Here is a 45970-nt window from a genome sequence, read left to right on the forward strand (position 1 = left end):
TTCCGTCTCCCGACTTTTAGGGCCGTGGCGCCGAAACCTAGCGCCCCACCTCTCCACCAGCGCAACGAAAAGGCGCCGCAGGCAGGAAGCCCGGGCGCCTTTCCATCGTTATAGCCTGCGGCGCGGCGACCTTGTCCTAAGGCCGAACCCGAAGCGCAACGAAGACATGAAAGGGAGCGCGAGGGCGATGGCCCTCGCATCTTCTCTTCCTTCTCAAACCTTACAGCTTCCCGAACTTGGCCTCATACCCGGCCACATCGCCAGTCGCCAGAAACCCGGCCTGCTCGATCCAGCTGTCGCGCTTGGGTCGCCCGGCGAAGGTGCCCAGCTGAGCGTCCACCGCCGCCAGATCGGCCTCCGACCAGCCCGCGATCTGCGCGAAGCTGACCACGCCCAGCTCCTTCAACCGCGTCGAGAGCTTGGGGCCAACACCCTTCAACCGCGTCAGATCATCACCACCCGCAGCGGGAGCAGCAGCAGGCGCAGGCGCAGGCGTGGCCGCAACCTCATGCACCACCGGAGCAGTCACCACCTCAGCCACTTCCTCATGCGCGGAAGCCACCTCGGCGGCGGCGGCAAAGGCCGCCACATCGCCCAGCCCACCCAGATTCGCGCCGCTGCCGCCAAGGGCCGCCGAAACGCCCGCCGCCTCGCGCAGGTCCACGCGTGACGCGGCGCTGGGGGCATCGATAAAGGCCTGGTTGCGCTTGGCGGGGCCGGCGCCCTCGTCCAGCACGTCGGCGCTGCGGTGGCGTTCGCGGACCGGTTTCTTGCGGCCCCACAGCAGCCATGCCACGATCAGCCCGACCACCAGCACGATGCCGAAGGCCAGGGCGTTGGTTTGGATTATCGTCTGCATTGCCGGAGTCCTTGCAAGTAATCTGTGTCAGGCAGGGCGGATGCGCCGCACCCACAGCGCCCATCCGATGCCCAGCCCCAGACTATAGGTCAAGGCCGACAAAGCGGCAATTTCCAGCCACAGCGGCATGGGAGAAAGCGCATCGCCGCCACGCGCGGGTTCCGCGCCGGGTTGGTCGACCAGAGTCGGCTCAAGGCTGACGGGGGCGATCACCGAAAACTCGATACGGCGGTTGGCCACGTCTTCTGGTGTCAGGCCGGGCACGGGGCGGGCCGAGCCCATGCCCCGCGCGCGCAGATCGGCGATATCGATGCCGCGCTGGCCCAGAGCATAGCGCACGGCAAGGGCCCGCTCATGCGAAAGGTTCAGGTTGAAGCCCTCGTCGCCGCTGGCGTTGGTGTGGCCGGTGATGGCGATCACGCTGCCCGCGCAGGGGCGCAGCGCGGCGGCGACTTCGTCCAGAGCGCGGCGGCTGGCGGGATCGATGGCAGCGCTGGAATCGGCGAAGCGGATGCTGCGGCTTTTGAGGATGGCGGTCACGTCGCCCGCGCAATCACGGTTTTCAGTGGGCGCGGCGGCGGCGTGGTTATGGCTGCCGCTGGCCCAATGGACGCCGCCCATGCCGGGCACGGCGGCCACGGCCTGAGCCAGATGCGCGCGCAGAGTGTCCGGCAGGGCATCGCCGCCGCTCAGCATGGCGTGGCGGGTGAACCAGCCGTTGCGGTCCTGAAACCGGGCATGGACATCGCCGCCGCCCGATGCGGCAAGCGCGCGCATGGCCTCGCCGTTCAGCCAGCCGACCATCGCACCGCCCTGGCTGGCCTCATCGCCAAGACCGATGCCCACGGACAGCGCCAATCCGCCCAGCCCCAGCGCCCAGCGAGCCAGAACGCGGGGCCAGCCCATCAGCCGGTCTGCTCCTGCGCGGCGGGTTGGCGGCGGAACAGCATGCGGTCATCGGGGCCGAAGCCGAAATGCCAGATCACCGCGCAATAGCTGGCCAGAATGGCGGGCACGCCAAAGCCGATCTGCCACGCCTCGGGTAGCCATGTCACGATGGCCCAGCCCACCAGCGAGGCCACCACGGCAGCCCCCACCAGCGGCCAGCGCCAGGTGCTGATCGGCATTTTCAGACTCCGCGCCAGCATCTGCGACTTGACGATGGAGGCGATCGAGAGCGTCACCATCAGGGCGCCCGCCGCGCTGCTGGCCTGATCCATCTCGTCAAGCCCGAAGGCGCGGTCCACATACATGCCCGCCACGGTCAGCACCGCCTGCAGGGCGATGGTCGCCACCGAGACGAAGAGGTTGCGCATGGGGGCGATGTAAATCAGCGCCGCTTCGGAAACCACCGCCGTCGCCGCGCCCACTTCCGCGCCCAGCAGGAAGCACAAAGCGCCCAGGCCGCCGACAAATTGCGGGCCGGTCAGCCCCAGCACGCCGCGCCCGGGAATGCCCAAGGCCAGTGCGATGCCCGCCTGCGCGGCGGTAATCCAGAAGCCCACCTGACAGACCTGCCGCGCGATCCCCGCGTAATTCTGTTCTTTCAGATTACGGGTGATGACGGGGCCAAGGATCGGCTCAAAGCTGGTCTTCAGCTTTTGCGGCAGGCTGGCGAACTGCTGCGCCACATAATAGACGCCCACCGAGGTCGGCGTGGCGAAGATGCCCAGAATGGCGATATCGAGCTTGCGCGTGCCCCATTCCACGGCGTCGGCCACGGCCAGCGGGGCATTGTCCAGCGCCAGACGGCCGATGTGCAGCGGGTGAGGCCGCCACAGCTTCGGCCAGCCATAGGAGCGGATCAAGGGCCGAACCATCGCCAAAGCCGACGCGATGATCGAGACGATATAGGCCAGCGACAGGCCGCTTTCCTTCATCCCGTCGAACCATGTCCATGTGCCGACAAGATACAGCAGCCCGGCGGTGATCGAAAGCGACCACGGCTCGACAATCGAGCGCGCCCGCACCGTGGTGGCGATATCGTAGCGATAGGCCAGCGCGGAGAGCACGATGTCGCCAAAGGCGGTGGGAAAGATCGTCAGCACCAGCAGCCGATCGAGATCGCTGTAATTGCCGCTGGGGAACATCGGCGCGGGCACGAACCACAGGAACAGCGCCGCCACTGTCGACAGCATCAGCGAGAGCAGCAGGCTGTTCGCCACGATGTTGGCGGGGTGATGCTTTCCCTCGGCCAGCTGCTGGGCGATGCCGCGCTTCTGGCCCAGCGTGCAGAGCATCGCCGCGAACTGAACGATGATCAAGGCATAGGCATAGCGCCCCAGCGAGGCCGCGCCATAAAGCCGCCCGGCGATGAAGAGGAACGGAATGTTCCCCGCCAGCCGCATCAAAAAGCCGAGGAAATTGGTCCGTCCGCCTTTGGCCAGCGCGGCCATATCCTGTTTGCCATCGCCCCCGTCCGCAGGCGGGAGAGGATCGACAGGAGCAGGCGGAGCAGTGTGGGGGGAAGCACTGTGAGGCATCGGATCAGTCACCGCGCTCCCGTCCGGCCTGTTCGGCCTTGAGCGGGCGGGCCAGCAGATCGGTCACCACGGCATGGGCGGGCGCTTCCCCGGCCAGCAGGCGGCAGACGGCCTCGACAATCGGCATGGAGGTGCCCGAGGCCTGCGCCAGATCGCGCAGCACCGGGGCGGTGTGCGAACCCTCGGCCACGGTGGCCTTGCCGGCCAGCGCCTCGGCCATGGTCATCCCCTGCCCCAGCGCATAGCCCAGCGCATAGTTGCGGCTGGCGCGGCTGGCGCAGGTCAGCACCAGATCGCCCATGCCCGAGAGGCCCGAGAGCGTCTCAGGCCGCGCGCCCTTCATCGCGCCGAAGCGCGCCATTTCGGCATAGCCGCGCGCGATCAGGGCGGCACGGGCGTTCTCGCCCAGCCCCAGCCCCTCGACCACGCCGCAGGCGATGGCCAGCACGTTCTTGATCGCGCCTCCTATTTCCGCGCCGGTGATGTCGTCGGAATAATAGGGGCGGAAGGCCGGGCGCGCGATGGCCGCGGACAGGCGCTGCCACTGAGGCTCGCCCTCTTCGCAGGCCAGGGTGATGGCGGTGGGCAGGCCCATCGCCACCTCGCGCGCGAAGGTGGGGCCGGACAGCACCGCCAGACGGTCATTCGGCGCGGCGGCGCGCGCCACATCGTTCATCAACCGACCCGAGCCGGCCTCGATCCCCTTGGCGCAGAGCACCAGATCGCGCGGGGTGGAACTGGCGGGCAGACCGGCCAGCACCTTGCCCAGATGCTGCGCCGGGCAGACGACCAGCAGCACTGGCTTGTCGGCCAGCAGGGCCAGATCGCTGGTGGCGGCAATGGTGCGCGCCAGCGTGACGCCATTGAGATAGGCGCTGTTGACGCGGGCGGCGTTGATCTCTTCGGCCAGCGCCGGGCTGCGCGCCCACAGCGCGACAGGCGTGCCGTCAGCGGCCAGCATGGTGGCCAGCGCCGTGCCCCAGGCGCCCGCGCCGATCACGCCGATCCGGGCGTCCACGGAGAAAATCCCGGTCATGCCTTCACCCCTGCCCCGCGCACCGGGCTGGCATCCGGATCGAGCGGCCAGCGCGGCCTTGCGGCCACATCCAGTCCGTCACTCACCCCGGTTCCGAATCGTTCCAGTCCCGCCCAGGCGATCATGGCGGCATTATCAGTGCAGAGCGCAAGCGGCGGCGCGACGAAGCGCAGGCCCCGCTCGCCAGCCAGAGTTTCAAGGCTGCCGCGAATCGCCTTATTGGCCGCAACGCCGCCCGCCACCACCAGAGCATCGGCGCGGCCAAGCTGCTCGCCCAGAGCGTCCATGGCGCGCTTCAGCCGGTCCAGCACGCAATCGATGGCGGCCTGCTGGAAGGCGGCGGCGATGTCGGCATCGGCATGCCCCCCCGCCTGCCTGGCCCGCAGCACGGCGCTTTTCAGGCCAGCGAAGGAGAAATGCGGCTCGGCGCTGCCCAGCAGGGGGCGTGGCAGAGGCACGGCTTTGGCATGGCCCGTGGCGGCCAGACGTTCCACTGCCGGGCCACCGGGATAGCCCAGACCCAGGATCTTGGCGGTCTTGTCGAAGGCCTCGCCCAGCGCATCGTCGATGGTGGTGGCAAGGCGCCTGTACTGCCCCACGCCCTCGACCCAAAGGATCTGGCAATGGCCGCCGCTCACCAGCAACAGCAGGTAAGGGAAAGACAATTCGCCATCCGCCAGACGCGGCGAAAGCGCATGCCCCTCCAGATGATTGACCGCCAGCAAGGGCTTGCCGCTGGCCATCGCCAAGGCCTTGGCCGTCACCAGCCCGACCATCACCCCGCCGATCAGCCCCGGGCCCGCCGTGGCGGCAATGGCATCGACATCGGCCAGAGACATGCCAGCATCGGCCAGCGTGGCCTCGATCATGGGGGCGATCCGCTCGGCATGGGCGCGCGCGGCGATCTCGGGCACCACGCCGCCATAGGGGCGGTGCTGCTCATCCTGACTGGCAATATGCTGGGCAAGGATCACCCGCCCGTCGCTGACCAGCGCGGCGGCGGTTTCATCGCAGGAGGATTCTATGCCGAGAATGATCGTCAAGACGTCGTTTTTCCGAAGCTGGCCCACAATTTTCCGGGATTGGGCCGGTTTTTGCAAAGAAGGTGCTGCTCAGCCGCTTCCCCTTAGCGAGATTGCCCATTAGCACAAGCGCCCATGGTCGATACGCATCCAGCCCCGAAAACCGCAACCTTTATGCCACACTCCTCCGCGCCGGACCGCAGCCTGCGCCTTGGCACCCGCGCCTCGCCGCTGGCCATTGCCCAGGCGCATGAGGTGCGCGCCCGCCTGTGCGCCGCCCATGGCTGGGATGAGGATGCCATCACCATCGTTCCTGTCACCGCCAGCGCGGACAGGATCAAAGGCCCGCTCGCCGATGTCGGCGGCAAGGCGCTGTGGACCAAGGAGCTAGACGGCTGGCTGCATGAGCATGAGATCGATTTTGCCGTCCACAGCCTGAAGGATGTCGAAACGATCCGCCCCGATGCGCTGGCCATGGCCGCCATCCTGCCGCGCGAGGATGTGCGCGACTGCCTGGTCGGCGCGGCGTCTGTCGAGGCGCTGCCGCAGGGCGCGCGGCTTGGCACCTGCGCGCCGCGCCGGGCGGCGCAGATGCTCCATCTGCGCCCTGACCTTCAGATTGTGCCCTTTCGCGGCAATGTCGCCACCCGTCTGGGCAAGCTGGAGGCCGGAGAGGCCGATGCCACGCTGCTGGCGATGGCCGGGCTCAACCGGCTTGGGCATGAGAATGTGGGCACGCCGCTGGATGAAGCGGCCTTCCTGCCCGCTTCGGGCCAAGGGGCCATCGCCGTGGAATGCCGCAGCGACGATGCCGCCACCATCGCCCTGCTCGCCGCCATCGACCACGCCCCCAGCCGCCACGCCGTGCTGGCCGAACGCGCCCTGCTGGCCGCACTGGGCGGCACTTGCCACAGCGCGCTGGCCGTGCTGACGCGGTCAGAGGCGGGCCTCGAAGGCGAGCAGATCCACCTCTCCGCCGCGCTCTTCAGCCCCGATGGCGCGCAGCGCGTGGCAGGGGAAACCCGCTTCACCCCCGGCGATCACGCCCCCGTCACGGCACTAGCGCGCGATCTTCTGGAGCGCTCGCCCTCCACGATCACCGATCATTTCTCCGGCCCCGGAAGTTGATACCCCCGCTGCTGATCCTGCGGCCCGAACCGGGCAATGCCGCCAGTTGCGCCACCGCCGCAACGCTGGGGGTGCAGGCAGTAGCGACTCCGCTTTTCGCCATCGAGGTCTTCGCATGGCAGGCCCCCGATCCCGCCGGGGTGGACGCTCTGCTGATCGGCAGCGCCAATGCCCTGCGCCATGCCGGGCCAGCCTTGGCCGCCTATGCCGCCAAGCCCGCCTATGTCGTGGGCGAGGCCACGGCACAGGCCGCCCTGAAAGCCGGGCTGCAGGTGGCCGCCATCGGCAGCGGCGGCCTGCAATCGGTCCTCGATGGCGTGCCCATCGCACACCCCCGCCTGCTGCGCCTCGCCGGGCAGGAGCGGGTGGCGCTCTGCCCGCCGCCCCATGTCAGCCTGATCGAGCGCGTGGTCTATGGCGCCGTGCCGCTGCCCTTGCCCTCCGCCATCGCGCGCCTGATCCTGACCCATGCCCTGCCCGCCGTGGTGGTTGCGCTGCACTCCGCGCAGGCCGCCAGCCATTTCGCTGCCGAGATCGACCGTCTGGCGCTGCCCCGCCAGCGCCTGCATCTCGCCACCATCGGCTCACGCGTGACTGCGGCGGCAGGGCAAGGCTGGGGCTCCATCCACACCGCGCCCAACCCCGAGGATCGCAGCCTGCTGGCGCTGGCGTCACAACTGTGCCACACTCTCGCGCCGCCTGTGGGGATAGAATAGTTTGATCGAGGATTTTCCGAATCAGCCAACAGAAACAGCGCCCAAAGGTGCTGCGGGCTACCCACGCCCGCGCCGCTGGCCGCTGCTGGTGCTGACGATGCTGGTGGGCTTTGGCGCCGGAGCCGTGGCCATGGGCGAGGTCGCCCATGAAGGCTGGCTGAGCCGATTCGGCATCGCCCCATGGAGTTTCGAGCCCGCCCCCGTGGCCGCGCCCACGCCTCCCCAGCCCTCCAGCGCCGCCCTCGCCCAGACGCAGGGCGCGATGGAGGAACGCGTCGCCGGGCTGGAGCAGAAGCTCGACAAGCTCGACCTCGAAGCCGCCGCCGCCTCCGGCAATGCCGCCCGCGCCGAGGCGCTGCTGGTGGCTTTCGCCACCCGCCGTCTGGTACAGAAAGGCGCGCCGCTCGGTTACCTCGAAGATCAGCTGAAGCTGCGCTTCGGCGCCGCCCAGCCCGATGCCGTGGCCACCATCATCACCTTCGCGCATGACCCCGTCACCCTCGACCGCCTGACCGCGCGCCTTGAGGCGCTGGGCCCGATGCTGGCGAAATCGCCCCCCACCGAAAGCGGCTGGGCGCGGGTGAAGCGCGAATTCGCCGACCTCTTCGTGCTGCGCCACGAAAGCCCCTCTGCCGCGCCCGACCCGCGTTTGCGGCTGGATCACGCCCGCGTGGCCTTGCAGGAGGGCAAGGTGGAGGACGCCATCGCGGACGTGCGCCTGATGCCGGGCGCGTCCATGGCGTCTGACTGGATCGCGCAGACGCAGCGCTACGATACCGCCCAGCGCGCTCTGGACGCGATCGAGACGACCGCTTTGCTGGAGCCGAAAACCCTGCACGATGGCGCCGGGCGAGAAATCGCTCAGCCCAGCCCGCTGGAGACGCCCGGCGCTTCGGCCACGGGAACGCCCAGCCCTACGCCCGCGCCTGAACCGAGTGAGAGCATTAAAGGCGATATTTAAAGGGGTTTAGTAAGGAAGAGGAAAAGCGAGGGGATTATCCCCTCGCGCTCCCATAACGTCTCCCGACGAAGCGGCAGTGGCGCACGATCCTTGCGCCCGACCTCGCCGCCCCGCAGGGAATAAACTGCCTCCGGCGGCGGGACGTTGGCGCAAGGCCATCCCCATGCGCTTGCTTCGTGTCGGGAGACGTCATGGGGGTGCAGGGGGTGTAACACCCCCTGCTTATTCCTTCTTCAAGCCTGCAGGATCGAAGGCAGCTTCCCGCTCATCCCGCGCGCCTCATTCATGAAGAAGCGCTTCAGCATCGGCATGCGCTGCACCGCGCCCATGCCCAGACGGCGCACCGCGCTGGCCGTGCGGCCCGGCACGCCGAACAGGCGCACGATGCCGTCCATCACGCTCATGGTGGTGAAGTTGTCCAGCGCGCGCCAGTTCTCGTAGCGCTTCAAGAGCTGCGCGTCGCCAGCCTCCAGCCCGATGCGCATGCCTTCCGTCAGCACTTCCACCAGCGCGCCCACATCGCGCAGGCCAAGGTTCAGGCCCTGCCCGGCGATGGGGTGCATACCGTGAGCGGCGTCACCCACCAGCGCGAGGCGATGCCCGGTGATGCGCGTGGCGTTCTGGTAGGAGAGCGGATAGGACATGCGCGGCGCGCTCAGTTCCACCTTGCCATAGAGGCCGTCCATCCGCTTGGAGACTTCGGCGATGAAGGCGACGTCGCTCATGCCGATCACGCCCTTGGCGTCCTTCTCGGGCACGGTCCAGACCAGCGCGCTGCGGTGCCGAACCCCCTTGCCATCTTCATCGGGCAGGTCGCGCAGGGGCAGCAGGGCGAAAGGCCCGGCGGAGTAGAAGATTTCCCAGGCCACGCCGTCATGCGGCTTTTCGTGGATCAGGCCCGTGACCATGGCGCGGTGGCTATAATCCCACGCCACCAGCCCGATGCCATCCTCGTCGCGGCTGGGCGAGCGGCGGCCCTCGGCGCCGATCAGCAGGCTGCCTTTCACCACGCGGCCATCGCTGAGCGTCACGGCCACGCCGTGATCGCCGCGCTCGCGCTTCACGGCTTCCACGCGGGTATGCCAGGCGATGTTGGTTTCGTGGCGGGCGGCCTCGAAGAGGGCGAGGCGGATGTCGCGGTTGGCGAACATGCGGCCCAGCGTGCCCTCATCGGGCTTGGGGCGGAAGTCGATGCGGCCCGGGCGCATGGCATCGGTGACGGCAATGGCCTCGATGGGGCAGCCCAGATCCTTCAGCGCCTCTTCCAGCCCGATATGGCGGAACAGGTTCCAGCTGGCCGAGGAAATCGCCGAGGCCCGGCCATCGGCGCCCTCGGCTGTGAGGTCGGCGGGGTCGGCGCGCTCGATCACATGGGCCGTGATGCCGTTGCGCGCGGCGGCCAGCGCCAGCGTCATGCCTACGAGGCCGCCACCCAGAATAACCAGATCGCGGTGATCCCCCGAATCCTGATGATGACCGGGCGAGTTCTCAGTGTTCGCAGTGCTCATGGCCAACCCCTTAGGTGATGATGTGCCGACAGCCAACCGGTGTTTGGGGGTTCGTTACTTTGGCACGCAGGAGTTGCCCGGTCCACCATCGATATCCAGACAGCGGCCATCGAAAGCGCCCTGAGGCACCTTCAGCCCGATCAGCGCAGCCAGCGTGGGGGCGATGTCCACCGTCTCCACCGGCTGGGGCTGCTCCATGCCGGGCAGGCCCTTGCGCCAGAACAGCAGTGGCACGCGGCGGTCGTAATCATAGGGGCTGCCGTGGGTGGCGGTGTAGCCGGGGCGGGCCGCGATAATCGGCACCACCGCGCGGTTGAGCATCACATAGACATCGCCCGTCCGCTCGGGATCGAAGGAGGCGCGGGCGCGTTCGCGCATCGTCCAGTCCTGCGGGTTAGCGGCGGGCAAGGGCGTGCGGGCGATCTCCTCCCTGGTGAAGACATAGGCCACCTGCGGATGGGCTTTCAGCAGCGCGACCAGCGCGTCCTGCACCTTGTCGCGCTGGGCGGGGGTGAGATCGTGGCTGATGTAATAATCGCCAAAGGGCCCGTCGGCGCGGATGATCGGGCTGGCGGCTTTGATGTTCAGCTTGCCCGCGATCACCGCCGACAGTCGGTTGGGCGCCAACGCCACATCGACATGGCCCGCGCGCGGCAGCCCCTGCTCGGCAAGACGCTCGGGCGTGTCGAGCCCGCCATGGTCCGCCGAGAGCATCACCGCATAATCCAACCCCATCGCATCGAGCCGGTTGAAGAAAGCGCCCAGCTGCGCATCGAGCTGCGCCATCTGCACGCACATCTCCACACCCTCGCTGCCATAGGCGTGGCCGATGTAGTCGGTCGCTGAAAGGCTGACCGAGAGCAGATCGGTGGCATCGCGCTTGCCCAGCGCCATATCGCTGGCCAGCCGCGCCGCCAGATCGAGCGTCGCCCCATCCATGCGCGGCGAGACGCGCAGCGTATCGGCCATGCCCTTCTCCACGGTGAAGCGCGTGGTGCCCACCACGGCCTCGCCCGCCTCGATGGCGCGGTCGCGCGGCTGGCACCATGCGGGGATCGGCAGCTCGGGCGCGCCGCTGGCGATCAGCGCGGCGGTGGTGGCGTTCTCCGCCACGGCGGCGGGGGCCAGCTCGCGGCCACGGAAGGTGGTGAAGGCCCCGCCCTTCCACCAATAGCCCTCATCGATGGTGTGGCCGCCCATCATCACCACGGCGCGGTCCTTGGCGGACACAGCCACATTGCGCGTCGCCAGATTGGCGGCTTTCATCCGCTCGCCCAGCGTGGGCACGCGCAGATGCACTGCCGAGACCACCGGGTCTTCCACCGAGGATTGCGGGTCTTTCTCATCCTCGGCGCAATAGACGCGCTTGTCGGCGCGTTTCGCGTCCAGATCGAACCAGTTGTTGGCGATGATGCCGGTGCGGCTGGGGTGAGCGCCCGTCAGCAGCGTGGAATGGCCGGGGCAGGTTTCGGTGGCGGCGTGGCTCTGGAAGGCGCTGGGGAAGACCGCGCCCTGCATCAGCCGCGCAAAGCCGCCGGTGAAATGCTGGCGGTATTGCGCGAAGAGGTCGGCGGAAAACTGATCGATGGAGATCGCCACCACCAGCTTCGGGGGCGCGGTCGGTTCGGGCGCGGGGGCGCTTTGGGCCACAGGCGTGAGACGGGGATGGTCCTGCGTGCAGCCGCCCAGCGTGGCCAGCAAAGCCAGCAGCGCAACGCCCGAACGGCGGGCTCGCAGGGCTCGCGCACAAGAAATTCCTAGTGAATTGATAGGAGACACAGAGCTTTCCTTGCAAAATTCTGGCGACGGCGGCAGATGCATGCCATCATTGCATGACAGCGCGATGTTTCGCGGTTGCGAAAGCGCCCTGCCTGTCCGGAGTTCCCCATGCCAGTCCGCCTGCCATCACGCCACCCCTTCCTGCCGATTGCACTGCAAAGTCTGACACATCGGTTGATCGCATGGAGCATGGCGCTGCTGGCGGCTTTCGCCATCGGCATGGCCCAGGCGCAAGCCGCGGCGCCCAACCATATCGCGGCGCAACTGGTGGCGGAAAACACCGTGCAGCCCGGGCAGGCCACCACGCTGGCGCTGGATATGCATCCCTCGCAGGGCTGGCACGGCTATTGGCTCAATCCGGGCGACGCGGGCCTCGGGCTGCAGCTGACATGGCATCTGCCCGCCGGCGCCAGCGCGGGCACGCCGCAATATCCGGTGCCCGAGACTTTGGTGGTCGGCGGGCTGATGAACCATGTCTATCAGTCGGACTATGCGCTGCTGGTGCCCTTCACCGTGCCCGCCGACGCCAGGCCGGGCGGCACCCTGCCCATCTCGGTCAAGGCCGAGTGGCTGGCCTGCACCGAGCAGATCTGCGTGCCCGAAAGCGCCGATCTTTCCACCACGCTGAAGATTTCGGCCTTCCCCGCGCAGCATGACGCCCGCTTCGACGCATGGCGCGCCAAGCTGCCCGCGCCGCTGGGTTCTCAGGCGCATATCGCGGTGCAGGGCGACACGTTGCGCCTTGGCATCCCCTTCCCCGCCAGCGCCACGCTGGAGCGCCCGCATGTCTTCTCCGCCGACGAGCGCGCCATCGATTATGCCGCGCCTCAAAGCTTCGCCCGCTCCGGCGACACGCTGATCGTCACGCTGAAACGCGCGCAGGGCGCCGCCGCCAATCCGGCGGGCTTCAACGCCGTGCTGCGCCTCAACCGCAATGGCGACGGGCTGACCATCGCCGCCGTGCCGGGCCCGGTGCCCACGGATGGCACGCCCATCGACACCGCCGCCACGGATGCCCCGCCCAAGCCCTCACCCCTGCCCTTGCTGGTGCTGGCGGCGATTGCGGGCGGGCTGCTGCTCAACATCATGCCCTGCGTTTTCCCGATCCTCAGCCTCAAGGCGCTGAGCCTTGCCCGCGCGGGCGAGAGCGAAGCCGAAGCGCGCGTGGAAGGGCTGGCCTATTCGGCGGGCGTCATCGTCACCTGCGCCGGGCTTGGCGCCCTGCTGCTGGCGCTGCGCGCGGGCGGTCAGCAGGTAGGCTGGGCCTTTCAATTGCAGGAGCCCGGCGTGGTGGCCGCGCTGCTGCTGCTGGCCGTGGCGATCACCGCCAATCTGCTGGGCCTGTTCGAATTCCTGACCCCCAGCTTCGCCTCGCAGGGCGGCGCCCTGCCCGGCAAGCGCAACACCGCGCGCGGGGCCTTCATCACCGGGCTGCTCGCCGCCTTCGTCGCCACCCCCTGCACCGGGCCCTTCATGGCGGGCGCGATGGGCGCGGCGGTGCTGCTGCCCTTCGCCCCGGCGATGCTGCTGTTCGTGGCGCTGGGCTTCGGCATTGCCCTGCCCTTCCTCGCCATCGCCTATATCCCCGCGCTGCGCCGCGCCCTGCCCAAGCCCGGCCCGTGGATGGGCTGGTTCAAGAAGGCCATGGCCGTGCCCATGGGCCTGACCGCGCTGGGCCTGTTCTGGCTGGCCAGCCGCCTTGGCGGATGGAGCTTCGCGGGCGCATGCCTTGTCTTCGCCATCGTGCTGGTCGGCATCCTGACGAATCTGGGCCGCACCCAGCGCGTGACGCTGGGCGGCGGACTGCAGGCGCTGGGGCAGATCGCCGTGCTGGCCCTGTGTGCCGCCACGTTCCTGCCACGCACCGTCCATGCGCCCTCCGCCGAGGCCGAGGGCCTGCTCCCCACCCAGCCCTTCAGCCAGCAGGCGCTGGATCAGGCGCTGGCGCAAGGCCATCCCGTCTTCGCCTATTTCACCGCCGACTGGTGCCTCTCCTGCAAGGTCAACGAGCGCGTCGCCATCGAGCGCGAAGCCACCCGCGACGCCTTCGCCAAGGCCGGCGTGGTGGTGCTGAAAGGCGACTGGACGCGCCGCGATCCGGCCATCACCCGCTATCTGACAACCCGCGGCGCGGCAGGCGTGCCGCTCTATGTCTGGTATGGCCGCGGAGCCGCTTCGACACCTCAAAGCCTGCCTCAGGTGCTGACGCCCAAGACGCTGACCGACCTCGCCTCGCGCTGAATTTGACCGCGATCAAGGCCGGCGCTGCGGCGCTGGCCTAGGACGATCTCACGCATGGCGGAGGCGTCACCCGGCAAATCCGCAATGCCACGATGGGGGCCTCGGATCGGGGGTTCCGGACAGATGGGGTCTCGGCCTCAAGCGTCCCCATCGTTCCTTCCGTCGTGAAGGATTTCTCCCCAACTTCAGGGCGGCTGCTTGTGGGTGGCCGCCCTTTTTTGGGTGCAAGGTTTGAAGAAGATGCGAGGGTGTTACACGCTCGCATCTTCCTTAATCCTTCTCTGCCGCCAATCGATCCAGCCAGGCCCGCGCCTGCTTCGGCTCGCCTACTGCGTTGGAGGCCACCGGGCCCCGCGCGGCCAGAAATTCGCGATGCAGTTCGAAGGGCTCAAGGAACAGCGTCTCGCGGGCTTCGTCGATGCTGTGGGCCAAATCCTCCAGCGCCTCGATGGTCGGGGCGACGGCCTTACGGGCAACCTTGTCGGCGCGGTGATCGAAGAGGCCCCACTGGCCTGCGGCGGCCACCTTCAGGGCCTCGATCAGGGCGGCGCGGTAGTCCGCCTCCCAATCGATGCGTTGCTTGTCGAGGCGGTCGAGACGATCAGCTTTGGCCATGGGCGCGTTCTAGCCATGGCGGGGCAGCGGTCAAGCTACACCGCCGAGCTGAAGCGGCGGGTGTTGTCCTGTCTGTAGGGATCGAAGATGGCCGCGATGCTGCGGGCATAGGGCAGGCCGCCGGGCAGCATGGTGAGCAGGCCCGCCTCCACATCGACGAGCCCGCGCTCCATAAAGGGCGCGAGAGCGGCGGCATGCTGCATGGCCAGATCGCCGCCGATGCGGGCGCGGCCATGGCAGAGGATCTGCTCGATGATGGCGCCCAGCGCGCGGTCGGTGTCGGAACGCAGGATGCCGTGGCCGCCGGTCAGCCGGTCTTGCGAAAGCAGCATGCGGTAGCGCCCGGCATTTTTCTCGTTCTGGATCAGGGCTTGGGGAAAGCTGGAAATGGCCGAGGCGCCCAGCCCGATCAGCACCAGCGCGGCATCATCGGTGAAGCCCTGAAAGTTGCGGTGAAGCCTGCCACCCAAAGCGGCTTGCGCCATGGGGTCGCCGGGGCGGGCGAAATGGTCGAAACCCACGGGGCGATAGCCTGTTTCAACCAGAGAGGCATAGCCGCGCGCCGCCATGGCGAAGCGTTCCTCCTGACCCGGCAAGGCGGCGGCTTCGATGCGGCGCTGGCGCGGCAGCAGATGCGGCACATGGGCATAGCCGAAAAGCGCGACGCGATCCGCGCCCAGTTCAGCCGTCCGGGCCAGGGAGGCCTCCAGATCATCCCATGTCTGGCCCGGCAGGCCATACATCAGATCGTAGTTCAGCGAGGTGACGCCCGCCTCGCGCAGCATATCGGTCACGCTCTCGATCACCGCGTCGCTCTGCACGCGGCCGATGGCGGCCTGCAGGCGCGGGGCGAAGGTCTGCACGCCAAGGCTGGCGCGGCTGATGCCCACCGCGCTCATGGCCTGAGCCCAGTCGCGCGTCATGGTGCGCGGATCGAGTTCGATCGACCACGCCGGATCGGCCAGCGAAAAATGCAGCGTGATCGCATCGACCAGCCGCACAAATTGCGTGGGGCTGATGGCGTTGGGGCTGCCGCCGCCAAAGGCCACACGCTTCACCTTGACCCGGCCATCCAGCCTTGCGCCCACCAGCGCGATCTCCCGCGCCAGCGCATCGAGGTAGGATGTCAGCCGCCCCTGCCGGTTGGCCGCGCCCGTGTTGCAACCGCAATACCAGCAGATTTGCTCGCAATAGGGGATGTGGAGATAGAGCGAAATATCGCCCGAGGTGTCATCCAGCGCCTCCCCCAGAGCGCTGCCCCCAAGCGGCGCGAATTCCGCCGCCGTGGGAAAGCTGGTGTAGCGCGGCACGGGTCGCGCCAGCAGATCGGGGTAATAGGGCCAGACAAGCATCGTCATGCATCCCTTCTGCCAGACGCGCGGTGCGCCATCCTTGCGCCCGATCAAGATCAGCGCGGAGTTTTCCCGCCTCTGCCACGCTTGCGCGCATGGCCGTTATGGCATCCTTTCGCACAGCATCCGGGCTGCTCCGCACCCGGTACATCGCCATGGCCGATCGGCACCGAAATGCTGCGCACAATACCATCGCCAGAGCACAGCGGCACCGCAACATTGCGCCCGTCTGCCGCATGCGGAGCAGCGCCCACCGCAGCAGGAAACAAAGCGATCAGACCGAAGAGGGCGATGAGTCTGGCGCGCGTCATGCCTCGCCCTCATCCTCGATCAGGATGCGGGCGGCGGCGCCGTCCAGATCCTCGAACTGGCCGGAGCGCAAAGCCCAGAAAAAAGCCCAGAGTCCGCCCAGCCCCATCAGCAGCGCCACGGGAATCAGAAAGGCAAGGCCCGTCATGCCGCTTCCTCCTGGTTCCAGCGGGCTGGCAGCGCCAGCCGCAGCGAATTACCAATGACGATCAGCGAGGAGGTGGACATGGCAACCGCCGCCAGCAACGGGGTGACAAAGCCGAAGATCGCCAAGGGCACCGCCAGCGCATTGTAGCCAATGGCCAGCGCGAAGTTCTGGCGCACCACGCGCATGGTGGCGCGCGCGCCTGCCACGGCGCGCGGCAGAGCCAGCAGCGAGTCGCCCATAAAGACGAAGTCCGCCGCCTGCCGCCCGACATCGCTGGCGCTGCCCGGCGCGATGGAGGCATCCGCCGCCGCCAGCGCCGGACCATCGTTGAGCCCGTCGCCCACCATCAGCACGCGGTGGCCCATGTTGCGCAGCATGGCGATGGCCTGCTGCTTGCCCTCGGGCGTCATCCCGGCGCGGGCGAAGAGGCCGGTGGCGCAAGCGGTATCGACCACCGATTGCCCCCGGTCTCCCGAGAGGATTTCTGCGGAAATGCCCAGATCGCGCAGCCAGCCGATAGCGCGCTGGTGATCGGGGCGAAGCCTGTCAGCAAAGGGGATCAGCCAAGCAGGACGGTTCTCGATATCTAAAACGCAGACCATGCCGCGCGAAGCTGCTGCGCCGTCAGGGCGGCGCAGCGCCACGCGCTGACCTTGCCAGAGCGCGCGCACGCCCTCGCCGGGCACGTCGACCACATCGGCCAGTTTCGCTGCCTTTACGCCGCGTACCGTCAGTGCTTCCACCAGCGCACGGCTCAGCGGATGGCGCGAGTGGCTGGCCAGCGCCAAAGCCACCTGCGCGGCATCTTCCGGCAGGCCATCCAGCACCGCGCCATCGGGCATGGGGCGGCCCAGAGTCAGCGTGCCGGTCTTGTCGAGCAGGGCGGTGTCGATGCGGGCGATGCGCTCCAGCGCGCCGCCGTCTTTCACCATCACCCCTCCGCGCATCAGCGCCGAGGCGGCCACCACCTGCGCCACCGGCACCGCCAGCCCCAGCGCGCAAGGGCAGGTGATGATCAGCACCGAAATGGCGATCACCAAAGCATGGTACACCCCCGCCCCGGCCAGCATCCAGCCCACGAAACTGGCCGCCGCCAGCGTGTGGACGGCGGGCGCATAGAGGCGGCTCGCCCTGTCGGCGATGCGGACATAGGCGCTGCGATGCTGGCCGGCGGCCTCCATCAGCCGGGCGATTTCGGCCAGCGTGGTGTCGGCCCCGGCGGCGGTGACCCGCACATCCACCGGCCTGTCGAGGTTGAGCATGCCCGCATGCAGCGCATCGCCCGCGCGGGCCGTTACAGGCGCGCTTTCACCAGTCAGCAGGCTGCGGTCGAGGCTTGTTTCGCCCGTCAGCAGCGTGCCATCGGCAGCGAGGCGTTCGCCCGCGCCGATGCGGATCACCATGCCGGGCAGCAGGTCGCGCGCTTTAAGCCATTGCAGGGCTCCATCCTTGCTCACCACCATGGCGCCGGTGGCGGCCTGGCGCAGCAGGGCGTCCACCCCGGCGCGGGCACGATCGCGCATCATGGCGTCCAGCACGCGGCCCGCCAGCAGGAAAAGCAGCAGCATCAGCGTGCCGTCGAACCATGCCTCCGCGCCATGGGTGAGGGTTTCGTAGACGCTGAGGCCGGTGGCCAGCAGCACGCCGATGGAGATCGGCACATCCATATTGGTGCGGCCATGTTTCAGCGCCCCCCATGCCGAGGCAAAGAACACCCGCCCCGCATAGAGGATCGCCGGAATGCCGATCCCGGCCGAAAGCCAGTGGAACAGATCGCGCGTCGCGCCGCCTGCCCCCGACCAGATGCTGACCGAGAGCAACATCACATTCATGCAGGCGAAACCCGCCACCGCCAAAGGCGCCAGCAGTGGCTTTACCGCACTGGCCGGGGGCGCCAGATCAGCGCCGCGCGGCTGGCTGGCGAAACCGATCCGCTCCAGCGCGGCGACGAGATCGGGCTCTTGCAGGGCCGGACCATGGCGCACGCTGACCTGCCTTGCCGACAGGTTGACGCGGGCGCTCTCCACCCCCGCCAGAGCGGTCAGGCCGCGCTCCACCTTGCCCATGCAGCTGGCGCAATGCATGCCGGGCACCACCAGCGTGGTGGTCTGGGGGCGCGGAGCGACGGGTTGCAGTGCGGCGCCCATCACAGGCGCTCATTCGCGCGCCAGAGGTGGCCGCCGGCCTGCACCTTCAGGCGCAGACGCCAGCGACCATCGGGCAAGGCCTGATCGGAGAGAAAATCGCCGCCCGCGATACGGTGGAAGGTGAGGTTGCGGTCTGCCAACTGGCCCAGCGGGTGCCAGCCCTCGCCGGTCAGCACGGCTTGGGCGAGGCCCTTGCCCTGCAGCGTGACGACCACATGGCCATCGGCCTGGCGCGCCACCTGCGCATGCCAGCCCAGCGCCTGTTCCTTGGCGGCTTCGTCCAACCAGCGGTCGAATTGCTGGCTGGCGTCATAGGAATTCTCGACCACCACACCGCTGAAGGTGCTGCCCGCCAGCCTCGCCATGCCGACATTCACAGCGATCACCACAGCAAAGAAGGCAACCAGAATGGCACTCATATGCCAGCCGGTGAAGCGGAAGGGCTGTTTTGCGAGCGTGCTCATCATTGGCCTCCTTCAGGGGCGTCGAATCTTGTGTCGTAATGGACGGTGCCGCCCTGTGCGTCGGTGACTGTCAGGGTGAAGACCAGAGGCTGTTGCGCCGTGCCTGCGGGAGCTATGACATAGATTCGCAAGGGTTCTGTCTGGTCGGCGGGGATGGTGCGGGTCAGCTGACGCGCGGCCTGCGCCTTGCCCATCTCCTCGCTCCACATGGTGGCGCCCGGGATGCCGTCCAGCGTCAGGCGCATGGGGCGCGGGCGGTCTTCCATATTGCGCCATTTCACCAGATAGGCGTTGCGGATGGCACCGTCGCTCATCAGCATAAAGGGCGGGTTGCGGTCTTTCGCCACCGAGATCGCCAGATGCTCGCGCGTGCCCAGAGCGAACAGCAGCACGCAGCCGATGGCGCTCCACAGGCCGAGGTAGATCAGCGTGCGGGCGTGCCAGATCAGTTTCGCATGGCGTGTGGGCGGGGCTCCGGCGCGTTCCTTCTCGCTGTCTTCCAGCGTGGCGTAGTCGATCAGACCGCGCGGACGGCCTGTCTTGGCCATAACGCCGTCGCACGCGTCGATGCACAGGGCGCAGGTGATGCAGCCGATCTGCGCGCCATCGCGGATGTCGATGCCGGTGGGGCAGACGGCGGCGCACAGGTTGCAATCGACGCAATCGCCGCCGCTGGCCTTGCCGCCCAATTTGCCTCGGGGCTCGCCGCGCCAGTCCTTGTAGGTGACGATCAGCGATTTCTCGTCGAGCATCGCCGACTGGATGCGCGGCCAGGGGCACATATAGACGCAGACCTGCTCACGCATAAAGCCGCCCAGCCACAGCGTTGTGCCCGCCAGCACGGCAATGGTGGAATAGGCGATGGCGGGCGCTGCGCCGGTGAACACTTGGTGGAACAGCGTGGGGGCATCGGCGAAATAGAAGATCCATGCGCCGCCTGTCGCCGCGCTGACCAGCAGATAGAGGCTCCATTTGGCGAGACGGCGGGCGAGCTTGCTGGCCGTCCATGGGGCCTTGGCGAGGCGGATCTGGGCGTTGCGGTCGCCGTCGAACCAGCGGTCGATCTGCTGGAACAGGTCGGTCCAGACCGTCTGCGGGCAGGCGTAGCCGCACCATGCGCGGCCCACGGCGCTGGTCACGAGGAACAGGCCGATGCCCGCCATGATGAGCAGCCCGGCCACAAAGTAGAATTCCTGAGGCCAGATCTCGATGGCGAACATGTAGAAGCGGCGGTGCGCCAGATCGATCAGCACCGCCTGATCGGGCGAATAAGGCCCCCGGTTCCAGCGCAGCCATGGGGTGAGGTAATAGATCGCCAGACAGGCCGCCATGATCCCCCACTTCAACCGGCGGAAACGTCCGTCGATCTTGCGGGGGAAGATGGGCTGCTTCTTTTCATAAAGGCCGTTTTGCGGTTTGGGCTTCAGGGCAGAAGGTAGCGGGCGGCGCTTCGGCTGGCCTTGGGGGTTCAGGCTGACCATGGCGTTTACTTTGCCACCGGGGTGGGCGCGGCAAAGGCTTCGCCGCCGCCCAGCGAGTGGACATAGGCCGCCAGCATCTTGATCGTCACCGGATCGAGCCGCTGGCCCCATGCGGGCATCACCCCGGCATGGGCATTGGTGATCGAGCCCACGACCTGCTCATGGCTGCCGCCATAGAGCCAGATGCGGTCGGTGAGGTTGGGCGCGCCGAACTGGCGGCCTCCCTTGCCCTCCGGCCCGTGGCAGGCGACGCAGTTGGTGGCGAAGATCTCCGCACCGCGCCCGGCTGCTGCCCCCTTGGGTTCGAGGCCCGAAAGGCTGCGCACGAAGCTGGCCGCATCCTGCACCTGAGCGGGGGTCAGGATCTTGTCATGGCCGAAGCTGGGCATCAGGCTGGTGCGGGTCTGGTCGTCTCCCGGATAGCGGATGCCATGGGTGAGCGTCTGCTGGATGTCGGTCAGCGTGCCGCCCCACAGCCAGTCGTCATCGTTGAGGTTGGGATAGCCCACCGAGCCCGCCGCCCCCGCGCCATGGCATTGCACGCAGTTCACCTTGAAGGCCGCGCGGCCACCGGCCACCGCCTGACGCATCAGCTCCGGCTTGGAAGGCAGATCCTCGATGGGGGTTTTGGCCAGAGCCGCCAGCATGGGCGCGCGCTGGGCGGCTTCGGCCTTTTGCTCGGCGGCGTATTCGCCCCGGCTGGTCCAGCCGAAGGTGCCATGGGTGCCCTCATGCAGCAGCGGCACCGAGGGGTAGACCACCGCATAGCCCACCGCAAAGGCGATGCAGGCGTAGAAGGTGTAGAGCCACCAGCGCGGCAGGGGCGTGTTGAGTTCCTCGATCCCGTCCCACTCATGGCCCATGGTTTCGGTGTTGGTGGCTTCGTCGATGCGTTTCGAGTTGTGGGTTTCTTCAGGCATCGTCGTCATCCTTGAAGATCATGGTGGCGGCGGCCTCGCTGTTCTTCCGGCCGCCCGGCAGGAAGGGCCACGCGCAGAGCAGGAGGAACACGCCCATCATCAGCGCCAGCCCCCAGCCATCGGCGAAGTTGCGCAGCAGGGCGTAGAGTTCGGCACCACTCATCGGCCCTTCTCCTGCGCAAGATGTTCCTGGGCCGCCGCGCTCTCGACATCGACCATCGTGCCCAGCACCTGAAGATAGGCGACCAGCGCATCCATCTCGGTGATCGTGTCGGGCTTGCCGTCGAAATCGCGGGCCTGCGCCTTGGCGTAGCGCTTGGCCAGATCCGTGCCGTTGCCGGTGGCCTGCGCCTTCAGATCGGCATCGGCCTTGGCGATATCCTCATCGGTGTAGGGCACGCCCGCCAGCTTCAGCGCCTTCAACTCGCCCTGCATCGAGCCGCCCTCGCCCGCCTTCAGCGCGGTGTTCGAGAGGAAGGCGTAATTGGGCATGATCGATTCCGGCACCACGCTGCGCGGCGCAGTCAGATGCTGCACATGCCATGCATCGGAATATTTGCCGCCCACGCGGGCCAGATCGGGGCCAGTACGCTCGCTGCCCCATTGGAAGGGGTGATCATACATCGATTCCGCGGCGAGGCTGTAATGGCCATAGCGCTCGGTCTCGTCGCGGAAGGGGCGGATCATCTGGCTGTGGCAGAGATAGCAGCCCTCGCGGATGTAGATGTCGCGCCCGGCCTGTTCGAGCGGGGTGTAGGGGCGCACGCCCTTCACCTTTTCGATGGTGTTGTCGATGTAGAACAGCGGCACGATCTCGACCAGACCGCCGATGATCACCGCGATAAAGGCGCAGACGGCCAGAATGGTGACATTGCGCTCCAGCGTGCCGTGCCAGGCAAAAGGAACTTTGGGGGGTTGTTTGGTATCAGCAGACATTGGATGAGCCCCCTTATTCAGCAGGCACGGCGACGGGTTGGCCGATCAGGGGCCGGTCCTTGTCGCGGTTCTGGTCGATGTTGTGCAGCGGCTTTTCATCGCGCTGGTCGCCCACTGCGATGGTGCGCCAGATGTTGTAGGTCATGAAACAGGCGCCCGTGAGGTACAGCAGGCCCCCGAAGGCGCGCAGCACATACATCGGATGGATGGCGGCCACGGCATCGGCAAAGCTGTTCACCAGATAGCCATCGGCGCCATACTCACGCCACATCAGCCCCTGCGTGATGCCCGCCACCCACATGCTGGCGGCGTAGAACACGATGCCCAGCGTAGCGCACCAGAAGTGCCAGTTGACCATGCGCAGCGAATACATCGCGGGCCGGTTCCACAGGCGCGGCACCATGTAATAGAGCGCGCCGAAGGTGACCATGCCGTTCCAGCCCAGCGCACCGGAATGCACATGGCCGATGGTCCAGTTGGTGTAGTGGCTGAGCGAATTGACGGTCTTCACCGACATCATCGGCCCCTCAAAGGTGCTCATGCCGTAGAAGGCCAGGCTCATCACGAACATGCGCAGGATGGGGTCGGTGCGCAGACGGTCCCAGGCGCCGTTGAGCGTCATCAGACCGTTGATCATGCCGCCCCAGCTGGGCATCCACAGCATGATCGAGAACACCATGCCCAGCGTCTGCGCCCAGTCGGGCAGCGCCGTGTAGTGCAGGTGGTGTGGCCCGGCCCAGATGTAGAGGAAGATCAGCGCCCAGAAGTGGATGATCGAGAGGCGATAGGAATAAACCGGCCGCTGCGCCTGCTTGGGCACGAAGTAATACATCATGCCCAGGAAGCCGGCAGTCAGGAAGAAGCCCACGGCATTGTGGCCATACCACCACTGCACCATCGCCCCCTGCACGCCCGCGAAATAGCTGATCGAGCGCGCGCCCAGAAAGCTGACCGGAATGGCCAGATTGTTGATGAGATGCAGCATCGCCACGGTGATGATGAAGGAGAGGTAGAACCAGTTGGCCACATAGATATGCGGCTCGGTGCGCCTCACGATGGTGAAGGCGAAGACCAGCAGATAGGCGACCCACACCACCGTGAGCCACAGATCGACATACCATTCGGGCTCGGCATATTCCTTGCCCTGAGTGACGCCCAGCAGATAGCCGGTGGCGGCCAGCACGATAAACAGCTGATAACCCCAGAACACGAAACGGGCCAGACCCGGGAAGGCGAGCCTGGCCCGGCAGGTGCGCTGCACGACATAGAAGCTGGTGCCGATCAGCGCATTGCCTCCAAAAGCGAAGATCACCGCCGAGGTGTGCAGCGGGCGCATCCGCCCGAAGTTGAACCATGGCTCAAGGTTGAGATCGGGAAACGCCAGCTGCAGCGCGATGATCAGGCCGACAAGGAACCCGGCCATGCCCCAGAACACCGTGGCGATGGTGGCCCAGCGAATGACGTCATCGTCGTAAAGGCTGGTGTCGGCGGGCGGCAGGGCGCTCTGGCCGCGGGCCACGCGCGCATAGTCGGGGCGCATCACACCGTGCCACATGGCGATCAGCGCGGCGAGCGCGCAAATGCCCATGTGGATGGCGAAAGCGCTGTCCTGCGCCGCGACCATCGCGATGAAACAGAAGAGAAAAAGCACCAGCCAAAGACCGGCGCGCGAAACGAGTATGCCCATGAGCCTTCCCTCTCACGACGGAACGAAGGCTGGCCTATGGGCGCGGCGCGGTGAAACGACATTGATCGGCGTCAAACAGAGCAAGACAGCACAATCGGCAAATTTGCTTCAGGTCAAATGCGTGGTTGCGCCCCGTCAATGATGGGGGAGCGGCATGAGTGCAGAGCGGCCCCTGACGCCGCGCACCATCACCAAACACAGCTCCGCACAGGGCGGAGCAGCGCGGCGGTGAGGACGAAGATATGCGCCAACTGACCAAACCCGCCGCCCTTCTGGCCGCCGTCGCGCTGGCTGCCATGGCCGGAAGCGCCCAGGCCGACGATGCCGATCAGGGGCACTTTCAGGTCAAGGTGCTGGGCACCGCCGTGCTGGCCAGCGGCCATGTCACCAAGGTCAACAGCGATGCGGCAGGCCTCGTGGCGAGCGGCGCGGTGACAGGCACCAGGGCCAATGACAATGCCGTGCCCACCATCGCGCTGGAGTATTTCTTCACGAAAAACGTCTCGGTGGAAACGATCTGCTGCGTCACCGGCCATCATGTCACCATCGGCGCGGGCGCCGCGGCCGGCCAGGGCGCGATCGACGACGTAAAAATCATCCCGGCCACCTTTACCGCCAAATATCACCTGCCCTTGGGCCATGGCATCAAGCCCTACGCCGGTGTCGGCCCGGCGCTATTCATCATGCTATCCGATCAGCCCAGCGCCTTCGTTCAGGGTCTTGGCGTAACGCGCACCAAGATGTCGAGCGAGTTCGGCGTGGCGCTGCAGAGCGGTGTCGATATTGCGCTGGGCCATGGCTATGGCCTGAGTTTCGACGCCAAGAAGTATTTCGTCAGCACCAATGCCCATTTCTACGCTGGCGGCACCGAAGTACTGAGCACCCGTAACAGGCTCGATCCTTGGGTGGTGAGCGGCGGTATCAGCTATCGATTTTAAGAAAGGCAGAAGATGCGAGGGCCCTTAGCGAGCGCTTGTCGCGAGCGACAAGCTACGGCGCCCTCGCGCTCCCTTTAATGTCTAACTTGCGCTTCGGGTTCGGCAACAGAACAACGTCGCGGCGCCGCAGGCAATATTCCTCGGGCAGCGCTATCAGATTGAAGGCCTGCGGCGCCTTATGTGGTGCAGGTGGAGAGAGTGGGCGCACCATTTCGGAGCCACTGCCCTCTCGTCGGAAGACGAGATGGGAGCGCGAGGGTGTAACACCCTCGCATCTTCCTTTCTTCTCGGCTTCCTTACCCCGCCTCAGCGATCAAAGCATGGCGATTGGCGATCACCACCTCACGCCGACTGGGCAGATCGATCAGCCCCTCGGTCTTCAACCGCGTGAACTGCCGGCTGACGGTCTCGATGGTCAGCCCCAGCACATCGGCGATCTGCTGGCGCGAGAAGGGCAGATGGAAGCGTGCGACGATACCGTCCCCCTCGCCCTCGCAGGTCAAGGGCGCCAGACGGTCCGAAAGCTCGATCAGAAAACTGGCCACCTTCTCGCTGGCCGATTTGCGGCCCAGCAGCAGCATCCAGCGGCGCGTGCGGTCCAGCTCGCTCAGCGTGCGCTGCAGCAGCTTGTGCTCCAGATCGGGATGCTTGCGGGCGAAGCCGTCGAAGTCTACGCGGCTGAACACGCAGACCCGCGCATCGGTCAGCGCCGTCACGCCATGGTTGGTGGTGCCGCCGAAGGGCCGCCCGATAAAATCGCTGGGATAGACCACGCCCACGATCTGCTCGCGCCCGTCGTCCGTGCCGGTGGAGAGCTTGAGCACCCCCTCGATCACATTGGCGACGAGCACCGAATCCTCGCCCTCCCAGATCAGGCTTTCGCCGGCGGCAAGATTGCGCCGCCGCCCGATGCTGTTGAGCGCGCCGATCTCGGATTCGTCCAGAGCCGAACAGATCGCCCTGTTCCGCACGACGCAAGTATCACATGAAGACATGGCATTGTGACATAGCAGTTCCAGCCCGTGGCGACAATGGGACGCGCCGTGGTACTTAGGTCGCCCTTGGGGGTCGCGCCTCTCATCGCAACAGGCCGGAACAACTACATCACATCGGCAAGGCCACTCAGCGCGCTGCGCAGCTTGTCGATGGCCTGCGCCTTCAGCTGATGCACGCGCGGGATGGAGACACCCAGCACCTCGGCGATTTCGGCAAGGTTCAGCTCCTCGACGAAATAGAGCTGGATCACCATTTGCAGGCGCTCCGGCAATTCTCCGATGGCGCCGGCAACGCTCTGCCGCAATTCCTCATCCTGCAACAGGGTGAAGCTGTCTGGCTGATCGTCGGCAAAGGCCATGGAGCTGTCGGAATAGGTCTCGTCCAGCGCCTCGAAACGCAGCGGCTCGGACGACATGCGCAGCCCTTCCAGATCGGCCAAACTCATCCCCATTTCTTCTGCAAGTTCGCTGTCCTTGGGCTCGCGCCCCAGACGGTTGGTGAGCAGCGTGTGCTTCTCGCGCACCAGACGCCGCCGCTCTACCGCCCCGCGCGACAAAGGCACATGGCGGCGGATCAGATCGACCATCGCCCCCCTCACCCGCATCTTGGCGTAAGCGGCAAAGCCGTCCTCGCCCGGGCCATTGTGCTTCTGGGCGCATTCGGTGAGGGCGACGAGGCCCGCCTGCATCAGGTCTTCCACCTCGATCCCGTCGCGCCCGCCCTGCAGATGCCAGGCAAGGCGGCGGACCATCGGCATGAAGCGGCGCACGCGGTCGCCCGGATCGTTGCCATAGGCCGCGGCGATGCGACGCCCGCCAGGCCCTTTCAGCTGGATGGGATTGGCGGCGGAGAGGAAAGGTTTGTGGTCGTGGATCATGCAGCCATACTCTCGACAGGGCTGGATGGATAAGCGGCGCCCGGCTGATGGGTCAGTTGTGCCTGCTGCTGGGGCTGTTCGCCCACCACGCAGATCACCTCCACCGGCTGGGTTTCGGGCAGTTCGGTGATCGACATCACCACGCAGCCGGGCGCGCGCAGCCTGAGCAGCGCGGCCAGAGCCCGGCGCAGGCGCGGCTGGACGATCATCGCCACCGAGGAGGCCGAGGGGCCGCGCTGGGCGACCACACCGGCGACACGTTCGCCAATGGTGCGGGCCAGATCGGGCTCGATCAGCGGCTGGTTGGTGACCGGATCGATCAGCCCCTGCGAGATCATCGCCTCCAGCGAGGAATCCAGCGTCACCACCGGCAGGCGCTCGTTGGGCGGGCAGATGCTGCTGACGATCAGGCCGCCCAGATCGGCGCGGACCATATCGACGATGCGGTCGTGCTCCTGCGTGATCTGCACCGCCTGGGCGATGGACTGCAGGATGGGCAGCGGATGGGCGATGGAAATGCCGTCTTCCAGCAGGTTGCGCAGCAGGCGGGTCATCGCCGCCAGGCTGAGCGGCGTGGGATAGACGGTTTCCACCAGAGCCCCGGCGCGCAGCTTGAGCGCCTCGAGCAGGGTCTTGACCTCATCCGGACCCAGCAGGGCATGGGCGCGCTCGGCCATCATCTGGTTGAGATGGGTGGCGATCACCGTGCTGGCGTCGACGGTCAGATAGCCTTCGGCAATCGCCATGTCGCGCAGCGGCGGGTCGATCCAGTAGCCGGGGCAGCCGAAGGAGGGATCGCGCGTCTCGATGCCGCGCAGATGGGCCTGCGGATTGGCCTCGCCCGCATCGATGGCCAGCACCTTGTCGACCATCACCGTCGATCCGCCCAGCACCACGCCGCCCAGAATGATGCGATAGTCGCTGGGGCCCATATCGAGGCTGTCGCGCACGCGGAACTGGGGGACGATGAAGCCGAAGGTCTGCGACAGCTGCTTGCGCACGCCGGTGATGCGGCTGACGAGCGGCGCACCGCGCTTCTCGTCGACCAGCTGCACCAGGCCGTAACCCAGCTCGACCGTGACCAGCGTATGGTCGGAAACCTCGCCCAGCGTGATCTTGCCGGGATCGGCAGGCGGCACCACGGCGGGCATGGCGGCGATGGCCTTGGCCAGCTTGTCGCGCTTGTTGAGCTTGCGCCAGATGAAGAAGGCGATGGCGGCCGCGGGCAGGAACACGCGCTGCGGCATGGCCGGGATGAAGCCGATGGCGCCCAGAATGAGGGCCACAGGCAGCCAGATCTCGGGGCTGGCGAACTGGCCCCCGATCTGCCCTGCCAGATTGCGCGTATCGTTCACGCGGGTGACGATCACGGCGGCGGCGATGGAGAGCAGCAGCGCAGGCACCTGCGCCACCAGCGCGTCACCCACCGACAGCGAGATGTAGCGGCTGGCGGCTTCCGAAGCGGTGAGCCCGTGCGAGATCATGCCAAGGCAGAAACCGGCAATAACGTTCACGGCAAGGATCAGCAGGGCGGCAACGGCGTCGCCCTTCACGAATTTGGACGCACCATCCATCGAACCATAGAAATCGGCCTCGGTGGAGATTTCGCGGCGGCGGGCCTTGGCTTCCTCGGCGTTCATCAGGCCGGCGGCCATATCGGCGTCGATGGCCATCTGCTTGCCGGGCAGAGCGTCGAGGGTGAAACGCGCGGAGACTTCCGACACGCGGCCCGCGCCCTTGGTGATGACGACCAGATTGATGATCATCAGGATCAGGAAGACGAAGATGCCGACCGCGAAATTGCCGCCGATCAGGAATTCGCCAAAGGCCTCGATAACGTGCCCTGCCGCCGCGCCGCCCTCATGCCCATGCACCAGCACCACGCGGGTGGAAGCGACGTTGAGCGCAAGGCGGAGCAAGGTGGCGAACAGCAGCACCGAGGGGAAAGAGGAAAAGTCCAGCGGCTTGGCCGCGTTCATCGAAGCCATCAGCACCGCCACCGAAAGGGCGATGTTGAAGACGAAGAACACGTCGAGCATGAAGGCCGGGATCGGCACCACCATCAGCACGATGATGGTGAGGATGCCGGCGGGCAGCGCGAAGCTCTGCGGGCTGAAGGCGGTGAAGAGGCGGTTCATGACTGGATCCTCACAGGCCCATGGATTTCAGGCGGCCATAAGCGGCGCGCACGGCGGCAGGCGCGGCGCTGCCATCAGCCCCGCCACCAAAGACATTCTGCAGCGTATCGGCCATCGACAGCCGCGTGTTGCCGCCATCCCCCGCGCCAGAGCTACCGGCAGAGGAAGCGGCAAAATCGCCGTCACGAGCGGCAGCAAACTGCCGGGCCAGCGGGCCACCCATCGTTGCCGGATCGGGCAAAGGGGCAGGAACCGTGGCTTCCGCCCAGCTCACGCCGCCGCCATAGGCCCCATAGGCGGGGCTATAATTGGCCGTGGTCAGCGGATCGAAATTGCCGTCCTCGCTGTTCATGGCGCGGGTCATCTTGCCGCGCAGCAGGTCCATCACCTGGCCCAGGCTGCGGGGCATGCCGCCCGGCGCGAAAAAGATCGCCTGATTGCTGGCCGCCGCCTTGGGATTGATCGCCGCCGCGGTTTGCGTGGGATCGACAGCCATGGCGGAGAGGAATTTCCTGGCGCCATCGGCACCCAGAAAATGCGCCAGATACAATTCACTGGCGTCCGGCGTGCGGCCCAGCGCATTGGTCAGCGCCACCTGATTGTCACCGGCCAGACCCGCCGCCATCATCGCCGAGGCATTGGGATCGTCGCGCATCGCCATCATCTGCGCGCGCGCCATGGGATCGGACACCGCAGCACCCGACAGACCAAGCATGGCGCCATGTTTCTGCAGCGTATTCAACCAGGTCGCGTTGGTGAACTGATACAGTCCGCGCGCGCTGGAGGTCGCCGCCTGGGCGCGGGGATCGAGGCTCGATTCCAGCTTCGCCTGAGCGAGGAGATAGTTGAAGTCCACGCCGCTGGCCCCTGCCGCGCGGGCAATGGCCGCGCGCGAGGCATCACGCTGCGAGGACGGGTCCGTGGCGATGGCGGCGGCCCATTGGGCGCCTGTCAGATCTGGCTGGCTCAAGCCCTGCTCCCGAAACAAAGGGTTCCGAAAACATTTTAAGCAAGCTGCGTGCCAGTTTCTGAATTTTGCCGCCCGAACCTTGGCTCAAGGGCGGAAAAAAGCGGGGCCGCCGATGCGTCGCCCCGCCGTCTGGCCGAAAATCAGGCGCGCGCGCCGGTGTAAGTGTAGGCAGGCACGCCCTGGGGCCGCAAGGCCTGCCCCGTCTGTGCCTTGTAAAGAGCGGCGCCACCCGACAGCGCACTCAACCGAGCCGCGACATTGGCGGCGATCAGGTTGCGCAGCTGGCGGTTCACCTCGTTGAGGCGGCGCGCGGCATCGATCAGCCCCCGCGTTTCCTCGTCGATATGGCCATCATCCGCAGCTTCAAGTTCTTCGCACAGGACATATTTGTCATGAGCGCAGCCCATGATCGAATCCATGTCCATGCCGGTCAGCGCTTCCCGCTCATGCCGCAGCAGCTCGATCATGCGACGCAGAGTGTCGCCGCGCGAGACAGGGGCATTCGCCAGAAGAGCGCTGGAACCGGCAAACTGATGCTTCATGTGTTGATCCTCAGCAACATGCCCGCGGCGATCATGGCATCGCCGATCTTAGTCGGGACGAGGGGGTAGTTACCGGTCTCGATCGCCTTCTTGATGGTGGCGACGCGATCGGTATCGACGGGCGCCGCCCCGGCGCTCGCCTGTGTGGAGGTCACCACGGCAGCAGCGCTGGTGGCGCTGGCGCTCGAGGCGGCGGTGCTGGCCGACACTTGCGTGCTGGCAGCGACATTGACGCTCGCGGCATTGGCCGAAGCCGCCGCGCCGGCGTCCGTATTCAGCGACAGCCTGGACTCGGTCGCACCGACCTGCTGCACGCTTAAATCAACATTGTAGCCCGAACCGAGGCCGGGGCCGGATGCGATGCTCGACATGGTTCCGCTCCTTGCGTTTCCACTGTCAAGAACGGTGCCGCACCACGGCTTTTAAGGCAAACAACAAATTCGAGCGGCAGTTTTTGACAAGTCCCGGCAACCAACGGCAAATTCCTGCGGCAAGAAGCTGCCGCCCCTTGCCAGGCCCGCCTGCCGGGGCCCGAAATCACTCTTCGATCGGCACTTCGACCTCGCCGGGGCGCACGATCCGCGCGCGGATCGCCTCGGCGGCCTGCTGGCCCGGCTGGCGGTTCCCCACCCGCAAGGAACGCACGCGGATCCACTCGCCAACCGCTCCGGCATCCAGCGCCTCACCCGGCTGGGTGACGGCGAAGCCATCGCCGGCAACGGCAATGGTCACCGCCTCGCCACGCATGATGGCGGGGGTGGACGGGACCGCAGCGGCAGCCGCCGCCGCGCGCACCGGCACGAACAGGTGCCAGCTGCCCGGATCGGGGCATTCCACCACCAGCGAGTCATGGCGCGAGGTGCGCCACGAGAGCCCCAGCGGCGACCGGCAAGCGGCAAGCCGCAGCCGCCGGTCGACCGGCAAGGTCGCGCCGCCGGTGCCGCCAATGGGCACGCCGGTGAAAGCAGACACTTCGCGGTCAATCGCGGCAGGGTCGGTGTAGGCGCCTTGCGCCATGGCAGGCGTTGCGGCCAGCAAAGGCAGCGCAGCCATAAGGAGTTTGGACAGTCGCATCGTAAAAGGCCCTGACATGATATGGGACAGGATTATGGTCAGGGTTAAGCAATCTTCGTGCCATGTTTGAACGGAAGAACGTTTGAAGAGGACATGCGAGGGCCATAAGCGTGCGCTTGTCACACGCGACAAGCTTGGGGCGCCCTCGCGCTCCCGTTAATGTCTTCGTTGCGCTTCGGGTTCGGCCCGGGAGCAACATCGCCGCGTCGCAGGCAATAACGACGGCGCAACGCTTGGGATTTGAGGTGGTGCAGGTGGGCAGGCGGGGCACAAGGATCGGGAGCCCCCGCCCCATCGCCGGAAGACGTTATGGGAGCGCGAGGGGGTAACCCCCTCGCCTCTTTTCTTCCATCTTTCTGAAAACCTTACTGCTGCCCACCCAGATCATAGGCGAGCGAAGCCAGCACCTCGGACGGCGCCCCGGCAGCTTCAGGCTCCATGATGATCCGCGCCTTCTGCCCCATCGCCCCTGCCTCCTGCGTCAACCGGGCAATGTTGACGATCGCATGGGACTGGCCTTCGGGCGGATAGCGCAAGGTAATCGTCAGGCGCTGGCGGCTATCGGGCTGCTGGCTGGCGAGCCATGCATCGATGCCGGGCCCGCCGGGAGCCTCACGCCAGATCGCCAGCGGCTGGGCGCGGGTGGGATCGACCAGATCGGGCCCGGGCTTGGGAGACGGAGGGGGCGGCGGAGGCGGCGGCGGTGCGGCCTGCGCCTTGCCTGCGGGCACGGAGGGCTCGGCCATGGCGGCGGCGGTCACCATGAAGAGGATCAACGAGAGGTCGGCCAGCAGGGTCTGCCAGCCTATGCCGCCGCGAATGCTCACGGCTTGCCGCCCGGCTGGACCAGACGCGGCGCCGGGCCATCGGCGCGAGATCCGCGCGATGGGCTCTCGCGGGTTGGCGCGGGGGCGCCATGGCCGCCGGGGGTGGCTTCGGCGATCTCGGCTTCCAGCCAGTGGGCCAGCGCCTGGCGGGCCTTGTCTTCATGGATCATGCGGCGCTCGACAAGGCGGGCCAGCGGGGCCAGCACGAGATGCGCGAGGATCAGGCCATAGAGCGTGGCATGCACCGCCATGCCGATGGCGCCCATATAGGCGCTACGGTCCACGCCATTGGCGGGCAGGCGCGAGAGCGAGATCAGCGTGCCGCCCAGCCCGAAGACCGGCGCCAGCTCGGCGGAGAGGCCCAACGTGTTCACCGCCGCGATGGCCGGGGCGAGGCGCTTCTGGCGCGCCTGCTCCAGCAGGCCTTTCAAGCCCGAGGTGGAGCGCTGGGTGATCATGGTGGCGATGGCGCTGTCGAATTCGGGGTCACCGATGCGGCGCGGCTCGGCGCGCAGCAGGCCGTCGCGCTGCATGTCCTGAAGCGCGCGGGCGACGCGGCCGCGCATGGCCTCGGCATCGAAGGGACGCGAGAGGCCGAAGGTCTGCCCCAGCGCGCCGCCCAGCTGGGAAAGCATCGCGCACCAATCGGCCCAGCCCGCCCGCAGGAAGGTGGCCAGCACCGTCCCGCCCAGCACGATGGCCAGCGTGGAGGGGTCGATCATCGAGGAAAAATTCATGATCCGCGCGCAGTCCTGATTGCAATCGATGGGGATTCTAGAGGGCAAGATCGAGCCCGGCAACCACGAGAACGGGGATTTTCAAAGGGTTTTCAGCATCTGGCCGAACATTGCCGCCAACCGGCAAACACTTGCCGCCTTACCCGGCAGCAACGCCCGTGGCGCGGAAAAATTCCGATGCGCCACCGCTTTTCCCACAATTGGCACGCCCTTTGCTTTTCCATGAGGGACCGGCCCTGTGTGGCCTTCAGGAGCTTGAACGAGACCGCCGATGAGTGACGCCGCCAACAACACCAGCCTTTTTGGCATTCATGGCATGGCGCTCGAACTGCGTTCGCAGCGTATGGGCATGCTGACCTCCAACATCGCCAATGCCGCGACGCCCAATTACAAGGCGAAGGACATCGATTTCACCGCCGCGCTCAAATCCGAGATGGGCGGCGCCAACATCGATGCCGCCACCGCCAGGAACACGCAGTTCCGCGTGCCGGTGATGCCCAGCATGGATGGCAACACGGTGGATCTCAACACCGAGCAGGTGGCCTTTTCGCAGAATGCGATGGGTTATTCGACCTCGCTCTCTTTCATCAGCGGCCGGGTGAACACCATCACCCGCGCCATCAAGGGGGAGTAAGCCGATGCCCACCACCGGCAACCTCAACATCTTCGACGTCGCCGGGCGCGGCATGTCGGCGCAGATGGTGCGCATGAACACGGCGGCCTCCAACCTGGCCAACGCCGGGGCGGTCTCCACCAGCGAGGCCTCCACCTATCGCCCGCTGCGCGCGGTCTTCGCCCAGCAGCTCGATACGGCCAACGGCCTGTCCACCGTCAATGTGGCGGGTGTGGTGCGCACGGCGGCCACGCCGCTGAAGGAACACAACCCCAACCACCCGCTGGCGGATGCCAACGGCGACATTTTTACCGCCCCGGTCGATGAAAATGCCGAGATGGTCGAAATGCTCGATTCCTCGCGCCAGTATTCCAATCTGGTCGAGGCCCTGTCCACCGCCAAGCAATTGATGCTCGACACAGTGAGGATGAAATAATGACCACCGTTTCCTCGACAAATTCGACCACCTCGACGGGAACGTCGAGCACCAGCACCACGGCCTCGTCGAACACGACGCTGGGCCTCAACGATTTCATCAGCCTGCTGACCACGGAGCTGAACAATCAGGATCCGACCCAGCCGCAGGACAACACGCAGATGATCGCGCAGATGGCGCAGTTCTCGACGCTGTCGGCCACGACCTCGATGAACTCCACGCTGAGCGGCATCTCGGACAAGTTGGACAAGATCCTGGCCGCCCAACAGGCCGCCGCGACCACCGGCACCACCACGACGGCGACGGATTCGACCTCGACCGACAGCGCGTCCACCGGCGCCACCGCCTGATCGTTTAGACCCGTTTATCAGAAGGCAGCAAACCCATGTCCTATTACACTTCGCTTTCCGGCCTGAAGAACGCCCAGACCGAACTGAACGTCATTTCGAACAACCTTGCCAACGCTGAAACCGCCGGTTTCAAGAAGAGCAACGTGAACTTCTCCGACATCGTCGGCGGCAGCACCTACACCAATGCCAAGACCCAGGTGGGTCTGGGTTCGGTGACCCAGCAGATCGACCAGGATTTCTCGAACGGCAACCAGAACGCGACCGGTTCGGCACTCGATCTGATGATCAACGGCAACGGCTTCTTCACGGTGAACAACCCCGCCACCGGCCAGATGATGTACACCCGCAACGGCAACTTCCACACCGATGGCACGGGCAACATCATCGATTCCGACAACAACAATGTGCAGGTGATGGCCTATGACGCCACGACCGGCACCTATGCCGCCACCCCCAGCAATGCCGTTCTGCCCACCACCAATGCGGCGGGCGCCGGTTACAGCAACGTTCAGGTGCTGGCCGATGGCCAGGTCGTCGCCGGCTACAAGGATGGTTCCACCACCGTCATCGGCAAGATCGCCATTGCCAATTTCGTCTCGCCCACCGGCCTGCAGCAGATGGGCAGCCAGCGCTGGGAAGTGACCGGCCTGTCGGGCCCGGCCACCTACGGCGTGCCCCAGGCTGACAACAACGGCTCGATCCTGTCGGCCACGCTGGAAACCTCGAACGTCGACACCGCCACGGAAATGGTCGGGCTGATCACCGCCCAGCGCTATTTCCAGGCCAACGCCAAGGCGATCGACACGAACACCCAGATCTCCGACGCCGTCATCAACCTGCGCAGCTGATAAACCATGGACCGGCTGATCTACACCGCCATGTCGGGCATGACCGATTCGATGAACCGCCAGCGGGTCATCGCCTCGAACATGGCCAACGCCCAGACCGTCGGTTTTCGCGCCGATATGATCGCCTCCACGCCGGTGACCCTCAAGCAGGGCACGACGCTGGAAGCCCGCGCGATGACCGACGGCGAGGTGCGCAGCGCCGACATGTCGCCCGGCACGGTCAGCCAGACCGGCAACCCGCTCGACATCGCCGTGCAGGGCACGGATATGATCGCCGTGCAGGCCCAGGACGGGACCGAGGCCTACACCCGCCGCGGTGATCTCTCGGTCTCGCCCACCGGCGTGCTGACCAATGGCGACGGGCTGCCGGTGATGGGCAATGGCGGCCCGATCACCGTGCCGGTGGAGGCCAAGCTGAAGATCGGGCCGGATGGCACGATCCTGGCCGTGGACCCCACCAACCCCAATCTGCAGCCCAGCGTGGTGGACAAGATCAAGATCGCCAGCACGGCGGGCAGCCAGATCGCCAAGGGTCTGGACGGCCAGTTCCGCGTGGTGGGCGGCGGCACCCTGCCCGGCAACGACAATGCCCAGGTGAGCGTGGAATCGCTCGAAGGGTCCAACGTCAGCGCCAGCCAGGTGATGGTGGACATGCTTCAGGCCCAGCGCCTGTTCGACATCCGCACCAAGCTGCTCTCCACCGCCAAGGATATGGACCAGTCGGGCACCAGCCTGCTGCGCCAATCCGCCGGGTCTTAAGTTCAGCCGGTTCTCAAGGTTTATAGAAAGGTTCTGTCATGTCCGCTTCCGCACTTCAGGTCGCCCGCACCGGGCTCGATGCCCAGGACACGCGCATGCGCGTGATCTCGAACAATCTGGCCAACGTCAACACCACCGCCTTCAAGCGCGACCGCGCCAATTTCGCGACGCTGGCCTATCAGGACATGCGCATCGCGGGCCAGCAGAACACCTCGCAGAACAATTACGCCACCGGGCTCAACCTGGGCACCGGCGTGCAGATCCAGAGCACCTCGCGCGAGGAAAGCCAGGGCACGCTGGACACCACCGGCAACGCCTTCGATCTGGCGGTGCAGGGCGAGGGCTATTTCCAGGTGCTGCTGCCCACCGGCCAGTTCGCCTACACCCGCGCGGGCAATTTCTCGCTCTCGGCGCAGGGCGAAATCCAGACCTCGGACGGCTATCCGGTGCAGCCCGCCATCACCATCCCGCAGGGCTCCACCTCGGTGACGGTCGGTTCGGACGGCACGGTTTCGGCGGTTCCCTCCAGCGGCGGCAACGCCGTGCAGATCGGCCAGATCACCATGGCCACCTTCCCCAACGCGCAGGGCCTGCAGGCGATCGGCGGCAACATGCTGCAGGAAACCACCGCCAGCGGCACCGCGCAGATCGGCACGCCCGGCGTGCAGGGCGTGGGCACGATCAAGCAGGGCGCCCTGGAAACCTCCAACGTCAACATCGTGACCGAGCTGGTCGACATGATCGAGTGCCAGCGCGCCTATGAGATCAACTCCAAGATGATCTCCTCGGTCGACGACATGCTCAAGAACGCCAACCAGACCCTGTAAGCCTCAAGACTGTGAGACTGACAATGCGTGCCTCTTCCTTCCTCGGCCTCTCCATGGCGAGCATGCTGGCCCTGCTGCCCGCCGCCGCCATGGCCGGCAAGCCGCCCGCCGGCTTTTCCGCCACCACCCCGCCGCCGCCCGCGCCGCGCGTGGCCGACGGATCGATCTTCAACACCGCTGTGGGCTACAGCTCGCTGGTGACCGGAGCGCAGGCACGCGTGGTGGGCGATGCGGTGACGATCCTGCTGGTGGAGACCACCAGCTCGTCCAAGACCGCCAACACCAAGACCCAGCGTTCGGGCAGCGCCAGCATCACCCCGCCAACGCAGGGGCCTTTCGCCTTAAATCCCAATGCCCTTAATGCTTCGAGCGGTTCGTCGTTCAATGGTCAGGGCAACACCGCCCTGACAAGCACCTTCACCGGAACGATCGCCGTGACGATCGCCGAGGTGAGATCGAACGGCACCGCACTGGTGCGTGGAGAAAAGCGCATGTTGCTGAGCCAGGGTCAGGAGTGGATCCAGTTTTCTGGAATTCTGCGCCTGAACGACATCAGCATGGACAACACCGTGCCCTCGAGCCGGGTGGCCGATGCCCATATCGAATATGCGGGCAACGGCGCCATCACGCGCAGCGCGCGCGAGGGCTGGCTTTCGCATTTCTTCAACATCATCAGCCCGTTCTGATGGAGACTTGTCCCATGCCCGCCGCTTTCCCGCCCAGTCCTGACACCAAGCGACCCATGGCCGCCCGCGTGTTCAACGCGCTGCCTGCTGGCCGCGTGTTCAACGCGCTGTCTGCTGGCCGCGTGTTCCACGCGCTGCGCACCATGCTGCTCGCACTTGCCGTGCTGGCCGTTCCCTCCCTCGCTCATGCCGAGCGCATCCGCGATCTGGGCACCTTTCAGGGCGTGCGATCCAACCAGTTGACCGGCTATGGCGTCGTGGTCGGGCTCAACGGCTCGGGCGACGACAATCTGGAATATGTCACCTATGCGATGAAGGGCGTCTCGGGCCGCATGGGCCTGAACCTGCCCATCAACATCTCGCCCAACCTCAAGAACACCGCGGCGGTGATGATCACCGCCGATCTGCCCGCCTTCACCAAGCCGGGCCAGCGCATCGACATCACCGTCTCGGCGATCGGCAAGGCCACGAGCCTGCGCGGCGGTTCGCTGGTGCTGGCGCCGATGTATGGCGCCGACGGCAAGATCTATGCGATGGCGCAGGGCAACCTGGCCGTCGGCGGTCTGGGCGTGACGGCCAAGGACGGCTCGCAGCTGTCGGTCAACGTGCCCACCGTGGGCCGCGTGGCCGAAGGGGCCACCGTTGAACGCGCGGTCGAGACCGGTTTCGAAACCTCCGACGTGCTGCGCTGGAACCTGTTCACCGCAGACTTCCTGACCGCCCAGCGCGTGCGCGATGCCATCAACCGCCACTGGCCGGGCATGGCCGCCGCCGACGATGCGGTCAGCGTCTCGCTGCACCTGCCGCCGGGCGCCGACACGCGCTCGGGCATCATGGCCGCGATCGAGATGCTGGATGTGACCCCCGCCGAGGCGCCCGCCAAGGTGATCGTCAACAGCCGCACCGGCACGGTGGTGATCAACAGCGCGGTGCGCCTTTCGCCCGCCGCCGTCTCCCACGGCAAGCTGGTGGTGCGCATCGATGAAAAACGCAATGTCTCGCAGCCCGGGCCTTTCTCGAACGGCCGCACGGTGGTGACCCCCAACAGCCAGATCAGCGCCAGCGAGGAAACCGCCCATATCGCGCTGCTGCCCAAGGGCGCCTCGCTCTCGCGCATCGTCGACGCGCTCAACCTGCTGGGGGTGACCCCCTCGGATCTGGTGGCCATCCTCGAAGCGCTGAAACAGGCCGGTTCGCTCAAGGCGGAGATGGTGGTGATATGAGCGATATCTCCGCCAGCGCGGCCACTGCGGCTTCCTCGGCTCTGGGCGGCGCCTCGCCCGGCGTCGGCGGCATCACCGATGCCAAGAAGCTGCATGAGGTGTCGCAGCAGTTCGAGGCGATCTTCGTGCGGCAGATGCTGGCGGAATCGCGCAAGACCAATCTGGGCGACGAGCTGTTCGGCGGCCAGGGCACCGACACCTTTCGCGAAATGCAAGAACAGACCATCGCCGCCTCCACCACCAAGGCGGGCGGGCTGGGCTTTGCCAAGCTGATCGAGAAGAAGCTGGCCAGCCAGCTGCATATCGGCGGCACCACCGCCACCGCTTCCAGCGCGACCACCGGCGCCGCCTATGGCAGCACGCCAATCGCCATCGGAAAGAAGGACTGACGCCATGGCCTCCGACATGCTGAACATTGCCGCCAGCGGCACCCGCGCCGCACAGGCCGCGTTGAACGTCACCTCGCAGAACATCGCCAACGTCAACACCGACGGCTATGTGCGGCGTTCGGTCACGCAGGCCGATGTGGCGTCCTTCAACACGATGGGCGGCGGTTCCGGTCTGGTCACGCTGGGCGGCGTGCGCGTCACCGGCACGGTGCGCGATGTCGATGCCTATCAGCAGAGCGAGGTGCGGCGCACCGGCTCGGATGCGGCCCGCGCCGACACGCTGGTCACCGGCCTCACCAATGTGAACAATGCGGTGGACAATTCGGGCCTGTATGACTCGATCACCGCCTATCAGACCGCGCTCTCCAAGCTGGCCGCCAGCCCCACCGACAGCGCGCTGCGCGCCAATGCGCTGGAAGCCGGGCGCACCATGGCGCAGAGCTTCAATCAGGCCAGCAGCGCGCTGACCGCCACCAAGACAGGTCTGGTGCAGGGCGCCACCGCCGGGGTGACGCAGGTCAATACGCTGGCCACCAATCTGGCCACGCTGAACCAGAAGATCGCCAGCACGCCCGATCCCAGCGCCCAGGCCGACCTGCTCGACCAGCGCGACACGATGCTCCAGCAGCTCAGCCAGTATGGCGATGTCACCACCACCATCGCCAGCAACGGCACGGTGCAGGTGCAGATGGGCGGCACCAGCGGCCCGGTGCTGGTCTCCGGCAGCACCGCCAACACGCTGGCGATGAGCCAGGATTCGACCGGCGCCATCAGCTACACCGTCGGCGGTTCGGCGCTCTCGCTCTCGGGCGGCTCGCTGGCCGGGCAGCAGCAGGCGATGACCGCCGCGATCAGCGCCGGCTCCTCGCTGGACACCATCGCCAACAGCATGATGTCCACCGTCAACAGCGCGCAGACCAATGGCGCGGCGCTGGATGGTTCGGCGGGTCAGGCGATGTTCTCGGGCTCGGGCGCGGCGGGGATCACGCTGGCGCTCACCTCGGGCAGCCAGATCGCCACGGCGCCTTCGGGCTCGGCGGCGAACAGCAGCGACGCCAGCAACCTCAATGCGCTGATCTCCTCGCTCAAGTCGACGGACATCGCGGGGCAGACCAACAATCTGATCCTGACGACCTCGACGGCGGTGTCGAGCAACACCACCACCCGCGATGCGCTCGATGCGATCTACAGCAATGCGCAGAGCACCATGTCGGCCCAGTCGGGCGTCAGCCTGGATGAGGAAGCGGCCAATCTGGTGCGCTATCAACAGGCCTATCAGGCTTCGGGCAAGGTGATCCAGGTCGCCCAGACCCTTTTCAACCAACTCCTGCAGATCTGAGCGTGAGGACGATCCCATGACCGCCATCAGCACCAGCGCCTTCTACAACCTGTCCGTTTCCAACATGGACAAGATCCAGCAGGCGACCCAGAACCTGAGCCAGCAGCTGTCCACCGGCAACCGGCTGACCCATTCCTACGACGATCCTGTCGCCGCCGCGCAGATGCGCACGATGCAGGCCGCCGACTCGCTGTCCACCGCGGACACCGCCAATGCCAACTCGGCCAAGGCCAGCCTGACGCTGACCGACAGCACGCTGAGCCAGTTCACCGACATCATCAGCAAGATCCAGACGCTGGCCACGCAGGCGGCATCGGACACCACCAATGCCAGCGACAAGGCCAACATCGGCACCCAGGTCAGCGCCTATTACCAGCAGCTGGTCGATCTTTCGAACACCAAGGACAGCTACGGCAACTATGTGTTCTCGGGCACTTCGGGCAACACCCAGGCCTACACGCAGGATGCCAGCGGCAACGCCTCCTACACCGGCGGCAGCAGCGCCAGCGCCATCTCGCTGGGCGGCAGCCTCTCGGTGATCCCTTCGGTGACCGGCCCCGAGGTGATGAACTTCACCACCAGCGGCGGCGTGAGCGGCAATCTGCTGACCAGCGTGAAGACCCTGGCCGACCAGCTGCAGGCCGGCACCGCCACCTCGGCGACGATGAACGCCAGCGGCGGCGCCTTCGATCAGCTGAACGCCGCGCTCAATCAGGTCAGCACCACCCAGACGGTGGTGGGCGCCCGCTCGGCGTGGATCACCACGGCGACCACGGTGCAGACCACCGCCCAGACGGCGCGCACCAGCACCGAGGCTACGGTCGGCGGCACGGATTACACCACCGCCACCGCCCAGCTCTCGCAGCAGATGCTGGCGCTCAGCGCCAGCCAGGCCAGTTTCGCCAAGCTTTCCAGCATGAGCCTGTTCACCTACATCGGTAATTGATACCTACCCCTGTGCCCGGCCCATGCGGGGGGCGGGCACAGGGCGCATCTGACGTTTCTTCCAGGGGGTTGCTTAATGTTTCCGATCATCGGCCTTGTCGTCCTGTTTGGTGCCGTGTTTGGCGTGTTCGCCATGACCGGCGGCGCGCTGGGCCCGGTCTTCGAGGCCATTCCGCACGAAGTGGCGACCATTGGCGGCGCGGGCATCGCGGCGCTGGTCATCGGCAATGACATGCATGGATTGAAAGCGCTGGGCGGTGGCTTCGGCAAGGTCTTCAAGGGGCCCAAGCACAACAAGCAGGACCATATCGACGTTATCGCACTGACCACCAAGCTAATGAAGCTGCTGCGCACCGAAGGCCCGGTCGCCATGGAAAGCCATGTGGCGGCGCCCAAGGATTCGCCGATCTTCGCGGAATATCCGCGCCTGCTGGCCAATCACGAGCTGACCGACCTGATCTGCGACACGCTGACGCTGATCGTCGTGTCCTCGGGCACGCTGGAGGTTCATGCGGTGGAAGATGTGATGGACAATGCCATCAAGACCCACCTCACCGCGCTCGACCACCCGCAGCACGCCATTCAGGGCCTGGCCGATGCGCTTCCGGCTCTCGGCATCGTGGCCGCCGTGCTGGGCGTTGTGAAAACCATGGGCTCGATCGACAAGCCGCCCAGCGTGCTGGGCGCGATGATCGGCTCGGCGCTGGTGGGCACGTTCATGGGCGTGATGCTGGCCTATGGCATCGTCGCCCCGATGGCTGGTCGCCTCAAGCAGGTGAACGAGGCCGACGAGCAGATTTTCCACGCCGTCAAGCAGGTGATCATCGCCTCGCTGCATGGCTGGCCCCAGCCGCTGGTGGTCGAGAGCGCGCGTTCGGGCCTGTCCCACGATTTCCGCCCCGGCCTTTCCGAGCTGCTCGACGCGCTGCGTGGCCGCTAAGGGGAGCTGATCCATGGCTCCCCCAAAAAAGGGCAACAAGCAGGACATCCCTGCCCCGATCATCGTCAAGAAGGTCACCATCGTCGCCGCCGGTCACCATGGCGGCGCCTGGAAGGTGGCCTATGCCGACTTCGTGACCGCGATGATGGCCTTCTTCCTGCTGATGTGGCTGCTGGGCGCCACCACCGAAAAGCAGCGCAAGGGCATTGCCGACTATTTCACCCCCACCATGCTGAAGATCCGGCAAGGCGGCGCGGGATCGAACGGGCTGCTGGGCGGCTCCTCGATGGTCGATGCCGACAAGATGCCGCATCGCGCGGGCCAGACCGGCCGCCGCCCGATGACCATCCCGCGCGATGCCACCGGCGGCATGAAGGAAGGCGCCAATGTCGTCCAGAAGGCCAGCCAGGTGCAGCAGCGTCTGCAGCAGCAGCTCAACGCCAGCGAGAAGCTGAAGAAGCTCTCGCGCGTGCTGAAGGTGACGGTGACGCCCGACGGCATCCGCATCGATCTGATGGATGACGCCGATTTCTCGATGTTCCAGCTGGGCACCACTGTGCTGACCCCCGATGCGGTGGAGCTGCTGGCGGCGATTTCCCATGTCCTCAAGACCGAGACCGGCGATCTGACCATCCGCGGCCATACCGATGCGCTGCAATGGCGGACCAACGGTCTGGTCAACAACTGGTCGCTCTCGGCGGGCCGCGCCGAATCCACCCGCCAGCAGATGATGCGCGACGGGCTGGGCGAAGACCGCTTCCGCCGCATCGAGGGCGTGGCCGACCGCGAACCGCTGATCGCCGAAAACCCTTCGGACGCCCGCAACCGCCGCATGTCGCTGCTGCTGGCCAATGATGTGACGCCGCCTGTCGACCATGGGCCTGCAAAGCCCGAGGAAAAGGCTGCTCCGGCCTCTCACGAGGGCAAGCCGGGCCACTGACAGGCGTTTCTACCTATGAATGGGTGAAGCGGTGCTTCACCTTGTTTGCTTACCTCTTGGCAAGCTAAAGACCAGCCATCCCGGCGGGGTCTTGTCAGCGTGCCGAGAGCCAGCATGAACGCGCCGATCACCCCTTCCGCCTTCGCCGAAACCGCTGCGCCGCGCGTGGATCTGCTGCCGCATGAGCTGCCGCAGGCCATCGACTGGTTCCCGCAGGCCAGGGTGCTCAGCCTCGACTGTTTCGACACGCTGATCTGGCGCGACACCCATGCGCCGGTCGATGTGTTCACCACTTTGCCCGACATCACGCCCATGCAGCGCCGTCAGGCCGAAATGACGGCGCGCAAGGTCGCGGGCTTTGCGCATAATCGCAATGAAGTCACGATCGGCGAGATCTACGCCCAGCTGATGCCCCGCGCCGCGCAGGCGCAGCGCGATGCCGCCATCGCCGCCGAGCTTGAGGCCGAGGCGCAGGCCTGCTTCGCCTTCGCCCCCACGGTGGAGCTGATGCGCCGCGCCAAGGCGCGCGGGCTGCAGGTCATCATCGTGTCCGACACCTATCTCGACGCTGCCCAGCTGCGTGAGCTGATCGAGCGCGCCGCCGGGGCGGATGTCGCCGGGCTGATCGACCGCATCTTCGTCTCCAGCGCCTATGGCCAGCCCAAGGCGCTTGGCCTTTACGCGCAGGTGCTGCGCAAGCTCTCAGCCAAGCCGCATGAGATCCTGCACATCGGCGACAATCACGGCGCCGATGTGGTGGGGGTGAGCGCGCATGGCGTCTCGACCCTGCACCTCAAGCAATTCACCCCCGCGCTGGAGCAGCAATTGCGGCTGGAAGCGGGGATCGGCGCCATGATCCATCCGGTCAGCAAGGCCGTCACCGCCGCCCAGCCTCACCGCGCCGCGCTGGCCGCCGCCCTGCCCTTGCAGCAGGATGCCGCCACGCGTCTCGGCATGGCGGTGATGGGCCCGATCCTGACAGGCTTCGACATCTGGCTGCGCCATGAGGCCGAAGCGCTGTCCGCAAAGCATGGCGGGCGCGTCCATTACCTGTTCCTGATGCGCGACGGCTGGCTGCCGATGCGCGTGCATGCCGCGCGCGGTGACGCCGCGACCGCCGGCTTCACCACCCATCCCATCGAGATCAGCCGCTTCACCGCCACCGCCTCCAGCTTCACCGATGAGCGCGATGTGGCCCGCTATGCCGATGAAAATGCCGGCACCGAGGCTGGCCCGATGGCCCGCCAGCTGCTGCTCTCCGCACAGGACATCGCGAAGATCTGCGACAAGCCGACGCCGGAGAATGCCTGCTACGCCCTGCTGCAGGAGATGCGCAAGACGCCGCGCAAGCGCGCCACCGTCGCCGCCTCGCGCGCTTTCGCCAAAAGGCTGGTCGCCCATGTGCGCGCCGTGGCCGATCCCGCGCCGGGCGACACGCTGATGCTGGTCGATCTGGGCTACAATGGCACGGTGCAGAACCGTATCGACACGGTGCTGGCGCAGGCGCTCAACGTCCATGTCGCGGGGCGCTACCTGCTGCTGCGCGAGGCCGACAAGCCCGGTCTCGACAAGCGCGGCTTCCTCGATATCGGCCATTACGACGATTTCGCGCTCAATGCGCTGACCGCCAATGTCGCGGTGTTGGAACAGCTCTGCACCACCGGCATGGGATCGGTGATCGATTATAGCGAGAGCGGCGATCCCATCCGCCGCGCCAATGCCATCGCGCCGGAACAGGCCGCGATCCGCCATGCCGTGCAGGAGGGCACCATCGCCTTTGCCCATGCCCTGCAGGATGTGACGGTGCGGGGGGATCATGGCCGCGATCCGGTCGATCTGTGGCGTCAGGCGGTCACCTCGGTGATGGCGCGGCTGATGTTCATGCCGCTCGGCCATGAGCTGGCGGTGATCGAGCGCTTCGAGCATGACGTCAATCTGGGCACCGACGAACATCGCGCCCTTTTCGACCTCTCCGTGGCGCGCACCGGGCTGCGCCAGCAGGGCCTGTTCTATCTCAACAGCAGCGATCGCATGTACCTGCCCGCCGAACTGAAGGGCCAGGGCCTGGCCCCGCGGCTCACGGTGCTGGCAATGCGGCGTTTCGGCCTGCCCTTCACCTTTGCCGATTTCACCGACAAGACCGTCGAACTGCCGGTGATCTTCGCCGACAGCCAGAGCGGCGGCGTCTTCGAACAGACCATCGCCGCCAGCGCCACGCATGACGGTTTCTATGTCGCGGCCATCCCCATGGGCGAGGCGCGCTATGGCGTGGCCCTGCGGCTGGGCGCGAAGTTCGAATGGGTGGAGATCGACAGCATCAGGATCATGCCCCAGGCCGATTTCCTGAGCGAAGGTGCGCCCTCGACCGAGCAGCATATCACCCCCGAACCGCTGCTGGAGGGCGTCGAGCGCATCACGCCGCGCCTGCTGCGCTGCCATAATGAGGCCGGTTTCCTGATGGTGAACCCGCCCCAGCAGGTGGCCCGGCGCGAGCCGCTGATCCTGACGGTGGCCTTCCGCCCGCTTACAGACGACTGAACGGGCCCATAGCCCCTCTCAAGCGCCCGGCAGCCTTGCGCCTGCCGGGCGTTTCAGCACGCCTGCCAGCCACGCGAGAGCGAACCGAACGCCCTGCCCCACAACCGCCAAGACCCGGCTCCCGCTGAGGGGAACCGGGTCTTGGGTTGTGGGCGCGGCCATCGGGCACGATGGCCGCACAAGGCATGGCCGGGACGAAGAGCGGGAACGCCCCCCCGGCCCGACCAAACTCTTACTTCAGAAGCG

The 45970-nt window shown here is 66.5% G+C and carries 45 protein-coding genes; 19 read left to right on the forward strand and 26 right to left on the reverse strand.

From position 1 onward, the window contains the following. Positions 1–220: 220 nt before the first annotated feature. The 5 genes from SR3_RS21940 to tsaD all read right to left on the reverse strand — a co-directional run bounded on the left by SR3_RS21940 (position 221) and on the right by tsaD (position 5421). Positions 221–859, reverse strand: coding sequence for a hypothetical protein (locus SR3_RS21940; RefSeq protein WP_068090720.1), 639 nt, complete (start codon positions 857–859; stop codon positions 221–223). Between the two features lie 27 nt (positions 860–886). After that, positions 887–1765: an OmpA family protein gene (locus tag SR3_RS21945; RefSeq protein WP_084455816.1), complete on the reverse strand. Its 879-nt coding sequence runs from the start codon at positions 1763–1765 to the stop codon at positions 887–889. Beyond that, positions 1765–3255, reverse strand: a complete 1491-nt coding sequence (locus SR3_RS21950; RefSeq protein ID WP_068090721.1) for a lipopolysaccharide biosynthesis protein — start codon at positions 3253–3255, stop codon at positions 1765–1767. Before SR3_RS21950 ends, SR3_RS21945 begins: the two co-directional genes overlap by 1 nt. Positions 3256–3346: 91 nt before the next feature. Further along, positions 3347–4378 carry an NAD(P)H-dependent glycerol-3-phosphate dehydrogenase gene (locus SR3_RS21955; RefSeq protein ID WP_068090723.1) on the reverse strand — a complete coding sequence of 344 codons (1032 nt, stop codon included), beginning with the start codon at positions 4376–4378 and terminating at the stop codon, positions 3347–3349. Beyond that, positions 4375–5421: a tRNA (adenosine(37)-N6)-threonylcarbamoyltransferase complex transferase subunit TsaD gene (gene tsaD, locus SR3_RS21960; protein WP_068090725.1), complete on the reverse strand. Its 1047-nt coding sequence runs from the start codon at positions 5419–5421 to the stop codon at positions 4375–4377. The genes SR3_RS21955 and tsaD overlap by 4 nt, the downstream gene beginning before the upstream one ends. Before the next feature lie 153 nt (positions 5422–5574). Between tsaD and hemC the strand changes: the two genes are divergently transcribed. Genes hemC through SR3_RS21975 form a run of 3 tightly spaced genes read left to right on the forward strand, consistent with a single transcriptional unit; the run spans position 5575 to position 8205 of the window. Continuing rightward, positions 5575–6528, forward strand: a complete 954-nt coding sequence (gene hemC, locus SR3_RS21965; protein ID WP_068090726.1) for a hydroxymethylbilane synthase — start codon at positions 5575–5577, stop codon at positions 6526–6528. Further along, positions 6525–7244, forward strand: a complete 720-nt coding sequence (locus tag SR3_RS21970) for a uroporphyrinogen-III synthase (RefSeq protein WP_245654050.1) — start codon at positions 6525–6527, stop codon at positions 7242–7244. Before hemC ends, SR3_RS21970 begins: the two co-directional genes overlap by 4 nt. Before the next feature lies 1 nt (position 7245). After that, positions 7246–8205, forward strand: coding sequence for an MICOS complex subunit MIC60 (locus tag SR3_RS21975; RefSeq protein WP_068090727.1), 960 nt, complete (start codon positions 7246–7248; stop codon positions 8203–8205). 233 nt (positions 8206–8438) lie between these two features. On the opposite strand, the gene SR3_RS21980 is transcribed toward SR3_RS21975, so the two are convergent. Both SR3_RS21980 and SR3_RS21985 read right to left on the reverse strand, forming a co-directional pair. Continuing rightward, on the reverse strand, positions 8439–9713 hold the full coding sequence (locus SR3_RS21980; protein ID WP_068090729.1) for a UbiH/UbiF/VisC/COQ6 family ubiquinone biosynthesis hydroxylase: 1275 nt from the start codon (positions 9711–9713) through the stop codon (positions 8439–8441). A gap of 54 nt (positions 9714–9767) precedes the next feature. After that, positions 9768–11483 (reverse strand): alkaline phosphatase family protein, encoded by a 1716-nt coding sequence (locus SR3_RS21985; RefSeq protein WP_407668194.1) that lies wholly within the window; start codon positions 11481–11483, stop codon positions 9768–9770. 117 nt (positions 11484–11600) lie between these two features. On the opposite strand from SR3_RS21985, the gene SR3_RS21990 reads away from it, so the two are divergent. Next, positions 11601–13733: a protein-disulfide reductase DsbD family protein gene (locus SR3_RS21990; protein ID WP_084455818.1), complete on the forward strand. Its 2133-nt coding sequence runs from the start codon at positions 11601–11603 to the stop codon at positions 13731–13733. A 270-nt stretch (positions 13734–14003) separates the two neighbouring features. Here SR3_RS21990 and SR3_RS21995 read toward each other — a convergent pair whose 3' ends face one another. The 10 genes from SR3_RS21995 to ccoN form a co-directional block, all read right to left on the reverse strand. Continuing rightward, positions 14004–14348, reverse strand: a complete 345-nt coding sequence (locus SR3_RS21995) for a hypothetical protein (RefSeq protein WP_068090733.1) — start codon at positions 14346–14348, stop codon at positions 14004–14006. A gap of 35 nt (positions 14349–14383) precedes the next feature. Beyond that, positions 14384–15706 (reverse strand): radical SAM protein, encoded by a 1323-nt coding sequence (locus tag SR3_RS22000; RefSeq protein ID WP_068090792.1) that lies wholly within the window; start codon positions 15704–15706, stop codon positions 14384–14386. Between the two features lie 301 nt (positions 15707–16007). After that, positions 16008–16157, reverse strand: coding sequence for a cbb3-type cytochrome oxidase assembly protein CcoS (ccoS, locus tag SR3_RS22010; RefSeq protein ID WP_068090737.1), 150 nt, complete (start codon positions 16155–16157; stop codon positions 16008–16010). Beyond that, positions 16154–18304, reverse strand: a complete 2151-nt coding sequence (locus SR3_RS22015) for a heavy metal translocating P-type ATPase (RefSeq protein WP_068090739.1) — start codon at positions 18302–18304, stop codon at positions 16154–16156. The genes ccoS and SR3_RS22015 overlap by 4 nt, the downstream gene beginning before the upstream one ends. Further along, complete coding sequence (locus SR3_RS22020) at positions 18304–18768, reverse strand: FixH family protein (RefSeq protein ID WP_084455819.1); 465 nt, start codon at positions 18766–18768, stop codon at positions 18304–18306. The genes SR3_RS22015 and SR3_RS22020 overlap by 1 nt, the downstream gene beginning before the upstream one ends. Then, entirely contained in the window at positions 18768–20249 is a 1482-nt protein-coding gene (gene ccoG, locus SR3_RS22025) for a cytochrome c oxidase accessory protein CcoG (RefSeq protein ID WP_084455820.1), read from the reverse strand. Before ccoG ends, SR3_RS22020 begins: the two co-directional genes overlap by 1 nt. A 5-nt stretch (positions 20250–20254) precedes the next feature. After that, positions 20255–21169, reverse strand: coding sequence for a cytochrome-c oxidase, cbb3-type subunit III (gene ccoP / locus SR3_RS22030; protein ID WP_245654052.1), 915 nt, complete (start codon positions 21167–21169; stop codon positions 20255–20257). Further along, positions 21162–21332: a cbb3-type cytochrome oxidase subunit 3 gene (locus SR3_RS22035; RefSeq protein ID WP_068090743.1), complete on the reverse strand. Its 171-nt coding sequence runs from the start codon at positions 21330–21332 to the stop codon at positions 21162–21164. Before SR3_RS22035 ends, ccoP begins: the two co-directional genes overlap by 8 nt. Then, positions 21329–22105 (reverse strand): cytochrome-c oxidase, cbb3-type subunit II, encoded by a 777-nt coding sequence (gene ccoO, locus SR3_RS22040; RefSeq protein ID WP_068090744.1) that lies wholly within the window; start codon positions 22103–22105, stop codon positions 21329–21331. Before ccoO ends, SR3_RS22035 begins: the two co-directional genes overlap by 4 nt. Positions 22106–22118: 13 nt before the next feature. Beyond that, positions 22119–23792: a cytochrome-c oxidase, cbb3-type subunit I gene (gene ccoN / locus SR3_RS22045; RefSeq protein ID WP_068090746.1), complete on the reverse strand. Its 1674-nt coding sequence runs from the start codon at positions 23790–23792 to the stop codon at positions 22119–22121. Positions 23793–24034: 242 nt separating this feature from the next. On the opposite strand from ccoN, the gene SR3_RS22050 reads away from it, so the two are divergent. Further along, entirely contained in the window at positions 24035–24730 is a 696-nt protein-coding gene (locus SR3_RS22050) for an OmpW/AlkL family protein (RefSeq protein ID WP_068090747.1), read from the forward strand. A gap of 296 nt (positions 24731–25026) precedes the next feature. On the opposite strand, the gene SR3_RS22055 is transcribed toward SR3_RS22050, so the two are convergent. From SR3_RS22055 to SR3_RS22095, 9 genes are all read right to left on the reverse strand, one after another. Next, on the reverse strand, positions 25027–25725 hold the full coding sequence (locus SR3_RS22055) for a Crp/Fnr family transcriptional regulator (RefSeq protein ID WP_068090750.1): 699 nt from the start codon (positions 25723–25725) through the stop codon (positions 25027–25029). A 104-nt stretch (positions 25726–25829) separates the two neighbouring features. Further along, positions 25830–26603, reverse strand: a complete 774-nt coding sequence (locus tag SR3_RS22060; protein ID WP_084455821.1) for a sigma-70 family RNA polymerase sigma factor — start codon at positions 26601–26603, stop codon at positions 25830–25832. After that, on the reverse strand, positions 26600–28741 hold the full coding sequence (locus tag SR3_RS22065; protein ID WP_068090752.1) for a flagellar biosynthesis protein FlhA: 2142 nt from the start codon (positions 28739–28741) through the stop codon (positions 26600–26602). The genes SR3_RS22060 and SR3_RS22065 overlap by 4 nt, the downstream gene beginning before the upstream one ends. 10 nt (positions 28742–28751) lie before the next feature. Then, a complete protein-coding gene (locus SR3_RS22070; RefSeq protein ID WP_245654053.1) occupies positions 28752–29711 on the reverse strand; it encodes a lytic transglycosylase domain-containing protein in 960 nt (319 codons plus the stop codon). 140 nt (positions 29712–29851) lie between these two features. Further along, entirely contained in the window at positions 29852–30253 is a 402-nt protein-coding gene (locus SR3_RS32115; RefSeq protein ID WP_174549180.1) for a flagellar protein FlgN, read from the reverse strand. Then, positions 30250–30624 carry a flagellar biosynthesis anti-sigma factor FlgM gene (gene flgM / locus SR3_RS22080; RefSeq protein WP_068090754.1) on the reverse strand — a complete coding sequence of 125 codons (375 nt, stop codon included), beginning with the start codon at positions 30622–30624 and terminating at the stop codon, positions 30250–30252. The genes SR3_RS32115 and flgM overlap by 4 nt, the downstream gene beginning before the upstream one ends. A 166-nt stretch (positions 30625–30790) precedes the next feature. Continuing rightward, positions 30791–31327 (reverse strand): flagella basal body P-ring formation protein FlgA, encoded by a 537-nt coding sequence (locus SR3_RS22085; protein WP_068090755.1) that lies wholly within the window; start codon positions 31325–31327, stop codon positions 30791–30793. Positions 31328–31692: 365 nt separating this feature from the next. Continuing rightward, positions 31693–32154, reverse strand: a complete 462-nt coding sequence (locus SR3_RS22090; protein ID WP_068090757.1) for a hypothetical protein — start codon at positions 32152–32154, stop codon at positions 31693–31695. Next, on the reverse strand, positions 32151–32891 hold the full coding sequence (locus SR3_RS22095; RefSeq protein ID WP_068090758.1) for a MotA/TolQ/ExbB proton channel family protein: 741 nt from the start codon (positions 32889–32891) through the stop codon (positions 32151–32153). The genes SR3_RS22090 and SR3_RS22095 overlap by 4 nt, the downstream gene beginning before the upstream one ends. Before the next feature lie 271 nt (positions 32892–33162). Between SR3_RS22095 and flgB the strand changes: the two genes are divergently transcribed. From flgB to SR3_RS22170, 14 genes are all read left to right on the forward strand, one after another. Beyond that, complete coding sequence (gene flgB / locus SR3_RS22105; protein WP_068090762.1) at positions 33163–33525, forward strand: flagellar basal body rod protein FlgB; 363 nt, start codon at positions 33163–33165, stop codon at positions 33523–33525. A 4-nt stretch (positions 33526–33529) separates the two neighbouring features. Further along, positions 33530–33940: a flagellar basal body rod protein FlgC gene (gene flgC / locus SR3_RS22110; RefSeq protein WP_068090764.1), complete on the forward strand. Its 411-nt coding sequence runs from the start codon at positions 33530–33532 to the stop codon at positions 33938–33940. Next, positions 33940–34290 (forward strand): flagellar hook assembly protein FlgD, encoded by a 351-nt coding sequence (locus tag SR3_RS22115; RefSeq protein WP_084455822.1) that lies wholly within the window; start codon positions 33940–33942, stop codon positions 34288–34290. Before flgC ends, SR3_RS22115 begins: the two co-directional genes overlap by 1 nt. A gap of 35 nt (positions 34291–34325) precedes the next feature. Beyond that, on the forward strand, positions 34326–35138 hold the full coding sequence (locus tag SR3_RS22120) for a flagellar hook-basal body protein (protein ID WP_068090766.1): 813 nt from the start codon (positions 34326–34328) through the stop codon (positions 35136–35138). A gap of 6 nt (positions 35139–35144) precedes the next feature. Further along, the gene (locus tag SR3_RS22125) at positions 35145–35897 is read left to right on the forward strand and encodes a flagellar basal body rod protein FlgF (protein ID WP_068090768.1); all 753 of its coding nucleotides are present in this window, start codon (positions 35145–35147) and stop codon (positions 35895–35897) included. A 38-nt stretch (positions 35898–35935) separates the two neighbouring features. After that, complete coding sequence (gene flgG / locus SR3_RS22130; protein ID WP_068090770.1) at positions 35936–36724, forward strand: flagellar basal-body rod protein FlgG; 789 nt, start codon at positions 35936–35938, stop codon at positions 36722–36724. Positions 36725–36747: 23 nt separating this feature from the next. After that, on the forward strand, positions 36748–37410 hold the full coding sequence (locus SR3_RS22135) for a flagellar basal body L-ring protein FlgH (RefSeq protein WP_068090771.1): 663 nt from the start codon (positions 36748–36750) through the stop codon (positions 37408–37410). Between the two features lie 143 nt (positions 37411–37553). Further along, positions 37554–38633, forward strand: a complete 1080-nt coding sequence (locus SR3_RS22140; protein ID WP_068090804.1) for a flagellar basal body P-ring protein FlgI — start codon at positions 37554–37556, stop codon at positions 38631–38633. Continuing rightward, positions 38630–39022 (forward strand): rod-binding protein, encoded by a 393-nt coding sequence (locus tag SR3_RS22145; protein WP_068090772.1) that lies wholly within the window; start codon positions 38630–38632, stop codon positions 39020–39022. The genes SR3_RS22140 and SR3_RS22145 overlap by 4 nt, the downstream gene beginning before the upstream one ends. A 4-nt stretch (positions 39023–39026) precedes the next feature. Continuing rightward, entirely contained in the window at positions 39027–40361 is a 1335-nt protein-coding gene (gene flgK / locus SR3_RS22150) for a flagellar hook-associated protein FlgK (protein WP_068090778.1), read from the forward strand. 16 nt (positions 40362–40377) lie between these two features. Then, complete coding sequence (gene flgL, locus SR3_RS22155) at positions 40378–41307, forward strand: flagellar hook-associated protein FlgL (protein WP_068090780.1); 930 nt, start codon at positions 40378–40380, stop codon at positions 41305–41307. Between the two features lie 75 nt (positions 41308–41382). Then, entirely contained in the window at positions 41383–42246 is an 864-nt protein-coding gene (motA, locus tag SR3_RS22160) for a flagellar motor stator protein MotA (RefSeq protein ID WP_068090782.1), read from the forward strand. 13 nt (positions 42247–42259) lie between these two features. Beyond that, complete coding sequence (locus SR3_RS22165) at positions 42260–43186, forward strand: flagellar motor protein MotB (RefSeq protein WP_084455824.1); 927 nt, start codon at positions 42260–42262, stop codon at positions 43184–43186. A gap of 114 nt (positions 43187–43300) precedes the next feature. Then, on the forward strand, positions 43301–45724 hold the full coding sequence (locus SR3_RS22170; RefSeq protein WP_068090786.1) for an HAD family hydrolase: 2424 nt from the start codon (positions 43301–43303) through the stop codon (positions 45722–45724). Positions 45725–45970 lie beyond the last annotated feature (246 nt).

This window comes from Novosphingobium rosa NBRC 15208, from assembly GCF_001598555.1.
Taxonomy (GTDB): Bacteria; Pseudomonadota; Alphaproteobacteria; order Sphingomonadales; family Sphingomonadaceae; genus Novosphingobium; species Novosphingobium rosa.

Coding starts and splice junctions, on each gene's coding strand:
- SR3_RS21940 (WP_068090720.1), bottom strand. CDS start 859: ATGCAGACGATAATCCAAACCAACGCCCTGGCCTTCGGCATCGTGCTG.
- SR3_RS21945 (WP_084455816.1), bottom strand. CDS start 1,765: ATGGGCTGGCCCCGCGTTCTGGCTCGCTGGGCGCTGGGGCTGGGCGGA.
- SR3_RS21950 (WP_068090721.1), bottom strand. CDS start 3,255: ATGGCCGCGCTGGCCAAAGGCGGACGGACCAATTTCCTCGGCTTTTTG.
- SR3_RS21955 (WP_068090723.1), bottom strand. CDS start 4,378: ATGACCGGGATTTTCTCCGTGGACGCCCGGATCGGCGTGATCGGCGCG.
- hemC (WP_068090726.1), top strand. CDS start 5,575: ATGCCACACTCCTCCGCGCCGGACCGCAGCCTGCGCCTTGGCACCCGC.
- SR3_RS21980 (WP_068090729.1), bottom strand. CDS start 9,713: ATGAGCACTGCGAACACTGAGAACTCGCCCGGTCATCATCAGGATTCG.
- SR3_RS21990 (WP_084455818.1), top strand. CDS start 11,601: ATGCCAGTCCGCCTGCCATCACGCCACCCCTTCCTGCCGATTGCACTG.
- SR3_RS21995 (WP_068090733.1), bottom strand. CDS start 14,348: ATGGCCAAAGCTGATCGTCTCGACCGCCTCGACAAGCAACGCATCGAT.
- SR3_RS22000 (WP_068090792.1), bottom strand. CDS start 15,706: ATGACGATGCTTGTCTGGCCCTATTACCCCGATCTGCTGGCGCGACCC.
- ccoS (WP_068090737.1), bottom strand. CDS start 16,157: ATGACGGGCCTTGCCTTTCTGATTCCCGTGGCGCTGCTGATGGGGCTG.
- SR3_RS22015 (WP_068090739.1), bottom strand. CDS start 18,304: ATGGGCGCCGCACTGCAACCCGTCGCTCCGCGCCCCCAGACCACCACG.
- SR3_RS22020 (WP_084455819.1), bottom strand. CDS start 18,768: ATGAGCACGCTCGCAAAACAGCCCTTCCGCTTCACCGGCTGGCATATG.
- ccoG (WP_084455820.1), bottom strand. CDS start 20,249: ATGGTCAGCCTGAACCCCCAAGGCCAGCCGAAGCGCCGCCCGCTACCT.
- ccoP (WP_245654052.1), bottom strand. CDS start 21,169: ATGCCTGAAGAAACCCACAACTCGAAACGCATCGACGAAGCCACCAAC.
- SR3_RS22035 (WP_068090743.1), bottom strand. CDS start 21,332: ATGAGTGGTGCCGAACTCTACGCCCTGCTGCGCAACTTCGCCGATGGC.
- ccoO (WP_068090744.1), bottom strand. CDS start 22,105: ATGTCTGCTGATACCAAACAACCCCCCAAAGTTCCTTTTGCCTGGCAC.
- ccoN (WP_068090746.1), bottom strand. CDS start 23,792: ATGGGCATACTCGTTTCGCGCGCCGGTCTTTGGCTGGTGCTTTTTCTC.
- SR3_RS22050 (WP_068090747.1), top strand. CDS start 24,035: ATGCGCCAACTGACCAAACCCGCCGCCCTTCTGGCCGCCGTCGCGCTG.
- SR3_RS22055 (WP_068090750.1), bottom strand. CDS start 25,725: ATGTCTTCATGTGATACTTGCGTCGTGCGGAACAGGGCGATCTGTTCG.
- SR3_RS22060 (WP_084455821.1), bottom strand. CDS start 26,603: ATGATCCACGACCACAAACCTTTCCTCTCCGCCGCCAATCCCATCCAG.
- SR3_RS22065 (WP_068090752.1), bottom strand. CDS start 28,741: ATGAACCGCCTCTTCACCGCCTTCAGCCCGCAGAGCTTCGCGCTGCCC.
- SR3_RS32115 (WP_174549180.1), bottom strand. CDS start 30,253: ATGAAGCATCAGTTTGCCGGTTCCAGCGCTCTTCTGGCGAATGCCCCT.
- flgM (WP_068090754.1), bottom strand. CDS start 30,624: ATGTCGAGCATCGCATCCGGCCCCGGCCTCGGTTCGGGCTACAATGTT.
- SR3_RS22085 (WP_068090755.1), bottom strand. CDS start 31,327: ATGCGACTGTCCAAACTCCTTATGGCTGCGCTGCCTTTGCTGGCCGCA.
- SR3_RS22095 (WP_068090758.1), bottom strand. CDS start 32,891: ATGAATTTTTCCTCGATGATCGACCCCTCCACGCTGGCCATCGTGCTG.
- flgB (WP_068090762.1), top strand. CDS start 33,163: ATGAGTGACGCCGCCAACAACACCAGCCTTTTTGGCATTCATGGCATG.
- flgC (WP_068090764.1), top strand. CDS start 33,530: ATGCCCACCACCGGCAACCTCAACATCTTCGACGTCGCCGGGCGCGGC.
- SR3_RS22115 (WP_084455822.1), top strand. CDS start 33,940: ATGACCACCGTTTCCTCGACAAATTCGACCACCTCGACGGGAACGTCG.
- SR3_RS22120 (WP_068090766.1), top strand. CDS start 34,326: ATGTCCTATTACACTTCGCTTTCCGGCCTGAAGAACGCCCAGACCGAA.
- SR3_RS22125 (WP_068090768.1), top strand. CDS start 35,145: ATGGACCGGCTGATCTACACCGCCATGTCGGGCATGACCGATTCGATG.
- flgG (WP_068090770.1), top strand. CDS start 35,936: ATGTCCGCTTCCGCACTTCAGGTCGCCCGCACCGGGCTCGATGCCCAG.
- SR3_RS22135 (WP_068090771.1), top strand. CDS start 36,748: ATGCGTGCCTCTTCCTTCCTCGGCCTCTCCATGGCGAGCATGCTGGCC.
- SR3_RS22140 (WP_068090804.1), top strand. CDS start 37,554: ATGCTGCTCGCACTTGCCGTGCTGGCCGTTCCCTCCCTCGCTCATGCC.
- SR3_RS22145 (WP_068090772.1), top strand. CDS start 38,630: ATGAGCGATATCTCCGCCAGCGCGGCCACTGCGGCTTCCTCGGCTCTG.
- flgK (WP_068090778.1), top strand. CDS start 39,027: ATGGCCTCCGACATGCTGAACATTGCCGCCAGCGGCACCCGCGCCGCA.
- flgL (WP_068090780.1), top strand. CDS start 40,378: ATGACCGCCATCAGCACCAGCGCCTTCTACAACCTGTCCGTTTCCAAC.
- motA (WP_068090782.1), top strand. CDS start 41,383: ATGTTTCCGATCATCGGCCTTGTCGTCCTGTTTGGTGCCGTGTTTGGC.
- SR3_RS22165 (WP_084455824.1), top strand. CDS start 42,260: ATGGCTCCCCCAAAAAAGGGCAACAAGCAGGACATCCCTGCCCCGATC.
- SR3_RS22170 (WP_068090786.1), top strand. CDS start 43,301: ATGAACGCGCCGATCACCCCTTCCGCCTTCGCCGAAACCGCTGCGCCG.